The following is a 57475-nucleotide window of genomic DNA, read 5'->3' as shown; positions in this document are numbered from 1 at the left end:
GGTCGAGGGTGTCCTTGGCCCCGCCGCCGGTGGCGCCGACGCGCAGCACCCCGCCCGGCTTGCCACCGGCCGCTGCCGGTGCCGGGTCACCGCCGCCGCACGCCGTGAGCATCCCGCCGGCGGTCACCGCCAGGCCGAGCAGTCCGCCGCGGCGCAGTAAGTCCCGGCGGGTCAAGGGGAAACCGGTCATGGTCAAAGGCCTCACCTTCGAGTCGTGTGCTCTAATGGCGCGATGACCGTTCGAATGGCGTGACGATAGACACGTATCGTGAGTCCGGTCAAGAGCGACCCCCGGGAGCAAGGAGGCAGCGAATGTCCTCGGCTGATCTTGAAGCGAACGAGCCTAGCGGGGGCACCTCGGGCCGCGTGCAGTCACTCGAACGAGCGATCGCCCTGCTGCACGCGGTGGCGGAAAGCTCGCCGGAGGGCGAGTCCGTGGCCAACCTGGCGATCCAATGTGGACTCAACCGGGCCACCGCCTGGCGTCTGCTCAGCACCATGGAACTGCACTCGCTGGTCGAGCGGGACCCGGGGACCAACCGGTACGCGATCGGCTTCGCGATCACCCGGATGGCCAGCGCCGCGGGCGTGGACGGCCTGGTGCGCCGAGCCCATGGGATCATCCAACGCCTGTCTGAGCAGACCGGCGAGACGGCCGCCCTGGCGGTGGTCCGGCGGCTCGGAATGACCTATGTGGACGAGGTGTCACCGCCGGTCGTGCTCAGCGCCAAGTGGCTGGGCAGACGCGTGCCCCTGCACGCCACCTCGACCGGTAAGGCCCTGCTGGCCTGGCTGCCGTCCGCCGAGGTCGCCTCGCTGCTGGCCGGACCGCTCACCGCGTACACCGACACCACGATCGCCGACATGCCCCGGCTGGTCGAGGAGCTGGAGCGAACCAGGATCCGCGGGTTCGGCGTGTGCGCGGGTGAGCTGGAACCGAACCTCTACGGGGTGTCCGCCCCGGTGCTCGACGGCCGCGGCCGGCCGTACGCGGTGGTCAGTGTCTGGGGTTCCAAAGATCGTGTTCCCCCAACGAGATTCGACGCTCTGGGGGTACTCGCGCAGGAGGCCGCCGCGGACATCGCCAAAGAGACCTCTTGACAGACCGGACCCCGTGGCGCATGTTCAAATAGCGCGATGCTTGTTCGCTATATGCGATAGCGAGGGTCTTCCATGCCAGATACCCGCAAGGTCATCATCACCTGCGCGGTGACCGGATCCGGCCACACGCCGACCATGTCGCCGCATCTCCCGTTCACCGTCGAGGACGTGGTCGCCGAGTCGGTGGCCGCGGCCGAGGCCGGCGCGTCCGTGATCCACCTGCACGCCCGCGATCCCAAGGACGGGCGCCCCACCCCGGACCCGGCCGTGTTCATGGAGTACCTCAAACCCATCAAAGCGAACACGGACGCGGTTGTCAGCATCACAACGGGTGGTGGCACCGGCATGACCGTGCAGCAGCGGCTCGAGATCGTCGACGTGGCCAAGCCCGAGCTGTGCACGCTCAACCTGGGCACGATGAACTACGGCGGCTTCCCGATGATCGAGAAGCACCGCGGCGCCTGGAAGTTCGACTGGGAGGAGCCGTACCTGGAGAGCACCAGGGTGGAACCGTTCGTCAGCACGTACTCCGACATCGAGCACATGCTGCGCACGGTCGGCCCGGAGACCGGGGCGCGGTTCGAGTTCGAGGCCTACGACGTCGGCCACCTCTACACCCTGGCCTACTATCTGGACCTTGGCCTGGTCGAGCCGCCGATCTTCCTGCAGACCGTGATGGGCGTGATGGGCGGCATCGGCGCCGAGGTGGACCACCTCGTCCACATGCGACGGACCGCCGACCGGCTGCTCGGCGACGCCTACCAGTGGTCCGTGCTCGGCGGCGGGCGGCACCAGTTCAACATGATCACCGCCGCCGCGGTGATGGGCTCGCACGTCCGGGTCGGCCTGGAAGACGGCCTGTATCTCGGTAAGGGTCAGCTCGCACAGTCCAATGCGGACCAGGTGCGCAAGATCAGGCGGATCCTCGACGAGCTCTCGCTCGAGGTCGCCACGCCCGCGGAGACCCGGGAGATCCTGCGGCTCAAGGGCTTGGACAAGGTGGCGTTCTGATGCCCGCCCCGGGGGACGTCCAGACGGTCGGGGTGGTCGGCACCGGGGTGATCGGCGGCGGCTGGGCGGCGCACTTCCTGCGGATGGGGTACGACGTCCTCGCCCACGACCCCGGCCCCGGCGCCCAGGACCGGCTGGAAGCCCTGGTGGACAACGCCTGGCCGGCGCTGGAGCGGCTCGGGCTCGCGGCCGGGGCGGCCCGCTCCCGGCTGCGGTTCGTGTCCACTTTGGCCGAAACGGTGTCCACAGCGGACTTCGTGCAGGAGTCCACGCCGGAGAACCTGGACGCCAAGATCCGGGTCCTCGCCGAGATCGACGACGCCACGCCCGCTTCGGTGGTGGTCGCATCTTCCACGTCCGGCTTCGCCATGACCGACATGCAGGTGTCGTGCTCGAACCCGGAGAGGTTCGTGGTGGGGCACCCGTTCAACCCGCCTTACCTGATCCCCCTGGTGGAAGTGGTCGGCGGCAAGGCGACCGCCGATGAGGCGGTCACCTGGGCCGACGAGTTCTACCGGCTGGCGGGCAAGGTGCCGCTGAAGATGGACCGCGAGCTGCCCGGGTTCCTCGGCAACCGGCTGCAGGAGGCCATGTGGCGCGAGGCGTTGCACATGGTCGCGGCCGGGGAGGCGACGGTGTCCCAGATCGACGCGTCCATCGCGCACGGTCCGGGTCTGCGCTGGGCGTTGATGGGGCCGCTGCTGACGTTCCACCTCGCCGGCGGGCCGGGCGGGATGGCGCACATGCTCGACCACTTCGGACCCGCGCTGCTGGAACCCTGGACCCGGCTGGCCGCCCCGGAGTTGACACCGGACCTGCGGGACCGGATGGTGGCCGGGTGCGAGGAGGAAGCGGCCGGGCGGTCGATCGCCGAGCTGGCGCGCCGCCGGGACGACTTCCTCGTGGACCTGTTGCTGCTGCTGGAGAAGCATGGACGCTGAGCCGTTCCGCGAGTACACCACCGAGGTCCGTCCGGAGTGGATCGACTACAACAACCACATGACCGACTCCGCCTACGCGGCGGTCGCCTCGGAGGCCACCGAGGTCTTCCTCGCCACGCTCGGCCTGAGCGCGGACTACCAAGCCGCCACTGGCTGCACGACCTACACGGCAGAGACGCACATCTACTTCAAGAAGGAAGCCGCCCTCGGCGCGAGGATCACCGTCGAAACGGTCCTGGTGGACACCGACCCCAAAAGGATCCGGCTCCGGCACACTCTGGCCACCCCGGACGGCCCGATCGCCACCGTGGAGTCCTTGTACCTCCACGTGAACCAGCACACCGGACGCGTCGAACCGTTTCCCGCCGACCGGCAGCACCTGCTCAACGAAATCACCACTCTCCACAAAGAACTCAGCTGACTCGGCACAAGGGCTGCTATGTCGCGGCGCGTGGGGACGACTTCGCGCGACCGGACCGGCTGGTGCTGTTCACCGACGCGGTGATCGCGATCGCCATCACGCTGCTCGTGACCGGACGTTCGAGCATGTGAAGGTGTACGACCGGTGGTTGATGTGGATGAACATCGCCTGGACCAACGCCGTCAGCGCAACGGGCCTGATGGCGCTCGCGTCGCTGCTGACGGCGTTGGTTCCCCCGTTGAACTACTGGACGTTGCTCGCCCTGGTGCTGTCCCCGTTGGTGATCATGGTGTGGGCACGGTTCCAGCCATCAGTGCGTGAGGAGGGCCAGAGCCTTGGCCAGCCCGGGGTCGCGGCCCTTGGACAGGTCCTCCGCGGTGCGCGGCAGGTAGATGTCCGGTGCCACCCCGACGCCGTTGATCACCTCGCCGTTGGCGCCCTTCTCGTGCTGCTCGGGGAAACTGATGAGACTGTTGTCCGACAACAGGTATCCCCCAGCCGGACCGGAGACCGCCCCAGCGGTCCGGGTGCCGATGACCGTTCCCAGCTTGAGGTCCTTGACCGCGCTGGTGAACGCGTCGCAGGCGGATGCGCACTCGCGGTCGGTCAGCACGACCAGCGGGATGTTCAGCAACGGCACCGAATCGTCGGTCTTGTTCGGCGTGCACGTCCCCGCGCGGTCACACCAGAAGCTGTAGGTCTTGTTGTGCACCAAGGCACTCACCAGCTTGCGCACCGCATCCGGTGAGCCGCCGCCGTTGCCGCGCAGGTCCAGGACCATCCCCTTGACCGTGCCCATGTCCTTGAGCACCTGGAAGATCTGGTCGGCCGCGTCCGGCGCGAAGCCGTGCAGCACGAGACTGGCGATGTCCCCGGGCAGCTTCTTGGACTCCAGCAGCTGCCGCGGCGGCGCGTCGAAGAACTTGGGCTTCATGGTGACCGTCCACGTGCGACCGGTCGCCGGCCGTTTGACGGTCAGCCGCACCTGGTCACTGCGCGGGTAGTCCTGCCCCAGCAGCTTGTACACGCCCGGCGACGGGACACCGTCCACAAAGGGCGTCTGCCCGTTGACCGCCTCGATGATGTCGCCGACCTTCAGGCCCGCGTCGGTCGCGACCTGGGCCACAGCCGTGATGTAGACCGGTGGCACGGCCTGGTCCGGCACGTTCTGCATCAGCGGCGGCGCCGGCGACACCAGGAACCCCAGACCGTACGGCTTGTCCTGGGGCGGCCGCGGGCCAGGATGCTGCCAGTGCGCGTGGTTGTCGTCGAGACTCGCGACCATCTTGGTCATCGCGGCCTCGGCGACCGCCTGCCGGACCTCCGGACTGAGCCGCCCGGTGACCCGGTCGTAGACCGCCTTGAAGGCCTCCCAGTCGCTGTCGCGGTCGCCGGTGAAGGCAGGCACGGTGGCGTCGGCCTGGTCCAGACCGCGCTTGTGCAGCTCGTTGGCCAGCCCGCTGAACGCGCTCTGCAACAGGGATCGGTTGTCGACCACCCTGGCGTAGTGGTCGCCGATACAGAAATACGCCTGCCCGATGTTCTCGGACGTGGTCGCGGTGGGTGGCTGCGGTGGCCCTTGCGGCCGCGCGCACGCCGGCGGTTTCGCCGCGTTCGCACTGCTGCCGACCAGGATCGCGGACGCACACAGCACCGGAACCAGCCATAATGCTCGTTTCATGGTGGGAACGCTAGGAATCCGGCCGTTTGCTGATCGGAACGGCGACTGTTACCGGGCCCTTATGGCGGTCGGAGAAGAGTTGGCGGGATGAGGGTGCTGGTGGTGGAGGACCACGTGAAGCTCGCGAACACCATCGCGGCGGGGCTGCGCCGCGAGAAGATGACCGTGGACATCGCCCTGGACGGCGCCGAAGCACTCCAGCGCACCGGGCTGACCAGCTACGACGTGCTCGTGCTCGACCGGGACCTGCCCCGGTTGCACGGCGACGACGTCTGCCGTGCGCTGGCCGGTGGCGAGCCGCGGATCCTGATGCTCACCGCGGCGAGCACGGTCTGCGACCGGGTCGACGGCCTGGGCCTCGGCGCCGACGACTACCTGGCCAAACCGTTCGCGTTCGCCGAGCTGGTGGCGCGGGTCCGGGCTTTGGGGCGGCGCAGCACTCCGGCGCTGCCGCCGACACTGACGCACGGCGATCTGCGCGTCGACCCGGCTCAGCGGGTGGCGTCCCGGGGCGGGCAGCGGCTGGTGCTCAGCCCCAAGGAGTTCGGCGTGCTGGAGGTGTTGCTGCAGGCCAGGGGCGCGGTGGTGGCCGCCGAAGAGCTGCTCGACCGGGTCTGGGACGAGCTGGCCGACCCGTTCACCAGCACGGTGAAGATGACCGTGAGCCGGCTGCGGGCCAAGCTCGGCGACCCGCCGCTGATCGAGACCGTCGCCCAGGCCGGCTACCGGATCTGACATGCCCCGGCGGACCATCCGGCTGCGGCTGACGACCCTGTACGGCGGCCTGTTCCTGGTCTCCGGGATCGCGTTGCTGGCCATCATGTACACGCTCTCCAAGACCGTGTTCCAGGCTCCGCGCCCGCCGGGCGACGGCCCGGTGTCGATCCCCTTGGCCCCCTTGGGGCTGCCGCCGTCGCACACCGAGGCGCCGGTCCCCGAGGCACTGGTCGCGCTGGCGATCATGACGGTGGTCTCGATCGGGCTGGGCTGGCTGGTCGCCGGCCGGATCCTGCGGCCGCTGCGGGTGATGACCGCGACCACCCGGCTGATCTCCGAGGACAACCTGCACCGGCGGCTGGCCGTCCAGGGCCCGGGCGACGAGCTGAAGGACCTCGGCGACACCATCGACGGCCTGCTGGCCCGGCTGGAGGCCGCGTTCGAGGCGCAGAAGCGGTTCGTGGCCAACGCTTCGCACGAGCTGCGCACGCCGTTGACGTTGGAGCGGGCCATGTTGGAGGTCGCGCTCGCCGACCCGGACGCCACCGCGGAGACGCTCCGGGCCACCTGCGAGGAGGTGCTCGCGGCCGGGGAGCACCAGGAACGGCTGATCGACGCGCTGCTGACGCTGGCCCGCAGCCAACAAGGCGTGCACCACCGCGTGCCGGTGGACTTGGCGCAGGTCACGGCGACGGCATTGCGGCGGCCGATGGAGCTGCCGGTGTCCGCGGGCCTCAAGTTCGCGCCGATCTCCGGGGACCCACGGCTGATCGCCCAGCTGGTGACGAACCTGCTGGACAACGCCCAGCACCACAACATCCCCGGCGGGTCGGTGTCGGTGAGCACCTCGCGGATCCCCGGGTACGCGGTGTTCTCGGTGACCAACACCGGGCCGGTCATCCCCGCGGCGGAGATTCCCCGTCTGCTGCAACCGTTCCAGCGGATGGGCGCGTCCCGCACCGGCGACCGGTCCGGGCTCGGACTGTCCATTGTGGCCGCGATCGCCAAGGCGCACTACGCGATGCTGGACGCCCGCCCGGGACCGTCCGGCGGCCTGACCGTGAACGTGATCTTCCCCGAACGGCCTAATCACTCCACCGTGGACTGAACTTTCCGGCTGTCCTGTTCGGACGCTCCTACCGTCGAAGCCACTCGCCGGAACGAAAGGAGTGCATGAATGAGTGCGATCTCCCGCAGGGCAGCGATCCTGGCCGTGCCAGCCGCCGGAACCATTGCGATCGCCCACGCCAGCCCCGGGGACCAGGTCATCTCGTTCACCGCCAAGCGATCCAAGGACACCCTCCCGGTCAGCCCGCCGCTGGGCGCGCCGTTCATCATCTACTACACCCTGCTCGACCCCACCGGCGGCTCGGTCGGCGACGGCTCGCTGCTCGGCATGGTCGTGGACGTCGTGGTGGACGTGCCGCCCAAGATCGTGGTGCAGACCAAATCGATCTTCCGGCTGCCCGGCGGCGAGATCCACGTCAGCGGCATGGAGATCCGCAAAGTCCCCGACCCCGGCGTGAAACGGCCGATCGCCGTGGTGGGCGGCACCGGCATCTACGCCTCCGCCCGAGGCGAAGGCACCATCGAACACCAAACCGCCGACCTCTCCGCGGTGAGTCTCACGGTGACAACGGGCTGACGCGCGTTTTGTGGGCGTGGTGGCCATTCGTTGATCGAAACGGGTGGCCATCACGCCCTATTCGGCCGCCTCGGCGTCGAGCACGGCACCGGCTTCAGGAGGCATCAGTGGATGCGTCGAAGCATTCCGTCGAATTGATGGACGCGAACCAATGTCTTGACGCGGCCGTTGAGGCTGACAAAATCATCGCCGCAGCCCAGGCGGGTCGGGGTGGGGCTAGGCGCGGATGGTCATCCGGGAGACCAGGTTGCCTTCGACGCGGAAGCTGAAGTGGCTGGGGCCGTTGAAGCCGTTGCCGCCGACCTGGGCGGTGACCACGATCTCGTCCTCGACCTGTTCGGCCTTCTCGACCTGGAGGCTGACCTGTTTGCCGATGAACTCGTTGTCGCTCCAGTGCCGGATCTTCTGCGCGCCACGGAACTCGCGGCCCCAGTCGTCCACGACGCCGTCGGGGGTGAACCCGCCGAGGAACGCGTCGATGTCGTTGGCGTTGGCCGCGTCCAGCAACGCCTGGATTGGTGCGGGGATGGTCACTTCTCCTCCTTGGACTACCGGCCAGCGGCGCCACACCGCCACATGCAGGATGACACCGGTGCCGATTGCGTTCAACGCGGTGATGGCCACCCACTCGTCCTGGTGAATCCCGGACAGGCCAGGGTCCACACTGGACAGTGCCCAGTAGAGCAGACCGCCCAGGGCCAAGGCCGCGAGCACGGCGCCCAGTCGTGGGGACAGCTTGGTCCACGGCCAGCTCTCGAACAGCATCGAGGAGATCAGCACGGCCGCGATGGTGCACGCGCTGACGGCGAAAACGGGCCAGCGCAAGGCATCCATGATCAGGAAGGCCAGCCAGCCCGACACGATCACCATGAGGTTGCCGACGATCAACCGCACCGCGCGGTTGGCGATCTTCGAGAACGGCCAGCCGCGCAGGGTCACGAAGAACAGCACCTGGAACACGCCCATGGTGATCAGCAGGGCACCGTCGATGCGGTAGATCGCCAGGCCCAGCGCCCAGCCGACGACCAGCGCGGCCAGCCCGGCGGGCACCCGCGGCAGGCGGCGCAGCGGCCAGCCCTCGGTGACCAGGGTGAGCTGCAGGAACGCCACGAACACGGCTCCGGCCAGCGGCATCGAGTGCGGGTAGGCCTCACCGCGGAAGATCGCGGCCAGGTCCAGTTCGCCGGTGACGGCCTGGCCGATCGGGGTCAGCACCACGCCGGAGGCCACGATCAGCAGGGTGTCGGTCAGCCCGGACCAGCCCGCCCGCAGCGCGGTGCCGGGCCAGTCCTCCCACCAGAACGCGATCATGCCGATCACCGGCAGCGCGTAGGTGCACAGTGGACCGAGCACGCGCACCGAGTTCTCGGCGCCACCGGCCGAGAAGGTCAGCAGGAGGAACACGGGCACGACGAACAGCAGCCCGGCCACGCCCCGGACGGGCTGGGCGGCCTTGTGCTTCGCCGGCTCGGTGAGCGGCGGACTCGCGGGCAGCGGCGAGGTTCCTCGGTATGCGACGGTCATCGCGCACAGCATCCATGGCGGGATGCGGAATTTCTCCCCCGAAGTTGCGCGACTATCGCCGCGAATTGCCGCGGTACGCGAGCGGTGATACCCCGTGTACGCGCCGGAACGCCGCGGCGAACTGGCCGGGACTGCGGTACCCGCACGCGATGGCCACCTGCAGGACCGACAACGGGCTCTCCCGCAGCAGCTGCGCGGCGTGGTGCATCCTCAGGTCCACCAGGTAGCGGTGCGGGGTGAAGCCGGTGGCCGCCTTGAACATCCGCAGCAGGTGGAACTTGCTCAGGTTCGCCTGCGCGGCGAGATCATCGAGGCTGACCTCCTCGTGCAGGTGCTCCTTCATGTACGTGGTGAGCTTGCGCACGGTCCGGTCACCCATCGTGCCCTCGCCGCGCAGCCCGTACAGCAGGTGCGCGGCCAGCGCCTGGGCGATCGAGTCGGCGTACAGGCTGGGCGCACCGTCCGCGAGGGCCTTGTTCAGCGTGGTCAGCCCGGTCCGGACGAACGGGTCGTCCAGGGACAGCAGGTCCGGCACACCGCGCTTGCCCAGTGCCTCGGCGGTCTCGGCGATCATCTGCCCGCTGATGTGCGCGTGGAACGACTCCAGCCGTTCGTCCGAAGTGGACCGCCAGCGCAGCAGGCTGGAGTTGCCCGGCGCGGTGATGCCGACCGACCCGGCCCGGTACTGCGCGCGGCCCTTGCCGCTCTCGATGTCGTACACGCCTTTGGTGACCATCACCATGAGCAGGTCGTCGGACGGCCTGGTCTGGAACGCGTCCACCTCGGCCGGATCCACATAGGTCTCCGCCCGGACCGCCCCCCAGCCCAGCGCACTGCTGGACGTCACCAGCTCCCCAGGGGACGAGCACTGGTCAGTCACCGCGAACCTCCACACCTCCGGCCGTTGGCGAAATGGTAGCCGCACACCCCGGAGTGACTGCGAACTGTGACCGTCCAACAACATTACGACAACCACGTCCCGGACCCGTCACGGGACTGTCCCGGCAACTGGATCGTTCCGCCCTCCGACCTGGCGAGATCTTGCCAGCCGTCCAGCATGTGGACACAGGAGTCCACATGCGAGCTCACCGGTGGTGACCGCCTCCGCCACCGCCGTACCGGCCGGCGCTGCCGCCGTAGCTGCCGCTGCCGTAGCCGCCGCCCGTGTAGTAGTAGTACTGCAACCACCACGGGTACTGCGTCACCGTGTCATCGGCCGACGGCGAGGGCGGCGCCTGGGTGGCCGGGGGCGCGGGCCGCGGAGTGGATGTCTGCCTGGGTTTGGCCGCGGGCTTGGCCTGCTCGCTGACCGGCGGGGTGCTGATCTCGGTGGTGGCCGCGGCGTGCGGGATCTCCGGTATGTCCACTGTCGACGGTCTCGGCATGGCCAGTTCGGTGTTCTCCGCCTGCGGCACCACGATCCGCATGTCCGGCGGGACATCAGGGCCACCGCTCGCCACCATCATCGCCACCACGGCCGCGAGCACACCGAATGTGCCCAGCCCGGCCAAGCCCAGCGTGCGCCTCACTGACCCTCCTCCCAGTCCCCTGCGCCGACCAGTGCAGCACATCGGCGGGGAGGATCAAGCGATCATGTAGGTGAGGCATTGCCGGTCACGAGGTGGTGATCTTGTCCAGGTTCGGGCCGCCGTCACCCGTCCGCGAGGTGGCCCGGATCTTGTTGCCACCGCCCAGAAGACTCACCCGGATGGTGAGCACGCGGTAGGCAGAGAAGCTGCCCGTGGACGGGAAGTCCAGTGTGTCCACCAGGATCCCATTCACGGTGATGTCCATCGGCCGGTCCCCGCTGTTGCCGTTGGCGAACCGGAACGACACGTCGGTCTGGCCGGTGCGGCTCGCGTTCACCGTCCACTGCACGAAACTTCCGGCAACGTTGTCAGTGTCGACGAAACCGCGCCCGGTGAACCCGCCCGGCGAGGACTTCACAACACCGTTCTGGATCAGGGCGTCCTCGGCCTGGAAGTCCACACCTTGCGGCAGGGTCACGGTTTCCCGGCGCGGCGGTGGCTGCCGGTTCGGCGGCTCGGAGGTGGTGGCGGGCGGCGGTGGCGGCTGCGAAGTGGTGGAGTCCGGGCTGGTCGCCTGTTCCAACGGCGGCAGCGCGGACACGCTCGTCGTCGGCCTGGGCAGGGCCAGTTCCGAGTCCTGTGCCTGGGGCACCTGGAGAGGCGACGACGCCGGCTGAACCTCGGGGGTCATCAGCATCGACACCACGATGGCCACGGCCGCACAGGAAGCGCCCCCGACCACGGCCCACTTGAGCCTTCGCTTCACCAGACCTCCTCACGCGGCTACTGCATAAGGAGTAACACACGAGAAGGGACGATCATGGAATCATGCGAACAAGGCATCTTTGCGGTGCGAACAAAGTTATGACCAGGCCGTTGACACAGCGCCAATTCGCCCGCCCCTGGCCTGCCACGACATCCCAGTGACCGGAAATCCTTCTGTGCGAGCAAAGTCAGCCCGGCAAGCCCGCCACGAATGGGTTCTTGCCAGAACGGCGTGACGGGTGTAAGCGAAGTCCTACCCGGACTCGGGAAACACCGTCTCACCTGGACTCGAGCGGTCCGAACGCGAGCGTCCCGGCCGCCTCGATGTCATCCCCCGCCCAGAACTCCAGCCACAGTTCGGCGAACTCCGAACGCGACAGCCGGCCGTCGCCGTCGTGGTCCAGCCGCGGGAAGACCGCGTCCGTATCGGTGGGACGGCCGCGCCAGGCGTCCATCATGGTCCGGTACTCGTCCGGGGAGATGTAGTCGTCGCCGTTCCGGTCGACCGCGTCGAACATCGCGTCGGCGGTCGCGATCACCGCGTCGGGCATCCGCGGCAGCTGCTCCACCACCCCGAGCACACCGTCCACAGTGATCTTCTCGGCACCGGCGGCGCTACGCAGCGTGGACCACCAGCCCATCATCACCTCGGACAGCCGCTGCTCGTCCCCCGGTCCACGCAGGGACACCCAGCGCGAGGTGAGCGCCCTGAAGTCGTTCTCGTCCAGAAAACCATCACCGTCGGCATCCATCGCGGCGAAGACGACAGTCACTTTGCGCCGCTGCAAGTCGCTGGCCATACCGACGACCATAGGCCGAACGTCGCAACGCGACTATCGGCCGAATGGGGGCCCGGTCCCGCCCCGGCCTGCACCGTCCGGGGCGGGACCGGGTGCCTGTCACACGGTGATCTTGTCCACGTTCGGACCACCGTTCGCCGTCGTGGCAGTGGCTTTGATCTTGTTGGCACCCGCGTTGAGGGTCACGTGCACGGTCACGGTGTTCCACGTGTCCCAGTTGGTCGTCGACGGGAAGCCGACGTTGGAGGCCACCACCGTGCCGTTGACCGCGATGTTCATCGGCCGGTTCGTGGTGGTGCCGTTGGAGAACCGGACCACCACATCGGCCGCACCGGCCGCCGCGGCGTTGACGGTCCACTCGACCGCACTGCCGTTCACGTTGTCGTAGTTGACGAATCCCGTGCCGGTGTAGCCGTCGTGGTTGGACTCCACGACACCCTGGGTGATCGTCGCCTGCTCGGCCTGGTAGTCAACGGGTCCACCGCCACCACCGGAAGTCGTCGCGGTGACGGGATTGCTGGAGCCCGAGGTGTTCCCGGCGGCGTCCTTGGCCGTGACGGTGAACGTGTACGAAGTGTTCGCCGTCAAACCGTTGACGGTCAACGAGGTTCCGTTGACCGTGCTGTTGGGCTGGCCGTTGACGTACACGTCATAGCCGGTCACACCGACGTTGTCGGTCGAGGCGTCCCAGGCGAGGCCGACACTGGTGCTCGTCACACCGGTGCTGCGCAGGTTGCCGGGCACCGAAGGCGCCTGGTCGTCCCCGCCACCGCCGCCACCGGCCGGGATCGTCTGCGTGCCGGTGTTCCAGCCACTGATCCGGACCGACGGCGAAGCGCCCTTGAGGTCCGCGGTGCGGTACTTCGCCGTCAGCGTGGCCGACTCGCCCGGCCAGAGGCTGACCGCGTTGTCGTTCCACTGGATCGGCAGCACCGGGGCGCCGCCCGCGCCGACCACGTGAGCGTCCACATAGAACGCCGGCACCTTCCCGGAGGAGGTGTTCCGCAGCGTCACCGTGGTCGTCGTGGTGCCGTCGGCGTTGGCAGAACTGGCCGTCGCGCCGACGCTGACCTGAGCCAAACCGCTGAGGCCCTTGAGATCCGCGTACGCGGTCGTCGGGGTGTAGTACCAGTCGGTGGAACCCCAGTCGATCACGTCCGCCGCGGTGGACAGCCAGTAGACGTTCCGGCTGACCTCACGGTTCGACGAGTCGGTCAGGGTCAGCTTGGCCAGGTACGTTGTGGACAGTCCGCTGACCGCCGGGATGGTCAGAGCCGTTGTCTTGGCACCGTATCCGGCCACCGACAGGCCGGTCGCGGCCTGGCTGAACTTCTCCGTGCCGTCCAGGTTGTACAGCTTGACCGTCGCGGTCAGGCCGCTCGCGGTGCTCGTGGTCTGGTTGAGCACCATGACCGACTTGTTGTCGTACGAGTACTGGATGTGCAGCGGCTCGTTGGCCTTCTTGGCGCCGTAGTAAGAGCCGTTCTGGTCCAGGTAGTAGTCGAACAGCTGCCAGTGCAACGAGGTCCAGCCACTGTTGAGCATCCAGTAGATCAGACCCGTGGCCGGGTTGCTGCCGTTGGTGAAGTTGCGGTTGTGCGCCTCGAACTCGGCCCGCACGTTCTCGTACTGTGCCAGCTGGGCCTTGCGCACGAAGTCGTTCAGGTTCGCCGCGGCACCATAGCGTCCGGTCAGCGCGTTGCCGAACAGCTTGAGGTTGGCGAAGGTGGACGACTGCGAGCGGTGGTACTGCGCCGCGCCCGGGTTGCTCCACAACGTGTTGAGCTCACTGGCCGACATCATCCGGTTGAGGGTGTCCAATGTGGGCACGTCCGGGCCGGCCGAGGTCTCCGAGTTGAACCGCTCGGCGCCACCGGCGTCCTTGTGCGAGCTGTCGTACCAGTAGTTCGGCGGGATCCAGTCGTACGGGCCGTTCATCTTCATGCCCGACTGGCCCAGCTGCGGCGAGGACTTCGCGGACGCCGCCGGGACGATCGGAGTCGGCCAGTCGGCCGCATGCAGCGCGTCGAGGTAGTTCGTCTCGACCTTCGCGGTGGGCGCGAAGTCGCTGCCGATCAGGAAGGAGATCACGCTCGGGTGGTCGCGCAGCCGCTCGGCCTCGCTGGTCATCGACGCCTTGGCGATCACGTAGTCCGCGTCGCTCCACGTGTCGCCGGGCTCGCTGCCGTTGTTGTTGCCCTCCCACTTGTCACAGCATTCCCAGCCGGGCAACGTGAGCACGCCGTACTGGTCGGCCAGGTCGAAGAACTCGTCCGGCTCGATGTGCCCTTCCAGCCGCACGGTGTTCAGGCCCAGGTCCTTGACGTACTTGAGCTTGTCCGAGACGTAGGTCTGGTTCCAGCGCAGGAACAGGTCCGGCGACCAGCCGCCGCCCTTGACCAGGATCGGCTTTCCGTTGATCGTGTACGCCCGGCCGCCACTGGAGTTGTTGGTGGCCTTGACTTCCCGGACGCCGAAGTGGGTGTGCGAGACGTCCGACTCGGCGCCGGACACGCTCGCGCTCAGGTCCAGGTCGTACAGTGGCTGGCCGCCCATTCCCGCTGGCCACCAGACGTTCGGGTTGTCGATGCCGACCTGTCCGAAGGTGACAGTCTTCTTTTCCTTCGCCGCCAAGGACACGGTCTGGGTGATCGCCCGGCCCGCGACGGTTCCGGAGACCACAGTGGACACTGCGCTCGCGGAGTCGTTGCGGACATCGGCCTTCACGGTCAGGTCGACGTGGGCGAGGTTCGCGGCCAGCTTGGTGACCACGTGCGCGCCACGCAGGGCCACCGGCCCGCTGCGCCGCACCAGCACGTCCCGCACGATGCCCATGTTCTTGTCCGGCGGGGTCTGCGCCCAGTCGATCCACCCCATGGACAGGTCCTTGTTGGGGTCGTTCGGGTAGACCTTGAACGCCACGCTGTTGAGGCCCTCGTGCATCTGCGCGGTGACATCCAGGTCGTGCCGGGTGTAGGCGCCGTTGACCTCATCCTTGGTGGCCACGCGGGTGCCGTTGACCCACACGTCCGCCTTGGAGAGCACGCCGCTGAAGTCGAGGTAGGTCCGCTGCCCGGAGGCGTCCAGCGTCACATCGGTCCGGTACCACCACGGAACGGTGAACTGGGCCGTCGGCACATCCTTCATCCGGGTGGAGAAGAACGGGTCCGGGTAGACGTTGTTCTGCAGCAACCCGGCGTAGACGGTGGACCGGGCCGAGACCGGGTACCACCCGGTGGCCGGGAACCCGGGCTTGGACACCGCCGAGTCGTCGCTCACGCCGGTCGACGTGTGGATCAGGTAGCCCGGCACCGCGGAGGCAGTGCCCGCCGCGGCGCCGACGGCGAACGAAGCCCTGGGCTGACCGGCCGCCGAGGCGACCGTGACACCGCAGACCGCCGCCACCAACGCGGTGACAGTCAGCATTCTCAGGGGGACACGGGTCTTCACAAGCGCGCCTCCTCGGGCACAAGCGGCGGCGGCTGGCAGGGAAATAGTTAGGGAACTTTCCTAACTATTTTCGGAATGATAGCCGTCACAGCGCCCGGGGAACAGACCCTTGTGTCAGCCGAGACCGATCCGCAGCGAGGTCACCCGCTGCACGGCCGCGGTGAAGTCGGCCTCGTCGAGCTGACCACCGGAAAGGGCGTTCAGCATGCCGGTGACGGCGTCCTCGCCCTGGCGGACGTCCCGCGCCGAGCACAGGATCAGATCCACCCCGGCCCCGGCGGCCGCCACACTGCGCTGCGCCGTTGAGCCGTACGCCTGCAACGCCCCGGCCTCGATCGCGTCCGACACGGTCACACCGCTGAAATGCAGGTTCCCTCGCAGCTCGTTCTTGATCACCGTCGGCGACAGGCCCGCGGGCCGTTGTGCGTCGAGCGCCGGATAGACGGCCCAAGAGAGCATGATCAGTTTGGCTCCCGCGGTGTACGGCAGCTCGTCGACGGTTCGCAGGGTCTGCAGCGGAACGTTGAGGGTGACCGGAACGGCGTCGGTGTTCTCCTGCGCGGCCGCGGACCCGATGCCCGGGAAGTGTTTGGCGGTCGCGGCGACCCCGGTGATCCGCTGCTGCGCGGTGACGAACCCGCGGCTGAGCACGGCGACCACGGCCGGGTCGGTGCTGTAGGACCGCTGCGACTGGTCCATGAAATCGCCGGGCTGGCGGTAGACATCCAGGACCGGCGCCAGGTTCACGTTCATGCCGACACCGCGCAGGTTCTCCCCCGCGGTCGTCCCGGCCTCCTCGGCCGCGCGGACCGGGTCGGCCGACTGACCGATCTGCTTCTGGGACAACTCGGGCGCGCCCGGCAACCGGCGGACCAGGCCGCCTTCCTGGTCGGTCATCAGCAACAACGGCACGCCGGACGTGTTGGCCGCGTTCAGCTGCGCCGTCACCGCGCGGATCTGGTCGGGGCCGGCGATGTTCTCCTTGAAGAAGATCACACCCGCGGCCTCACCGTCGCGGATGTGCGCCAACAGGCTCTCCGGCGGCGTCAGACCCGCATAGGAGTAGATGACCCGCTGGCCGGCGAGCTGGCGAGACGGGACCGTGGCGTGGGTGCTGAGCGGGGTGTACGACGTCAACAGGGCCAGCAGTGCGGCCAGCAGACTCTTCACTCGGCTCCCTTCGCCAGTTACCCATCCTTGTCCATGGTTCGTGAATAGCCAACAAAGCCAACGTTATTCGTCGTCGGTAGTGTGGCGGCAGTGACAAGCGCACAACTGCTGACCGACGCTTTCGGGCGGATCCGGGAAGTGGTCCACGAGGTCGTCGAGGGCCTGACTCCCGAGCAGCTCGCCTACCGGATCGACGAGGACGCCAACTCGATCGCGTGGCTCGTCTGGCACCTTACCCGCATCCAGGACGACCACATGGCCGATGTGATGGGCACCGAACAGGTGTGGACGGCCGACGGCTGGGCGGACCGGTTCGCCCTCCCCTTCGACGCGTCCGACACCGGCTACGGGCACACCTCGGACGAGGTGGCCGCGGTCAAGGTCTCCTCCGGGGACCTGTTGACCGGCTACTACGACGCAGTGCACGCCAAGTCGGTTGCCTACCTGGCCTCCGTGCGTGACGACGACCTCACCCGGATCGTCGACCAGGGCTGGGACCCACCGGTGACCCTGGGCGTGCGGCTGATCAGCGTCATCTCCGACGACCTGCAGCACGCCGGGCAGGCCGCGATCATCAAAGGCATCCTGTAGACAGCGAAAAGGGGAGCCCGCGCGCGGGCTCCCCGTCGATTCACCGGTTACTTCTGCTCGATGCGCAGGTGGTTGCCCGCGGGGTCGCGCACGGCGGCGTCGCGGACGCCCCAGAACTGGTCCATGGGCTCCTGCAGGACCTCCACCCCGGGGGCGGTGGTCAGCTTGTCGAACGTGCCGTCCAGGTCGTCGACCCGGAAGTGCACCTGGCCGAGCACACCCTTCGCGAGCAGGGCGGCGATCGCGTCGCCGTCCTCCTTCGACCGGCCGGCATGCGGCTGGGACAGGACGATCTGGATCTCGGGCTGGGTGTCGGTGCTGAGGCTGATCCAGCGGAAGCCCTCGTTGGCGACGTCGTTGCGGACGGTCAGGCCGAGGATGTCGCGGTAGAAGCCAAGGGCGGCGTCGGTGTCGTCGACCATGAGGTGGACTGTGCTGATTGAAACGGTCATGGCAAGACCCTAAGCAGGCACAACGTCCCCGCGCTTCTCAGATCCTATTCGATTCGGTGCCGCCCTGACCCTTGCGCGGCCGGGTCAGCACCATCATCTGGCAGGGCGGCACGACCGCGATCTCCTCGTGGTCGCGGGCCCGGTAGGCCGACGGCGACTCGCCGACCAGCTCGGTGAACCGGGTGGAGAACGAGCCGAGGCTGGTACAGCCGACCGCGAAGCAGACCTCGGTCACGCTCAGGTCGCCGCGACGCAGCAACGCCTTGGCCCGCTCGATCCGCCGGGTCATCAGGTACGAGTACGGCGTCTCGGAGTACACCTCGCGGAACCGGCGGCTGAAGTGCGCGGGCGACATCAGCGCGGTGCGCGCGAGCGCGGCGACGTCCAGCGGCTGCGCGTACTCGCGGTCCATCCGGTCACGCGAACGGCGCAGTCGACGCAGCTCCTCCAAGTCCACGCTCATGCGCTCATTGTGCAGGTCCGCGCGGTGGCGGGCCACTGCCCCGTCGGAGTTCCCGCGAGAAATGCACGGACCACCGGCACGATCGCGGCAAGAAAGAACGAAAGCCGCCCGTTGAATGATCTAGGTAACAAACGGCGTTCCATCTCGATGGGTAGGCCGTGACCGAGAATTCGTCAGCCGGATTGTTCATGCTCGCTCCCGAGGTCAGTGTCACCGTGACCCGCGAGGAACACCACCAGCAGGCTTTCGCCCGTTACCCCGTTCGTGAGGGTATGTCCCGGCGGGTGGCGGTCGAACTGACGTGGTGCACCATCGCGAGCGGCAAGTACCGGGGCGAGCGGGCAATTGAGGTCCGGCTGGACGGATATCGGGTCGGCGAGCTCACTTATGCGATGACCCAGCGATATGCGCCGATGCTCGCCCAGGTCACCGATTCCGGCCGGCTGCCGGGGTGCACGGGGCTCATTCATCCCGGACAACGCGGCACCGAGATCGATTTGCTGCTGCCGCGGCCGACTTCGGCGATCGCCATCCCAGGTCCCCGTTCGGGAGCGTTCGCCGTCGCCCCGCAGGTCGCCGTTCCTGCTGCGGCGCCTGCGCGGGAAAACGCACCGCGGAAAGGCGTTTTCGCGCGCAACAAACCGGCGTGGATCGGCGGTGGCGTGGTTGGCGTGCTGCTGATCGCGGCCATCGCCGGGCAGAGCAGCGACACGCCGGTCGCGGACGGCAACCCGTCCCTGGTGGTCACGAGTTCGTCCACGACGACCACCACAACGACCACGACCTTCTCCACGCAAGCGCCCGCCGCACCCCTGTTCTCCAGCAGTTCCACGGCCGCGTCGCCGCCCCAGGCCCCGCCTGCGCAGGTCCAGCCCCAGACGCAGACCCAGGCTCCGGCGACCAAGGCCAAGCCACAGACCACGACCTCGAAAGCCGCGCCCCCGCCAAAGCCCCCGGCCCCGCCCGCAGCGCCCACGGGTGGCTGCGACCCGAACTACACTCCTTGCGTACCCATCGCCAGTGACGTCGATTGTGCGGGCGGGAGCGGTAATGGCCCGGCCTACGTGAAGGGGCCGGTCCGAGTTGTCGGCAGGGACATCTACGACCTCGATCGAGATGGCAACGGCATCGGCTGCGAATAGTCAGCCAAGGTGTGGGAAGACCTTCCGGACTTTGGCGACCAGGTACTCGCCGTAAGTGCCCTGGAATTCGTGCACACTCTCGCCGTCCCAGCGCGTGTCACGGTCGTCAGCGAGTTCCCGGGCGCCGATCGCGCGGATATCCGCGTCGAAGTTCGGGTCGAAGAAGAACGGCCACGACAACCGGTCGGCCGCCCTCGTTCCCACGACTCGATGCGGGGTCGACCGGTATCGGCCGCCGGTGAGCCGGTCGAGCATGTCACCGATATTGCAGACGAACGTGTCCGGGATCGGCACCGCGTCCATCCAATGATCCTGTGACTTCACCTGAAGGCCACCGCTGGCGTCCTGTTTCAGAATCGTGAGCAAACCGTAGTCGGTGTGTTCACCGACGCCCCAGGAACTGCCGTCGCCGGGCGGGTAGTTGAAGATCCGGAAGAGGGTGAACGGATCGGTTGTGTACCTGGCGGCGAAATAGTCCTCCGGCAGGGCCAGGCTCAGTGCGATCGCAGCCATCAGCCGGTGCCCCAACGAGGTCATCGCCGCCATGTACGCCAGCACCGTCTCCCGGAACTCCGCCGACGGGAACAGGTTCTGCCCGTGCAACGGCCGCCCTGGCTCGGACTCGACGCCGAAGTACAGGCCCTCCTTGCGGTCGGGCTTGCCCGAGGTCAGCTCGCCGCCGACCGGGAAGTACCCGCGCCACGCCGCCCCGGCCAGTTCCATCCGGATCTCGAGCTTGCTCGCCTCGTCCCGCGCGAAGAACTCGCGGCTCTGCGTTTCCAGGCGATCCTGCAGGTCGCGCGGCACGCCGTGGCCGGTCACGTAGAAGAACCCGGACGTGCGGCACGCCTCGCCGATCCGGTCGGCAACGGTCGCGGACGCGAGGTCGATCACCGGGATGGTCACTGGTCAAGATTCACTGTTGGGTGTGTCGGGGCGCAACCAGTCATGATGGGGAGTTGTGAACGGTGAGGCGATGGTCGCGGGGCCGGTGGTCACCGACAGCGAGGTGACGTTCCGGCTGCCGGACAGCGGTCCGACGCTGGCCGGGGTGCGGTTGTCGCCGGCGTTGTCGTTGCCCGGCGTGCCGATGGAGTTCAGCCACGCGGACGACGTGTGGACGCTGCGGTTGCTACGGCCGCCGGTCTGGCGGATGGAGTACCGGCTGCAACTGCGGCACGCGGACGGCAGCGTGGAGGAGATCTGCGACCCGGGCAACCCGTTGCGCGCGCCGGGGGCGTTCGGCGACAAGTCCGTCACCGAGTTCCCCGACTACAAGGCGCCCACGTGGCTTGCCGCCGAGCGCACTGGCAGCTATGACGGCGTTCTCTGGTCCCCCGCGGACACCGATCCCGAAGAGCCGCTGCCGTTGCTCGTCGCGTATGACGGCCCCGAATACGACCGCTTGGCCAGCCTGACGCTGTTCTCCGCGGCGGCCGACGTTCCGAAGCACCGGGTGGCGCTGCTCGCGTACAGCGACCGCAACGACGACTACTCCGCGAACCCCGCGTACACCCGCAAGCTCATCCAGGAAATCCTGCCCGCGTTCAAGAAGATCACCGCAGGCAAGGTGATCGGGATGGGCGCGAGCCTGGGCGGGGTGGGGATGCTGCACGCCCAACGCCGCCGCCCCGGCGTGTTCGGCGGGCTGTACCTGCAGTCGGCCTCGTTCTTCACCCGGCAGCTCGACCCGCAGGAGTCGGGCTTCAGCCGGTTCACCCGGGTGGTGCGGTTCGTCGAGCACGTGGGGCGCAGCAAGGCGCTGCCCGTGCCGGTGACGATCACCTGCGGCCTGGCCGAGGAGAACCTGGCGAACAACCGGCGGATGGCGGCCGTGCTCGGCGAACAGGGCTATCCGGTGACCCTGGTGGAGAACCCGGACGCGCACAACTACGTGGGATGGCGGGACACCTTCGATCCCGCGCTGGCCGGCCTGATGCGGAGGGTGTGGGAATGAGGCGTGAGCATGTCGACCTGCACGGCATGGTGATGGTCGCCTACGGCCATTACGGCAAGCCGTTCCTGGTGTTCCCGTCCGAACAGGGCCGGGCGTGGGACTTCGAGAACAACGGGATGATCGAGGCGGTCCAGCCGCTGATCGAGGACGGCCGCGCCAAGCTGTACTGCGTGGACTCGGCGGACGCCACCACCTGGTCCAACAAGGACGTTCCCTTGGAGGAACGGGCCCGGCGGCACGGCCACTACGAGAGCTGGGTCATCGACCACGTCGTGCCGACGATCTACGCGGACTCCGGTGGCCCTCTGGAGATCGGCGCGCTGGGGTGTTCGCTCGGCGCGTTCCACTCCGTCCTCTTCGGACTGCGCCGGGCCGATCTCTTCCCGCTGGTGATGGGGTTCTCCGGGAGCTACGACCCGTCGATGTGGCACGGCTGGGGTGAGCGCGGGGATGCGGCGTACTTCGCGAACCCGGTCGACTTCGTGCCCAACCTGCACGGCGACCACCTGACGTGGCTGCAGTCGCGGCTGTCGACCCTGCTGGTCGTCGGGCAGGGCCAGTGGGAGGACACCACGGGCGCGTTGGATTCCACCCGGCACATGGCCGGTCTGTTGCAGGGCAAGGGACTGCGCTGCGAACTCGACGTGTGGGGGCACGAGTTCCCGCACGACTGGCCGTCATGGCGGGCCCAGCTGGCCCACCACCTGCCCCGGTTCTGCTGAGCACAAGGAGGAACGGCATGCCCGACCGCACCGAACACCTGCTGGGACTGCTGCTCGGCACCGAGGAGGACTGGCCGCGCGCGTTCGAGGAGCTGGTCCGGCGCCTGGGATCGGTCACCGCCAACGGCGTCGAGCACACGGTGAGCACCGAGCGGATCACCATCGAGCCGTTCGACCTGCGCGCCAAGCCGCGCTACAACCTGGTGATCGACCGGTTGGCGTACTGGTACTACGTTCCGCGCGAGTGGCTGAAGAAGATCGCGCTGATGGACGACGTGTACACGCTCAACAGCCCGTTCACGTTCCAGTCCATGGAGAAGCACGCGGCCTACTGCGCAATGATGCGGCTGGGCCTGAAGGTGCCCAACACCTGGCTCGTGCCCTACAAGAACCCGGTCGACCACGCCAAATACGCTTACACAGCGGCGAAGTACAACCGGCCGTTCGACCTGAACGCGGTGGCCGAGCAGGTCGGCTACCCGATGTTCATGAAACCCTACGACGGCGGCGCGTGGCGGGGTGTGTCGCGCATCGGCGACCCGGACACGTTGCACCGGGCCTACGACGAGTCCGGCGAGATGCTGATGCACTTGCAGGCGGCGGTGGAGAACTACGACTCGTTCGCCCGGTCGCTCACCATCGGGCCGGACGTGATGGCGATGAAGTTCCGCCCGGAACTGCCGATGCACGACCGGTACGCGGTCCAGCACGACTTCCTGTCGGCGTCGGCCGGCGCCGAGGTGGTCACCATCTCGCGGCTGATCAACGCGTTCTTCCGGTGGGAGTTCAACTCCTGCGAGAGCCTGGTGGTCGGCTCGGAGGTCTACCCGATCGACTACGCGAACGCCTGCCCGGACATCTCGATCACCTCGCTGCACTACTACTTCCCGTGGGCGATCGGCAGCCTGCTGAAGTGGTCGGTGTTCTGCGCGGTGTCGGGCCGCAAGCCCCGCCTGGACCTGGACACCCACCGGTACTTCGAGATCGCCGACTCGGACCGCAGCTACGAGGAGAAACTGGCCGAGTACCTGGTACTGGCCAACGACTACTTCGAGATCGAGCGATACCACGAGTTCTGCGCGACCGCACTGTCCAAGGTGGACGACATGGTCCGCGACTGGATCGCCTCGGACTCCTTCGACACCCTGCTCGTCGAGACAGTGCGATCAACCTACCCACCAGCCGAGCACGACCGTTTCCTGGCCCACTTCCGCGGCCTGATCGCCCTCTGGCTCAACGACAACCCCTAACCCCACCCCTCCCCCGCGTGTCCCCCTTTCCTCCCGGGTATGTCCCCCTTTCCTCCGGGGTATGTCCCCCTTTCCTCCCGGAGGAAAGCGGGACACACGGCGGAGCAAAGGGGGACACGCGGGGGAGGAAAAGGGGACACGCGGGTTGGTCAGGTGAGGGTGATGGGGATGGTGACTTCCTGGGTGGGGGCGCCGGGGTAGGTGACGGTGATCTTCACCATCACGGCGCCCTTGCCGCGCGGACTGGTCAGCCACGGCAAGGTGAACCTGCTCGACAGCGGGTCGTAGAGCGCCGGGAACGAAGGCAGCGACTGCGCTCCCGTGGCCGAGACCTTGACCTGCCCGCTCAACACCAGCAAGAGCGCGGTGAGGTGCGGGATCGGCTTGCCGTTGGCGTCGACCAGCTGGAAGGTGACCGGCACGATCGAGCCGGCATTGTACTTGCCACCCGCGGCCGGGCTGATCACCTTCACGCCGTACTGCACCAGCTGCGTGAACGAACCGCTGCTGGCCAGGAACGAACCGTTGCCCGAGTAGGCCGCGGTCACCGCGTGCTGGCCGAGGTCGAGGTTCGCCGGGCCGCTGACCGCGGTCCCGTTGTTCACCGTGACGGGACCGTCGAGAGGCTTACCGTCCACAGTGAACTGAACCGTGCCGCCGGTGGCCCCGAGGCTGCCGCCGGTCACCTTGGCGGTGAACGTAACCGGGCCGCCCACGATCGCCGGGTTGGCCGATGAGGTCACCACCGTGGTGGTCTCGGTCGCGTCAATGTGGACGGTCGACGTGATCTCGGCCGAGCCGAAGGCGTTGGTGGCCTTGACCGTGAAGGTGAAGTCACCCGCGGTCGTCGGCGTTCCGGCCAGCTTCGCGCCGTTCAGCACCAGCCCAGGTGGCAGGGTGCCGGTGACCGAAGTGGACACCGGGGCGCTGCCGCCGAGCGTGTAGTCGAACGAGTACGGCGCACCGACCTTGCCCGTGGCTGGGGTGCCGCTGATCGTCGCCGGGGTGCCGAGGCTCAGGCCGGCCAGCACCGGGTCGTGGTCGCTGGTGCGGAACCGGTCCGGCGCGTACAGCGACTGGACCTGGCCCGGAGTCTTGAAGTTGGTGTTGTAGTCCAGCACCGACGGTTCGTCGGCGTTGTGGTGGGCGTCGCCCGCGCCGGTCACCTGCGGGGTGAGCGAGGCGGACGCGAGGACGTAGTCGAGGTAGCCCCACTGGCCGTCGAACACGTACGAGTACGCGTCCAGGCCGTGGAACTTCTTGACCAGGTTGGTGTATCCGGCGCCCTCCAGCGCGGCGATCGGGTCCTCACCGGCGTAGGAGTTCAGGTCACCGACGATGAGCACGTCCGGGTCACCGGCGCCGGGGACCACAGTGGACTGGACCCAGCTCGCCAGCTCGTTGGCCTGCGCGGTGCGGTGCGCGTTCCAGCAGCTCTGGCCGTCGCCCTGGTCGGTGTCCGGCCCCGAGGTGGGGCAGGAACCCTTGGACTTGAAGTGGTTCGCGATCACCGTGAACCGGGCGCCGGAGGCGTCCTGGAACGTCTGGGCGACCGGCCGCCGCTCGAACAACGGGTTCTGGTCCACAAAGGTCTTGCCCGCGACCGGCTGCACCACAGCGGTCTTGTAGAGCAGGCCAGCCTTGATCGCGTCCGTGCCAGCGACATCCGTGACACCGGTGGCCGCGTCAGGGTTGATGAACGCCCACGTGCCCGGGCCGTCGGCGGCGTTCAGAGCGTCCACAAGGGCCTGAACGGCGCTGTCCGGACCGTAGCCGTCGTTCTCCATCTCCATGTAGCCGATGACGTCCGCGTTCATGAACCGCAGCGACGCGACCTCCTTGGCCAGCTGGCGCTGGTACTCGGTGGTGTTCTCCGCGCCACGGCAGTCGGCCGGGCCGCCGAGGGTGCCGAACCTGCAGCCGCTGAACGTGTTGAAGAAGTTCAACAGGTTGGCGCTGGCCACGTGCAGGCCGCCGGTGCCGGTGTCGGGCCGGGTGGCCGGCCGCTCGTTGACCGCGTCGAACACCGCTGCGCCACCAAGGGAACCGACCGGGCGAAGCCGGTAGGCGTTGCCGCTGGCCGCGTTCCCGGCCCAGGTGTAGGTCAGCACGCCGACCGGCTTGGTGACGGTGTCCCCGCCGCGCAGGGTGTTGCTGGCGGACAACGGCTGGCCGCCGCGGCCGAACACGATCGGGTCCGGGTTCTGGCTCTGGTCGGCGTCGTCGATGATCAGCTGGTTGAGGTTGTTGGCGTTCTGCGCCGCCTGCACCGCCGCCTGGTCGGTGGCGCGGATGTCCGCGGTCGGCTGCCGCAGCCGGCCGTTGCTGGACACCTCCACCTGACCGAACCGGCCGAGCTGGAAATGCTCGGTCACGGTCAGCGTCTGGTTGAACCGGACCAGCATGCCCTCGTACGGCTCGAGATCCGTCGCGGAGGCCCGCGGCAGCGTCACGTCCGTCGGCGTCACCGTGGCCTGGCGGCCGCAGGACTCGACGCCGCTGGCCGAGGCGGTGATCTGGGTCTGGCCCTGGAACTCCGAGACCGGCCCGGTCACCTGGACCACATCGCCGTTCGACACCAGGTTGGCGCCGTTGTCGAAGACGAAGATACCGTCCGAAGTGGACCCGTTCCCGTCACCGCCGTCCTGCAGGTAGAACCCGCGCAGCGCGGGCTGGGCGCCCTCGTAGTCGGCGACGACCGTGCCGCGCACCGACACCGTCTGCCCGGCGACCGGGCTGATGTCCGTGGTGCCCTGCACCGAACCGATGCTGACTACGGGCGAGGTGCACGCAGGCGGGGCACCGACGCTGACCACAGCGCTGGTCGACTTGCGCTCCGGCAGGGGCAGGTCCTTCGCCGCCGCGCCGTCGCCGTAGAACACCGTGTCGCCGGAGTCGGTGACGACCTGGACCTGGCTGGTGTTCGTCAGCGGGTTCGGAACGTCCACAATGGCCTCGGGCTTGCCCGCAACCGCCACGGTGTCCAGCGATCCGGCGCGCAGCAGCGGCTGGTTGGCCGGGTTGCCGTCCCACGAGTAGAACTTGAACTCACCCGCGGCGCCGGTGCCCGCCCCGGGCGGACCGGCGATGATCAGGTACTGGTTGGCCGAGTTCCTGCGGATCTCCCGGATCCCACGCCCGCCGAGGTCCCAGCGCAGTGCGGTACCGAAGGCCGCCGACACGCCGGTGGTCGGGTTGGCGGCGGTCAGGGCCGCGATGTTGGTGACCGGCACGACGATCGCCTTGCCGTCACTGGTCAGCGGGCCACGGAAACCGAGGTACAGCGTGGAGTTGTCCGGCGCGAACTCCGCGCCCTCGATGTTGACGCCGTCCGGTTCGGGCGCCTTGGTCGCGGCGTCGGCCAGGCCCAACGCGTTGCCGTTGGCCTGATCCCACGCGACGAGGTCGTCCCGCAGGAGCTGGTAGCTGCCGCCCAGCGCCAGGGTCGCCGTCGTGCCCGTGCCGGTCACGGTGGTGGTGAACAGTTCCTGCCGGTTCAGGCGGGTCTTTCCTGACGAGTTCTGCCCCTGCGAGCCGAACCAGTAGATCGTGTTGCCGTTGCGGGCGGACGCCTCGATGTCGATCTCCCGCGTCACGTCGCTGTCCCGCAACGCCAGACCGGCGGCACGGACGTCGAACGACTGGGCCGGGTAACGGGAATGCGCCCGGTCGTACACACGCAGGACGTTGGTCTCGTCGTCGCTCACGACCATGGCGCCGTCGCCGAGGTCGATCGCCGTGCTCGCATCGCTTGCGCCGTAGTGGTTGTGCGTTCCGGCGGGCAGCGCGGCCGAGACGGAAACCGCGAATGTCGTGCTGTCGCTGAGGCTTCCGTCGGAGACCGTGACGGTCAGCGTCGCGTGGCCGACGCCGACCGGGTTGATGGTCAGCGTGCGGGTCGCGCCCGTGCCGGTCTCACCGCCGGTGGCCACCGCGTCGTTGCTGCTGGTGACCGAGACCGTCAAGCCGCTGGGCGAGGTCTCGTTGTCGGCGATGTCCACTGTGCGCAGTGCGGGCGGGTTGTCCGGGTCGCCCACGGTCAACGCCAGTTCCGGCACCGGCTTCGGGCCGATCGTCGGCGCGGTGTTGGCGCCGGTCGTCACCGTGACTGTCGCAGTGCGACTGTCGGCTTGACCAACCGCATTGGTTACCCGGACCCAGTAAGACGTTGTCGCGCTGAGCGCCGGGGTGGTGAACGAAGTCCCTGTGGCGCCTGCGATCGGGTTGCTCGTGTCACCCGCGGTGCCGGTGTACCACTGGTAGCTCAACGGAGCCGTACCGTTGGCGACCACGGTGAGGGTGGCCGTGCCACCGCTGGTGACCGAGCTGTCCTGCGGCTGGGTGGTGATCGTCGGGGCGGAAGTCGCTGCTGCCGGGGCGAAAGCGACACCGCGCATGACCGTGTTGGCGGACGCCGTGCGCAGAGTCGTGGCGGTGGCGGCGATCGTGGCGTTGTACGCGGCCGTGTCGTCCACCTTGACCAGTGCGTTGGTGGCCGCGGTCGTCGTCGCGAACAGCGTCACACCCGACGGGGTGGCCGAACCGGTGAGGCCACGGATGCCGCTGCCAGCCGGACGGAACGAGCCGCGAGCGGTCCAAGCCGTGCCGTCGAAGGAGAACTTGAGCACGCCGCCGCCCGGGCTGCCGGAGTCGTCGGCGGCGTAAAGGGTGTCAACCCCAGGCACCGCGGGATCGCTGTCCAGGAAGACAAAGCCGTACGGGCTGGGCACACCCGCGGTGAGCGCGGGAGTCTGACCGCCGGTCGTCGGCAGGCCCGCGCCGACCGAGTAGACGCCGGTCGTGCCGCTGCCGGTGGAGATGTAGAGCTGACCGCCGCTGACCGCCGCGGCGCGGATGTTCGTCGGCGCGGCCGTGTTGATCGCCGTGGTCGTGCCGGAGCCGAGGGAGGCCAACCGGACTCCGCCGTTACCACCGACCGCCCAGAACCGGCTGCCGTCGTCGGTCACCGCACCACGAATGTTGTTGCCGCTGAAGGCGTCGGTGATCGCGGTCGAGGTGTCGACCGTGCCCGCACCGTCCACACGGGCCACGACTCGGTTCGTCGCGGCGGTCGTCGTGCCGGCCACACTGGCCAGCCCGGGATCCGCGTCATACCCGCCGAGCGTGAGGTACCGGCCGTCCGCCGAGCGGGCGAGCGCCCCTTCGGAGGTCGCGGAACCGCTGAGGGTGAGCCGTTTGTTCGAACCGGACGCCGAGGTCGGCATCGGAATCGACTGCACAAGCGTGCCATCGGGCGTGTATTCGTCCAAAAAGACCGGTGTCGCCGCGCTCGACAACGTCGCGTCCCCGGTGCCCACCCGCGCGACAACGACGTTTCCGGGGCTGAATCCGACGGCCTGCGCGGGTGCCGCGCCGGCCAGTACCACGGCTGGTACGACTAACGACGAAACGACAGCACCGACAAGCGGTCTGCGTAAGGACAAACGCACAGCAACTCCAGCGGGAACAGACGACACGGCAACCTGGTGGACGTTAGGTTCCCGGAGGGGCAACGGGAAGGGCCATTTGGGCAACGTTCGCCCAACCGAAACCTCGTGAGTACTTTCGGTCGCCAGAACGACCGAAAGTACTCACGAGGGGTGAGCGTCAGATCGCGCTGAGGATTCCCGCGCCCCAGCCCGGGCCGTCACGGTGGACCGCACGGTAGGCCAGGATGAAGTTCAGCAGCGCGGGATGCACCCACCTGCCACCGAACTCCTGACGGGTCAACGCGGCGATGCCCGCCGCACTCGGCGTGGCCGCGGAGGTTCCGAAGAACCGGCACGTACCAGGAGTAGTAGCCGGGCAGGTGCCCGACCCGAACGGGCCAACGCCACTGACCTGGACACCGTCGGACGCAGTCCACGTTGGCGCGACGGCACTGCGCTCACGCGGACCCGCGACACCCTTGCAGGGACCGGGCTTGCCGCGCGGGCACTGCGTGGTGGTGAGCACCTGGACCGGGCCGGCGGCGCTGTAAGCCTCCAGCGGCACGGTGTTCGGGTCCACCGACACGCTCGCGTTGGCCGCGCCCGCGCTCGTGGCGAAGCCGATGTAGTTGGAGTCCGGGTTCATCGAACCGGCCCGGTCGGGCGGGTCGATGGTCTGGACCCCGGCCGAGAGCGCGCGCCAGCGCAGGTCCAGCGTGGGCACCGACTTGGCCGACGAGGTCCCGGCGACGTCGACGACCAGGCGCGCGGCCTGGGCCGCGCCCGAGGTGTTCTCGTAGATGAACTGCTCGATGGTGTCACCGACGCCGTCGGCCTGCTTGGCCGTGCTCGACGCGAGGCAGGCGCCGGTCGAGTCGATCAGGTACAGGTTGAGGTCGGTGAAGCCACCCTGGCCCGCGGTCGGGAACACCGCGCGCGGCTCGCTCCACTGCAGCGTCGGCATGACCGTCGCGCCGGGCAGCAGGTTGAGGTTGTAGGTGTTGTCCGTGCCACGCAGGTTCACGGTGTGGTTCAACGGGCCCGGGCAGTTGGTGAACGAGCTCGCCTGGTCGTCCGGCGTGCGGCCGGTGCTGGCGGCCGGGACGCGTGGGGCGTGCCGGCCGCCCAGGTTGCCCGCGGACGAGCTGACCCAGATGCCCTTGCGGGCCAGGGCCTCCGCGGTCGAGGCGCCGATGCCCTGCTGGAACGCGGGCTCGTCGTCCAGCGCGATGTCCTCGGTGATCATCGTGACGCCCGCGTTGGCGAGGATGTGGAACGCGTCCACATAGTCCGCTGTGGTGTCGCGAGTGGACGCATAGGCCAGCTTGGCGCCCGGCGCGAGGTCGTGGACGATCTCCATCATCGCCGTGCCCTCGTCGTCGTCATAGTCGGCGGTGCGCAGCACCTGGACGTCCGCGGGCAGCTCGCCGCGGGCGATCGACTCGGCGAGGTGGTCGACGTCGCCGGAGATCGCGCCGACCTTCTGGCCCTTGCCGGTCAGGCCGCGCTGCTGGGCCTCGGCGGCCTTGTGCAGCGTGAGGCCCTCGGCCGCGTTCGGGCCGACGTCGACGGCCGGGCGCAGGCTCGGCCGCAGCGTGGCCACCCACGGCAGGGCCGCCACCGCGTCCAGTTTGTCGTAGGGCACGACCGCGCTGACCAGGCCCGCCACCGGCATGTCGGTGTCCGGCACGGCCGCGAACCCGGACGAGCTGGTGCCCACCTTCGCGCCCAGGGCACGCAGCTGGTTCTCCTCGGTCTGGCCGACCTGGTCCAGGCCGTAGACCTGGACGCCGATCCCGCCGGCCGGGTCGATGCTCAGCACGTCCGCGGCCAGGCTCTCGGCCCGCGCGGGAGCGAGCCTGCGGTCGGCGCCCAACGACTTGCCGATCTTGTCCGCCTGCTGTCTGAGCAGGGATGGGATCTTTGATCCGGTATCCACCGGCGCGGCCGACGCGGCGGGCGCGGCCATGACAGTGAGCATCGACGCCAGCAGGGCTACGCCGGCAAGCGCCGTACGAATACGTTTCGCCACTCTGTCCCTCCTCTGAGACCCCCTGAACGGGTGTCACTCTAAGAGGGGTGATCCGTTACGGATACGGCCATAAGGCGGGACCAGTCGATCCCTCGATCGGTCGATGATCACGGATTTAACTTCGCGATGGATACCTTGCCGCCATGGCCCGTGTGGCGCTCGTCGCCCTGCTTCTTGTGATCGGAGTGACGCTTGTGGGTGAAACCACGGCTCCCGTCGTTCTCCCTGGTCCTGGCCCGGTGACCGCCCCTCTGGGCCCGTTGCGGGCGCAGGGCCGGTACTTCGCCACCCCGGACGGCCACCCGGTGCTGCTGACCGGCTCGCACACCTGGCAGAACTTCCAGGACACCGGGTTCGCCGACCCGCCCTCGCCGTTCGACTACTCGGCGTACCTGGACCTGCTGCAGCGCAACAACCACAACTTCTTCCGGCTGTGGGTGTGGGAGCAGGCGCGGTACTCGGTCGAGATCTCCTCGGACGACTACTTCACCTCCCCGTCGCCGTATGCCCGGACTGGGCCTGGGACGGCGCTGGACGGCAAGCCCCGGTTCAATCTGGATCGATTCGACCAGGCCTACTTCGACCGCCTCAGCGACCGGGTGCGGCAGGCTTCGGCGCGCGGGATGTACGTGTCGGTGATGTTGTTCGACGGCTGGAGCATCGCCGGGGTCAAGGGCGAGCAGCACCACAACAACCCCTGGAAGGGGCACCCGTTCAACGCGGCGAACAACATCAACGGCGTGAACGGCGACCCGAACCGCAACGGCAGCGGCGAGGAGACCCAGACCCTGCAGAGCCCCACGGTCACCGCGCGTCAGGAGGCGTACGTCCAGAAGGTGATCGACACCCTCGCGGACGACGACAACGTGCTGTTCGAGATCTCCAACGAGGGGCCGCCGAACTCAGTGCAGTGGCAGTACCACATGATCTCGTACATCAAGTCGCACGATCGGCTGGCCCGCCCGGTCGGCATGACCTCGACCTACCCGGACGGCGACAACCAGGACCTCTGGGACTCGCCCGCCGACTGGATCTCCCCCAACGGCGACATCGACAACCCCCCGGTGACCTCCGGCGCCAAGGTCGTCCTGTCAGATACTGACCATCTGTGTGGCCTGTGCGGTGACCGTGAGTGGCCATGGAAGTCGTTCACCCGCGGCGAGAACCCCATCTACATGGACGCCTACGACGGCGCCTACGGCATCGGCGGCGACATCGACGACCCCAACGCCATCGCCATCCGCGCCAACCTCGGCTACGTCCGCAAATACGCCACCCGCATGAACCTCGCCGAAGCCACCCCCCAACCCGGCCTCAGCTCCACCAAGTTCTGCCTCGCCGCCCCCGACGAGTACCTCTTCTTCAGCCCCAGCAACACTTTCGTCATCCACATCGACCCCCGCGGCCTGACCGGCGAGTGGTTCGAACCCCGCACCGGCGAGACCGTGCCAGCCGACATCACCGGGGATCACGTGACTGCGCCATTCCGCGGCCCCGCGGTGCTCTACCTCAAGCGTTGATCAGTCCTCGCCGACGGCCAGGATCGTCACGACGATGTCGTTGCCGGAGCCGACGAACGCGTGGCTGAAGGTGTGGTGGGTGAGGGGGTTTGAGGCGACTGCGTCGGGCAGGCCGCGGTCGTCCCATTTCTCGGCGTGGGAGAAGTCGCAGTTGCTCCACCAGGTGGCGTCCGGACCCAGGGCACTCATCACCTCGGTGAGGACGGACGTGGCCTGCTGGGCGTCCCACGGGCCGACCGGGACGTGGTAGGCCAGGTCGAGGGTGCAGGTCGCGACCAGCAGCCCGAGCAGGCGATCTTGGGGCAGCTCAACGGGTCGCAAGATCCGCACGAGGTCGTCGAGGGTCTCGGGCAGCGGCCCGGCGCCATGGCGAGGGGCCGGGAACAGTCGTTGGTCGGCCGCGAACAACATGCGGTGCAACGGTTCGGCGATGGCTGAACCGGCATCGACGGACACCAGCAGCGCGACCGGGTCGTCGCCTGCTGGACACAGTGGACTCAGCAGTTCGCGAACGCGCTCAAGACTCATGCCGTGACGGTACCGGCATCACGAGATGCGGAGGCAGACAAGGGCCGTGTCGAGCGCGCGACCATCACAGGGTCGGTAACGCCGTTGTGTTTCCGGCCAGCGATTTCGCGTCGAACATCCACGGCGCGACGCTTCCGCTGGACGGCGGGCGAATGGCCGTCTGACGTTCACCAACAGTTCACCAACCGCTGTCCCGGACGCGCGTCAAACAGAGACACATCCATGGTGGACTGTCGTTGACGACGAAAGGGGAGGCGACCGCAGGTTGAAGCGGCGGCTGTCAATCGCTTTAGCAGTACTGTTACTGATCGCGGTGGTTGTGGTGGTCGTGATCGACCGGGACGATTCCACGCCCGCCGCATCTGGGGAGACACAACAGGTTCGTGGTGTCATCGGCTCGGAGAAGGTCGCCTTCTTCCGGGACCGGCGGGTGGTGGACGCGTTCGCGCGGCACGGGGTGCGGGTCGAGGTCGACTCGGCCGGGTCGCGCCAGATCGCCACCACCGTCGACCTGGCCAAGTACGACTTCGTGTTCCCGTCCAGCTCACCCGCTGCGCAGAAGATCCAGCGGGACCGCAAGATCACCACGGCGTACACGCCGTTCCAGTCACCGATGGCGGTGGCCACGTTCGAGCCGATCGTGAACCTGCTGAGCGCCAACGGTGTCGTCCGCCAGGGCGGGCTGGATGTCGGAAAGTACCTGGACCTGGCCAGAACCGGTGTCCGCTGGGACCAGCTGCCAGGAAACACCGTTTTCCCGGCCCGCAAGAACGTCCTGGTCACCACGACCGACCCGCGCGACTCGAACTCGGCCGCGATGTACCTGGCGATCACGTCGTTCGTGGCCAACGGGAACAACGTGGTGTCCACAGAGGACGCGGAGAACCGGTTGCTGCCGGAGCTGACCAAGCTGTTCCTGGACCAAGGGTACACCGAGGGCAGCACGGACGGCCCGTTCGGCGACTACCTGGCCACCGGGATGGGCAGGACGCCGATGGTGCTGATCTACGAGTCGCAGTACCTGGACCGGCTGATCCGCGGCGACGGTTCGATCCGGCCGGACATGCGGATGCTGTACCTGTCACCGACCGTGTACTCCAAGCACACGCTGGTTCCGTTGACGCCCAAGGGTGACCAAATAGGACAGTTGCTCACCACCGATCCCGAGCTGGCCAAGCTGGCCGCCACGTTCGGGTTCCGCACCAACGACCCGCGCACGTTCAACGAGGTCGTGGCCGAGCACAAGCTGCCCGTGCCCGCGGACCTGGTCGACGTGGTGGACCCGCCGACGTTCGAGACGCTGGAACGCCTGCTGGACGCGATCGGGAAGCAGTACCGATGAGCGATTTCACCCTCACCCCACCGGATCCGGTCGAACCGATCCCGGCGAACCGCGCGGCCGGGCTGATCACGCTCGCCGAGGACGTCCGGGCGGATATCGGCACGAAGGCGGACGAGTTCACCCGGCGCCTCACCGCGCTGGACCCGCGGTCGCCCGACTTCACCACCATGCTCGACGAGGTGCTCACGGTCGGTGCAGCGGACATGCGGATCGCCGCCAGCATCGCGGGAGCGTTGCTGGACAGGTCATCCGCCGCGTTGGCTGGTGCGCGCGGCGAGAAAGCCTCGCCCCAGCAAGAGATCGCCCTGAGCCTGGCCGAGTTACGCAAGACGGTCCGCGAGCTTGACCCGTCGAAACTGCCCATCACCGGCCGGAAACTGCTGCGGATCATCCCGGTCGCCAACGAGGCCAAGAAGCTCCTCGCCCGCTACCAGGCCGCGAACGAGCCGGTGAACGCGCTCGTCGTGCACCTCCGGATGCGCCAGGACCTGTTGCACCGCGACAACTCGGCCATCAAAGGCGAGCGGGAACGCCTGTGGCAGACGATGAACAAGCTCTCCGAGTCCTCGGCGTTCGCGGCCGCGGTCGACGAAGCGGTGGAGCGCCAGGCGAACATCCTCGACCTGGCCGACCCCGCGATGGCCAAGGCGTTGCGCAGTGACGTGCTGCACCCGATCCGCCAGCGCCAGCAGGACATCCTGACCCAGCTGGCCGTGTCCGCCCAGGGCTACCTCGCGCTGGACCTGTTGCGGCGGAACAACGACGAGCTGATCCGAGGCGTCGAACGAGCCGTCTCGACCACGGTGTCCGCCCTGCGGATCGCGTTGGTCATCAGTGGCGCGCTGGCGCATCAACGAGATGTGCTGGACGAGATCGACGCGCTGAGGTCCACAACGGACGGTCTCATCCGGTCCAACGCCGAGCTGCTCACGTTGCAGTCCGAGGACATCCGGCGGGCCGGCAGCGACCCCGCGGTCGGCGTGCGGACCATCCAGGCCTCGTTCGACCAGATCTTCCAGGCGATCGACGCCATCGACGAGTTCAAGGCGAGCGCGGTGCACAACATGGCGCTGACCGTGTCGTCGCTGTCCGGCGAACTGCGGCGCGCCGAGGACTACCTGCGCCGCTCCCACGCGACTGAGAGGGCCGGATGAAGAAGCTAGCCGTTCTCGTTGCCTGCCTTGCCCTTGCCGCCTGCGATTCGTCCACACCGGACAGCGACCCGGCCCAGCCGCTGGGCCCGCCGAAGCCCGGCACCCTGCGGATCCTGGCCGGCAGCGAACTGTCCGACATGCAGCCGATCCTGGACAAGGCCGCCGAGGCCACCGGGGTGAAGGTCCAGTTCACCTTCACCGGCACGCTGGAGGGCGCCGAGTCGCTGGCCAACGGGTCGGCCGCGGGCAAGTACGACGCCCTGTGGTTCTCGTCCAACCGGTACCCGCAGTCGTTGCCGGACGCGAACAAGAAGCTCGGCAACCAGGTCAAGATCATGTCGTCGCCGGTCGTCATGGGCGTGGCCCGATCCGTCGCGCAACGCCTTGGCTGGGCGGGAAAACCGGTCAGCTGGGGCCAGATCGCCGAAGCCGCCGGCAGCAAGTCCTTCAGCTACGGCATGACCGACCCATCGGCGTCCAACTCCGGCTTCTCCGCACTGGTCGGGGTCGCGTCTGCGCTGGCGGGTTCCGGCAACGCGATCACCGTGGACCAGATCGCGGCGGTCTCCCCCGCGCTCACCAAGTTCTTCAGCGCACAGGCGTTGTCGGCGGGCTCGTCGGGCTGGTTGTCGGACGCGTACGTGAAGCGGGCCGCCGATCCGGCGCAGAAGGTCGACGGTCTGATCAACTACGAGTCGGTGCTGCTTTCGATGAACGCGGCCGGAACGTTGCCCGAGCCGTTGTCGTTGATCTATCCGAGCGATGGTGTTGTCACCGCTGACTATCCGTTGACTCTGCTGACCGAAGCCAATGACGACGCCCGATCAGCCCATCAGCGGTTGAGCGACTACCTGCGAACTCCCGATGTGCAGAAGCAGATCATGGAGACCACCCGGCGGCGCCCTGCGGTCCCCGGAGTGCAGTTGTCGTCGCAGTTCGCCGTGCGCGACCTCATCGAACTGCCGTTCCCGGCCGGCCACGAGCCGATCGACGCCCTGCTTTCCGCCTACTTCAACAAGATCCGCCGCCCTTCGCGGACGCTGTACGTGCTCGACACGTCCGGCTCGATGGAGGGTGACCGGATCGACTCCCTGCGCACGGCGCTTGTCGCGTTGACCGGCGCGGACACCACTCTCGTCGGGAAATACCGTGGCTTCCGCAGCCGTGAGGAAGTGACCCTGTTGCCGTTCAGCAGCAAACCCGGCGCCCCGCAGACGTTCGCCGTGCCGGAGAACGGCGCTCAGGCCGAGCTGGACAAGATCAAATCGTTCGCCCAGGGACTGAACGCCAGCGGCGGCACGGCGATCTACGACAGTCTCACCCGCGCCTACCAGATCCTTGGCCAGGCCTCGGCGGACAAGTTCACCTCGATCGTGCTGATGACCGACGGCGAGAACCAGAACGGCTCGCCCATCGAGGCCTTCGAGGACACCTATCGCGGCCTGCCCGAAGCCGCGCGGCACATCCCGGTGTTCACCGTGTTGTTCGGCGAGGGCAGCCCCGACGAGATGAACCGGGTGGCGACCCTGACCAACGGCAAGGTCTTCGACGCCCGGAGCACCCCGTTGCAGAAGGTCTTCCAAGAGGTCCGCGGCTACCAATGAGATACCTCGGCTCCACCAAGAACCTGGCCGGCTCGGCGGCCGGCCTGCTGGGCATCGTGCTGTACCTGTTCGGTCTCCTCGGTTCTTACTGGCCCGTCGTGGTGATCGGCCTGTACGCGGCCGGAGCCCTGCTCGCCCCAGCCGACCGGATCCGCAAGACGACGCTCGAGGACATCGCCGAACTGCGCAAGGAACTCTTCGCGTCCACTGTGGACCGGCTACCGGCACAAGCCCAGGATCACGTCGCCAGGATCCGCGCCATCCTGACCGACATGCTCGACCGCCCGACCCAGCTGGCGGCCAGCGCCGACCTCCTGCACCGGGTCACCAGGCTGACCCGCGCCGACCTGCCAATGTCCCTGCGGAGCTACGAGAACCTGCCCCAGCACGACCAAAGAGCCGCCACGGAACTGCTCACCCAGCTGGAACTCCTGGAAACCGAGGCCCACCGAATCGCGGCCGCCTTCTACGCCAACGACCTGCAGAACCAGGCCGACCACACCCGTTACCTCCGCGAACGCGGCGAATAGCCGGGACTATCGAGTCGGCGTCACGATGCCGTACTCGTGGATCTTGCGGTACAGCGTCGCCCGGGACATGCCCAGCAGGCGGGCCGCCTTGATCTTGTTGCCGTCGGTGTCCTCGAGGCTGTGCACGATGGCGTCGCGTTCCAGTGACTCCAAGCGGTTCAACGGCCGCCGCGCCACCGCTCGGTACTCGGCCGGGAGATCGCTGGGCTGGATCGCCCCAACACGGCGGCGTTGAGCGACTGTTTTCAGAACCTGGCGCAGCTGCGGCACATTCCCCGGCCACGAGGCGCGCATGAGCAGGTGCATGGCCGCGGGCGAACACGTCAGCTGCGCGCTCAACTTGCTCAGCAGCAACGGAACCAGCTCGCTGAGGTCCTCAACGTGCCTGCGTAGCGGCGGGATGTGCACGGTCCGCGGGAACAAGGCCATCAGCTCGCCGAGATCCTCGGTGTCCGACGTCAAAGTGACCGCCACCCAAGGCGGTTTGGGCGCCTTGAGAACCTCCTCGAGAACGTCGATCAGATCCCGCCGCCCGTCCGGCGTCAACTGGTCGACGTGGCGAATCACAAGGGTGTCAACGGGATCGTCGATCAGTTCACGCCGGACATCGGCCGCGTCGATGCCATGTTCGACGTCGAGGGAATGCACCCGCCCAGTGGGGTTCCGCCGTTGGTGCACACACCGCGCCAGGGTGAACTTCCCAACGCCCTTCTCCCCCGCCAAAGCGAGCCATTCACCGCGCCCATAACCGGCGTCGACCTCATGACAGCACCGCAGCCAGATAGGCGCGGAACCAACAACACCCGGCAGGAACATCGGCAAGGTGGACACTGCCGCCGCGATGTCCTCGTCCTCGGACTCGATCAGCTTCACCCGCACGACGCTGCCCGCGACGTCCTCGCCGCGCGGCCCGGGAACGGCCCGGCACTGCATCCGCACCTTGCTGCCGGTCGGCAACGCCACCGTCGCCGACATCCGCCCGTCGGCCAGTGCCTGGGAAGCGTGCCCCAGCAACACGGACTGGTCCGCGGGATCCAGCAACCGCCGCGCCCGGTCGTTCATCATCACGACGTCGTCGTTGAACGCCAGCAGAATGCCGGTCGTCCGACGACAGGCCCTTAGGTACGCCTGGAACAACGCCAGCTCGCGCACATCGCTGTTGCCCAGCAACGCCTGGCGGATCTGTTCGGCGGTCGTGCGCGCGAGCGCCACCAACAGCTGGCCCGCGTCCTTGCGCCAGCAGGTGAGGTCGACCGCGCCGATGGTCTTGCCGGCGATCGGGTCGTGGATCGGCACGCCGGCGCAGGCGAGGTTCTCCAGGTTCTCCGCGTAGTGCTCATGCCCGAACACGTGCGTCGGCCGGCCGTCTTCCAGCGCTGTACCGATTCCGTTGGTCCCGACGAACTGCTCGCCATAGCTGAAACCGGGCGCCAGCTCCACGGCCTGCAGGTGCCGGTGCAGGTCCGGGTCGCCGGTGCGCTGGGTGAGCACGACCCCGTTCCGGTCGGTCAGGATGAGGCTGATCGGCTGCCCGTCGAGCTGCTCGCCGAGCCGGGCGAGCACCGGCTCGGCGGCGCGGATCAGCGGCGTGTCGAGGTCCGTGTCGGTGACGTACGGCAGGTTGATCCGGTCCGCGGGCACGCTGCTGTGCTGGGATCTGCGCCAGGAGGCCAGGATCGAGTCCCGTACCTCCTCGGGCTTCACCGGCTCCGAGGTGAGGAACCGGACCCGGGTACGGGCAAGCCCATGCTCGTCCGCCGGCACTGGCCGTGCGGTCGGCGGTCGCCGCGCCAGCCGTGTCTCTTCCACGTGGACCTCCATACCCGCGCGATGAACACCCTCGGTCACCGGGAGCGGGTGCGCCTCAGGACACAGAGTAAGCCCGGGGGCCGCCGCCATGTGTCTCAAATTGAGACAGCCACCCGCGCCGAACAGGCGTGTCATGAGGTGATGGCCGAGGAAACGTACAACCCGTGGACCGTCGTCAACGTCGTGTTCCGCCATCTCGCCGACCAGGGGCTGCACCCCACTCTCGGCGACAACGGCCATCCAGGTGAACCGGCCGCGGCCTTGCTCAGGGCGCTGGGCATCGAACCCCGCGCCGAAGGCGACATCCGCCAGTCACAGAACATCAAGGAGCACCTCGCACAGCTGCGCGAAACGATGCTCGACGAGTCCTGACTGTCTCATATTGAGACCCGCGCCCAATCCCAACGCAGCTGTAATCGGAAACCGACGGGTAAGGGATCGACGTCCTCCCTTGGCGGGAGCCGAGGGATTCCAACCCACAACCACCACTCAGACAGCGGAGGCAGCGAGTTGAGGTTCACGGTTCACGGCCTCGCCCAGTGGCTGGAAGGCTCCCCGCGCTGTCACCGCACGCCTGGCGGCGATATTCCTGGCCGCGTTCACATCGGCATGGCAGGTGAACCCACAGGCCGTACATCGGAATTCCGCTTGGCTCTTGCGGTTCTCCGATGCGATGTGCGCGCAGGCCGAACACTGCAACGACGTGAACGCCGCCTTCACTTTCTCCACACGCCCTGGAGCCTTGTGCTCCAGGCGAGCCACCAGCAAACCCCAACCGTTCGCGAGGATGCCCCGGTTGAGCCCCGCCTTCTGCCGGACACGACGGCCGGGTCGGCCAACGGTGCCCCGGGCAGAACGGGTCATTGCACGAATTCGAAGCTCCTCCACCTTGACGAGATCGAACCGGCGGGCCAGGTCGGTGGAGGTCTTCTCCACCCAGTCCTTGCGCCTGTCCGTCCTGCGTGCAATGAGTCGGGCTATCGCCTGCCTCACGCGGTCGCCCCGATTCGACCCGTAGCTCCGTCGAGCGAACCTACGGCGCAGCCGGCGCAAACGTTGCTGTTCTCCGGTCGTAAGGCCGGGTACGCACAGCAGTTGCCCATCCGACAACGCAGCCGACACGACAACACCCCTATCGACCCCGATCACGCGCAGTGCTCCAGCAGAGCGACTTCCTGATCGGGCGTCGGCGACAACCGGTAGCGAGACACGAACCCAAGCTAGCAACCCACACCGACAAAACCGGGCATGCCGTGCCCGGCTAGCAGAACCAGTTCCGTCCGCAATATCTGAAGGCGGGGATCATCGCCGAACGGAGGATCAATGAGCCGCCAAAGTGTGGCGAGAGCACACCAGAAGATCCAGGAACTGTCCTGGGAACCGGCATACCACCAGCCCGTGTCGCACTACGGGACCGACTACACCTTCCGCAAGGCCAAGAAGAAGGACCCGCTCAAGCAGGTCCTGCGTTCCTACTTCCCGATGCAGGAAGAGAAGGACCACCGCGTGTACGGCGCCGAGGACGGCGCGATCCGCGGCAACATGTTCCGCCAGGTCCAGGAGCGGTGGCTGGAGTGGCAGAAGCTGTTCCTGAGCATCATCCCGCTGCCGGAGATCTCCGCGGCGCGGGCGATGCCGCTGTTGTTCCGCACGGTGCCCAACCCCGAGCTGCACAACGGCCAGGCGATCCAGATGATCGACGAGGTGCGGCACTCGACGATCCAGCAGAACCTCAAACGCCTATACATGAACAACTACATCGACCCGGCGGGCTTCAACTCGAGCCTGCGCAACTTCCAGAACGACTACTGCGGCACGATCGGCCGTCAGTTCGCCGAGGGCTTCATCACCGGTGACGCGATCACCGCGGCGAGCATCTACCTGACCATCGTGGCCGAGACCGCGTTCACCAACACGCTGTTCGTCGCGATGCCCGCCGAGGCCGCGGCCAACGGCGACTACCTGCTGCCCACGGTGTTCCACTCGGTGCAGTCCGACGAGTCCCGGCACATCAGCAACGGCTACGCCACACTGCTGATGGCGCTGTCCGACGAGTCCAACCACCAGCTGCTGGAACGCGACCTGCGCTACGCGTGGTGGAACAACCACCGCGTGGTCGATGCGGCCATCGGCACCTTCATCGAGTACGGCACGAAGGACCGCCGCAAGGACCGCGAGAGCTACGCGGAGATGTGGCGCCGGTGGATCTACGACGACTACTACCGCAGTTACCTTGTCCCGCTGGAGCGCTACGGTCTGGTCATCCCGCACGACCTGATCGAGGAGGCGTGGAACCAGATCTGGAACAAGGGCTACGTGCACGAGGTGGCCCAGTTCTTCGCCACCGGGTGGCTGGCCAACTACTGGCGCATCGACCCGATGACGGACAAGGACTTCGAGTGGTTCGAGTACAAGTACCCGGGCTGGTACGACCGGTACGGCAAGTGGTGGGAGAACTACAACCGCCTGTCCGTCCCCAATGGACACCACCCGATCGTGGCCGAGAACGTCGACTACGTGTACCCGCACCGCTGCTGGACCTGCATGGTGCCGTGCCTGGTCCGCGAGGACATGGTCGTGGACAAAGTGGACGGTCAGTGGCGGACCTACTGCCACGAGGCCTGCCGGTGGACCGACGCCGAGGCGTTCCGGCCGACCTTCCAGGGCCGCAACACGCCCAACATGGGCCAGCTGATCGGTGCCCGTGAGTGGGAGACGCTGTACCACGGCTGGAACTGGGCCGATGTCGTGTCCGACATGGGTTTCGTGCGCGACGACGGCAAGACCATGGTCGCGCAGCCGCACCTGGACCTGGACCCGAAGAAGATGTGGACGCTGGACCACCTGCGCCGCATGCCCGAGGTGCAGAGCCCGAACGTGCTGCTCAACCAGATGACCGACGAGCAGCGTGCGGCGTTCGTCGCCGACTACAACCGCCAGGGCCCAGCCGGCCGACCTGCTCCGCAGAGCTAACAGGTCATGGGCGAGAAGCACCACGTGCGATTCGAGCCGGTCGGCGTGGAGATCGAGGTCGACTCCGACCAGACGATCCTCCGCGCCGCCGCCGAGCAGGGCGTCATGCTGATGCACGGCTGCAAGGAGGGGCAGTGCGCCGCCTGCAAGTCGTTCATCCTCGAAGGCGACGACGTCGAGCACGACCGGTACTCCACGTTCGCGTTGCCCGACTACGAGAAGGAGGAGGGTTTCACCCTGCTGTGCCGGGCGCACGCGTACGAGGACCTGACGATCGAGCTGCTCAACTACGACGAGGAGATGATCCGCTCGGGTCTGCCCATCCAGCAGGCCCGGGTGGAGGTGGTGTCCAAGGACAACGTCACGCACGACATGCGCCACCTGGTCGTGCGGCTCCTTGAACCCACGTCGCTGAAGTTCTTCCCCGGCCAGTACGTGGACTTCTCGGTGCCCGGGACGGACGAGACACGGTCGTTCTCCATGGCCAACACGACCAGCGGGGAGAACGGGCTGCTCGAGTTCGTCATCAAGATCTACCCCGACGGCCTGTTCTCGACCTTCCTGGACACCGGAGTCGCGGTCGGTGACCAGCTGGAGATCACCGGGCCGTTCGGGGTGTTCACCTTGCGCGACAACCCCGGCGCCGATCTGGTCTTCGTCGGCGGGGGCGCGGGCATGGCACCGATCCTGGCGCTGCTGCGGTCCATGGCCGAACGGGGCATCGACCGCCGGGCCACGTTCTACTACGGGGCGCGGCGGCGCCGGGACCTGTGCTTCGACACCGAACTGACCGCCTTGGCCGAGAAGCTGCCCAACTTCTCCTATGTACCGGCCCTTTCCGAACCGGAGGAAGGGGACGGCTGGGAGGGTGAGACCGGGCTGATCACCGATGTGGTGCGACGCCTGGAGTCCGAACTGGACGGTGCGGACGCGTACGTGTGCGGCCCGCCGCCGATGGTCGAGGCGGCGATCGAGCTGCTGCCCGCACTGGGCGTCGCGGACAAGCGAATCTTCTACGACAAGTTCACCACAACCGGTGAAGCGGAGGACCGATGACATCTACCCAGGAACGCAGCGTCCCCAAGCCGGTCTTCACCGACGCCGAGGCGGGCGCGAAGGTTTTCCCCGACTCCGAGCACAGGCGCTTCAACTACTTCACACCGGCCAAGCGCAAGCAGTCGCACTACGAGGACGTGACCGTCGAGGTCCAGCCGGACCCGCGGCACTACCTCTCGCAGGGCTGGCTGTACGGCTTCTCGGACGGCAAGGGCGGCTACCCGCTCGAGTGGACGGTGCTCAAGGCGTGGGGCTCCGACCGGCCGGTGCCCGAGCGCGGCCCCGGATCCGGCGGCAAGGGCTACGACTGGCCCGCGCTGGGGTGGCACGAGTTCCGTGACCCCAACGAGGAGTGGGAGCTGACGCTCTACCGCTACAACTCCAACGTGGTCCGTCAGCTCACGCAGAACATCGAGGCCGCCAAGCAGTCCAAGGCCTTCGACCAGTGGAACCGCAACTGGGTGACGTTCGTGGCGCAGCACGTGGGCGCATGGATGCACGTGGACCACGGGCTGGGCCTGTACCTGTTCGCCAACGCCAACCGCAGGGCGCCGACGAACATGCACAACAACGCGATCTCGGTGAACAGCATGCACCGGATCCGGGCAGCGCAGGACCTTGCGCTCTACAACCTCACGCTTTCCGAGGAGCTGCAAGGCTTCGACGGCAGCGCGCACCTGGAGACCTGGAACTCCGACCCGGTCTGGCAGGGTGTGCGGGAGACCGCCGAGGAGCTGACCGGCATCTGGGACTGGTGTGAGGCGATCTTCGCGGCCAACATCGTGTTCGAGCCACTGGTCGGGGAACTGTTCCGCAGCAACCTGGTCCAGCAGGCTGCACCGTCCAATGGCGACTTCGTCACGCCGACGCTGATCGGCGCGGAGGAGTACGACTTCGCCGAGCGGGACCTGCGCTACACCAAGCCGATGTTCCAGCTCCTGATCAACGACAAGGAGTTCGGCGCGGAGAACCGCAAGATCCTGCAGCAGTGGCTGTCCACGTGGGTGCCGCGGTGCGTCAAGGCCGCCCGCACACTGCAGCCGCTGTGGTCGCAGCCGGACGCCAAGCCGCCGCGCTTCGAGGACGGCCTTGACCGCGCCAAGAGCCGGTTCTCTGCCATCCTCACCGACCTGGACCTGCAAGCACCGAAGGAGTTGAGCCAGTGACTGCCGTTGAAAGCAGGTTTCAGCGCAACAACACCGCGTCCAACATGTGCGGCTTCACGTTGATGAACAACCAGGTCGGCGCGATCGTGGCGGAGGTCATGCGGCACAAGGACAACGTCACGATCACCCCGCTGCCGTCGATGATCAGGGTCGACGCCAAGGGCCGGATGGACGTCGTCTACGCGGAGATCGACGAGGCGGCCGGCGAGGAGGAGGGCTGGTTCAACGCGGCCGAGTTCGAGGAGAGCATGTCCACCCACTACGGGCGGATGATCCACGAGGACGACCGCACGATCATGTTCGCCAACCCGGAGGACGCCGCCGAGTTCCTGGACTTCGACCTCGTTGCCCGAAGCTGAAGCCCCAGCTCACCCCTCGTGAGTGGTTTTGCTCGTTCTCATGGGCAAAACCACTCACGAGGTCCTTACCACCACGACTGGGCAAGGAGTAGCACACCGTGTACGAGAAGGATGGCGAGAAGTACTTCGTGGTCGACGCCCACACCCACTTCTGGGACGCGAGCCCGGACAACTGGGTGGCGGGCCAGGAACAGTACGCCAAGGGCTGGATCGAGTGCTTCCACGCCTACCAGGGGCTCGGGCCGGCCGAGACCCACTGGTCGATCGAGGAGTTCATGAAGTACTCCGAGGAAAGGATGATGAAGGACCTGTTCGACGCCGGTCACGTCGACATCGCCATCTTCCAGCCCACCAACCTGAAGCAGTGGTACAAGAACGGGTTCAACACGACCGAGGCCGACGGCGCGCTGGCCGAGCGGCACCCGGGCAAGTTCGTGGTGAACACGACCTTCGACCCGCGCGAGGGTGACGAGGGCATGCGCGCCTTCGAGGAACGCGTGCGGCGCTACGGTTGCAAGGGCGTCAAGCTCTACACCGCGGAGTGGCGCGGCGAGTCCCGCGGCTGGACGCTGAAGGACGCGGAGACCTACCGGTATCTGGAGAGGTGCCAGGAGCTGGGTGTCAAGAACATCCACGTGCACAAGGGCCCGACGATCTGGCCCCTGGACAAGGACGCCTTCGATGTGTCCGATGTGGACCACGCGGCGACCGACTTCCCCGAGCTGAACTTCATCGTCGAGCACGTGGGCCTGCCCCGCATCGAGGACTTCTGCTTCATGGCGACGCAGGAGCCCAACGTGTACGCGGGACTGGCCGTGGTGGTCGGCGGCCTGATGCACGCCCGGCCGCGGTTCTTCGCCAAGGTCATGGGCGAGCTGATGTTCTGGCTCGGCGAGGACCGGCTGATCTTCGGCGCTGACTACGCCATCTGGGAACCCAAGTGGCAGGTCGAGGGCTTCGTCGACTGGCAGATGCCCGACGGCGAGGAGTTCTCGGACTATGCGAAGCTGACTGTGGATCAGAAGCGCAAGATCCTCGGTCTCAACGCGGCCCGGCTGTACGGATTGGACATTCCGGCCGAGCTGCAGCCCCAGGCGGTACCGACGACCGAACCGGTCGGCGTTCCGTCATGAAAGAGCGGGGCGCGCTCAAGGACCAGACCGCTGCTGTGCCATCTTTTCTGGCGAAGGCGGTCTGGTCCGCGCTCGGCACCGTCCTCGACCCCGAGCTCGACGAGCCCCTGACAGACCTCGGGTTCGTCTCGGAGTGCACTGTGGAGGACGGGCGCGCGAGGATCCGTCTGCGGCTGCCGACGTACTTCTGTGCGCCGAACTTCGCGTTCCTGATGGTCGCGGACGCCTACGACGCGGTCAGCGCGGTGCCCGGGATCACCGGGGTGGACGTCCGGCTGCGGGACCACTTCGCGGCCGGTGCCATCAACAAGGGCGTGGCCAGGCGCGCCGGGTTCGTCGCCTCCTTCGAGGGGGAGGCCGTCAACGAGCTGGACTCGCTGCGGGCGGAGTTCCTCCGCCGGGCGGTCCTGGCGGGCACCGACCGGGTCTGCCGGTCGCTGCGCACCGATCCGGTCACCCTGGCCGGGATGACGCTCGGCGACGTGCCGCCGGGCAAAGAGCTCGACCGCCTCAAGGACCGGCGGCGGGAGCTTGGACTGTCCCATTCGGACAGTGCGCCGCTGCTGGTCGACCCGGCGACCGACGAGCCGATCAGGGCCGCCAACCTGACCAGGCACCTGGGGCTCGCCCGGGTCACCAGGGTCAGCCAGGAAGCCAACTCGGGAGTGTGCCGGGGAATGCTGGCCGCTCGCTACCACGAGTCCACAAAGGAGGACACGCCATGAAGGCCGTCCGGCTGCACGCATACCACCAGCAGCCCGTCATCGAGGACGTACCGGAGCCAACGGCCAAGAACCCCTTCGACGTGGTGGTCAAGATAGGTGGTGCCGGCGTGTGCCGCACCGACCTGCACATCATCGAAGAACAGTGGGCCGAGAAGTCCGGGGTCGCCCTTCCTTACACCATCGGCCACGAGAACGCGGGCTGGGTGCACGAAGTGGGCTCCGCTGTGTCCAATGTGGCCGTTGGCGACACGGTCATCCTGCACCCCACCCCCACCTGCGGTCTGTGCCACGCCTGCCGGGCCGGCAACGACATGCATTGTGAGAACAGCACCTTCCCGGGGATCAACACCGACGGCGGCATGGCCGAGTACCTGCTGACGTCCGCACGTGCATGCATCAAGTTGAACCCCGAGACCCGACCTGAAGACGTCGCGGCCCTGGCCGACGCCGGGATCACCGCGTACCACGCTGTTCGCAAGGCAGTGCCGTTGCTGTACCCGGGCACCGTGTGCGTCGTCAACGGTGCCGGTGGCCTTGGACACATTGGTATCCAAGCACTTGCCGCCCTGACCGCGACCACGATCATCGTGGTCGACCGCAACGAGGACGCGTTGAAGCTGGCGTCCCAGCTCGGCGCCGACCAGACCGTTGTGGCGGACGGGAAACACGTCGAGGCGGTCCTGGACCTCACCGGCGGCCACGGCGCCGAGGTGGTCCTGGACTTCGTCGCCGAGCAGGGCGCCCAGCAGGACGCGTTCGCGATGACCCGCCGCAACGGGTCGCACTTCGTGATCGGCTACGGCAGCAACATCGACATTCCCACCATCGACATCATCTCCACCGAGCGCAACGTGATCGGCAACCTGGTCGGCACGTACAACGACCTGGCCGAGCTGATGGTGCTGGCTCAGGCCGGCAAGGTCACCTTGCACACCAAGCAATACCCGCTGGACGGCGCGCTGGAAGCGTTGGCCGACCTCGACGCCGGCCGGGTCCGCGGCCGGGCGATCCTCACGCCCTGAAGGAGACAACGGCATGGCGAAGGAACTGCGCTTCGGCTCGGAAGCCCGCAACCTGCTGCTCGCGGGCGTGGACAAGCTCGCCGACGCGGTCAAGTCGACGCTGGGCCCCAAGGGCCGCAACGTGATCATCGAGAAGATCACCGGTTCGCCGGTGGTCACCAACGACGGCGTGACGATCGCCCGTGAGATCCACCTGAAGAACCAGTTCGAGAACATGGGTGCCCAGCTGGTCAAGGAAGCGGCGATCAAGACCAACGACGTCGTCGGCGACGGCACCACCACCGCCACCGTGATCGCGCAGGCCATTGTGCGCGAAGGCATGAACGCCATCGCGGGCGGCGCCAACCCGGTGCTCGTCAAGCGCGGCATCGACATCGCGGTGGGCACTCTGGTGCAGCACCTGGAAGGCATGGCCCATCCGGTCTCGTCCGAAGAGGACTTCGCCAGGGTGGCCGCGATCTCGGCGAACGACGACGACTTGGTCGGCGAGGTCATCGCCGCCGCCCTGCACACCGTCGGCGATGGTGGCGTTGTCACCGTTGAGGAGTCGCCGCGGATCGGGATGTCGGTGGACTTCGTCGAGGGCTTCGAGTTCGACAACGGCTACATCTCGCCGTACCTGGTCACCGACCCCGGCCGGCTCGAGGCCGTGATCGACGACCCGTACATCCTGATGTGCAGCGAGAAGATCACCAAGGTCCAGGAGCTGATGCCGGTCCTCGACCGGATCATGCGGGCGCCGCGGCCACTGGTGCTGATCGCCGAGAACGTCGAGGGCACAGCGCTTTCGATGCTGGTGCACAACCACGTCAACGGCAACTTCCAAGCCGTGGCCGTGCGCGCGCCCGGGTTCGGCGACCGGCGGCTGCACAAACTGGAGGACCTCGCGGCGATCGTCGGCGGCGAAGTCCTTTCGCGACAGTCCGGGTTCACCCTGCAGACCATGACGTTGGAGCAGATGGGCCGCGCCAAGCAGGTCCGGGTCACCGAGAACGCCACCACGATCATCGGCGGCTACGGCAGCGCCGAGGACGTGTCGTTCCGGGTCACCCAGCTGCGGGCCGAGCTGGAACGCGCCCAGTTCGGGGTGGACGAGGACGTGCTCACCGAGCGGATCGGCGCGCTGACCGGGAAGGTCGCGGTGATCAAGGTCGGCGCGGCCACCCCGGCTGAGCTGAAAGAGTTGCAGCACCGGGTCGAGGACGCGTTGTCCGCCACCCGGGCGGCCATGGCCGAGGGCATCGTCGCCGGTGGCGGTGCGGCGCTGCTGCACTCAGTGTCCGCTTTGGACTCGTTGGAGCTGGAGGGCGACTACGCGGTCGGCGCCGACATCGTCCGCCGGGCGCTGCCCGAGCCCGCGTTCCTGATCGCGGCCAACGCCGGTCACCAGGCGGCCGACGTGCTGGCCCAGACCCGGCAGCTGGGCGCGGACGAAGGGTTCGACGCGCTGCATTCCCGGTACGGCAACATGGTCGAGATGGGCATCGTGGACCCGCTGCGGGTCTGCCGGTCCGCCCTCCAGAATGGAGCGTCGGTCGCGGGTCTGCTGCTGACGACCAACTCCCTGATCGCCGAAGAGCAGACCCCCTGGGGCGGCAGCCCGGCCCTGATGACCGAGTTCGGCCCGCTGGACGAAGGCCTGCACCAGCCATCGCCCGACGCGAGCACACCGCAGTCCCTGGGCCTCGGCCCGTCAGTCGGCTAATCCCCCGCGTGTCCCCCTTTCCTCCACCCCGTGTCCCCCGTTCCTCCACTATGAGTTCTCCGCAGCCGGGTCGCCCGAGGGCGACACGGGGTGGAGGAAAGGGGGACACACCGGGGAGGAAAGGGGGACACGCGCCGTTGGAAAGGTGGACGCGGCGATGGCCGTTGCAGTCAGTCAGCCTCGGGTACGGACAGTGGCCCTGCTCGGGCCGGCCTTCGTGGCGGCCGTGGCCTACATCGACCCCGGCAACTTCGCGACCAACATCACCGCGGGTGCGCGGTTCGGCTACACCCTCGTCTGGGTCGTCCTGGCGGCCAACCTGGTCGCGATGCTCGTGCAGTACCTGTCGGCGAAACTGGGCATCGCGACCGGCCAGGACCTCTCCGAGCTGTGCCGCGAGCACCTGCCCCGCAAGGTCTCTTTTGGACTGTGGGTTCAGGCGGAACTCGTTGCCATGGCGACGGATCTGGCCGAGTTCGTCGGCGCCGCGCTTGGTCTGTACCTGCTGTTCGACGTTCCGTTGCCCGCCGCGGGCCTGATCACCGCTGTGGTCGCGTTCGCGCTGCTGGAGCTGAGCCGTCGCGGGTACCGGCCGTTCGAGCTGGCCATCACGGGTCTGTTCGGCATTGTGTTGCTGGGGTTCGCCTACGACCTGGTACTGGTGTCCAATAGCAACACTCCTATTCCAACAGTGTTAGAGGGCGGTTCGGAGAGCGCCCTGGTGCTCGCCGTCGGGATCATCGGCGCGACCGTGATGCCGCACGTGATCTACCTGCACTCGGCGCTTACCAAGATCCGCCCGCAGCACACCAAGGCCACGCGCCTCGACGTGTTCATCGCTCTCGGCACCGCGGGCCTGATCAACGTCGGCATGCTCATCCTCGCCGCCGCCACCCTGCGCGGCCTCGGCGGCGCCGACCCCATTCTGTTCGCACACGCCGAACTCGGCCGGCTCCTGGGCGGTGGCGCGGCTCTGGCGTTCGCGGTCGCCCTGCTCTCGTCCGGACTGTCGTCGTCGAGCGTCGGGACCTACGCGGGTCAGGTCGTGATGAACGGGTTCATCCGGCGGAGCATCCCGCTGATGGCGCGCCGCGCGATCACCATGCTGCCCGCCCTGATCGTGCTGACCTTGGGCCTGCCGGTCACCGACAGCCTGGTGATCTCCCAGGTGGTGCTCAGCTTCGGCATCCCGTTCGCGCTGATCCCGTTGGTGTGGCTGACCTCCCGCCGGGACATCATGGGCGATCACGTCAACCGCAGGACGACCACCATCGTGGCGGGAACGTGCGCTTTGATCGTCACCGTCCTGAATCTGTACTTGGCGAGCTCGGCAATCTTCTAGGACCCGCCGGAAGTCGACTACCCGCTCGACCCGGGCAGTTCGCCGACGAGCTGGTCCGCCGGGAAGGCGACCGTGTCCCCGGCCATCGCGATGGTCCCACCCAGCCCGAACACGACCGCACCCATACGCCCTACCCTGCCAGAGCCCGGGCCAGCGCGGCGGCCGGACCATCCACTGTGGAGCTGTAGAGGACCTCGACCCGGTGCACCACTCGCGGCGCCGTGACGGGGACGAAGGCCAGCTCCGGGCCGATCGGCGGGAGGATGGCCAGGCCCTTGCCCGCGGCGATGAGGGTGGTGAGGGTGTGGATGTCCGTGCCTTCGTAGCGCAGGGCGGGGTGGAAGGCGTCCGTGCCTGTGGCGGCTCTCAGCTGGGTCAGCGGGATCGCCGTGCCAGGCGCGTCGATCCAGTGGGCGTCCGCCAGGTCGCTGAGCCGCAAGCCTTTGCGCGTTGCCAGCGGGTGACTCTTCGGCAGGGCCACGGTCACTGGCTGTTCCGACACCCGCGCGGCTGTGAAGGGGCCCACGTCCGGGAGGTTGAGCGGGTCCGAGGGAGCGGTCAGGCCGTCGATCAGGCCCAGGTCCACCTTGCCCGCCGCCACTTTCGCGACCACATCCTCGCGGGTGAGGACGTGCACCGTGGCTTGCTGGAGCGCTTCGGCTGTTCGGCGGGTCATCGCCAGCGGGGACAGTCCAATGGAGACGGTCACCGGCGGCGCACTGTTGAGGCGGGCGATGTCCACCTTCGCCGCGTCGAACCTCAGCAACAACGGCCGCGCATGTTCCAGCAACCGCGCGCCCACCACCGTCAGGGCCACCGGGCGCCTCTCCAGCAGCGTCGCACCCAGCGACGCTTCCAGGGCCGCGATGTGCTGGGACACGGCCGACTGCGTGTACCCGAGCTCCCGCGCCGCGCCCGAGAACGACCCGCACTCGGCGATCGCCACGAACGTCCGCAACTGATGTACATCCACATCCATCAGTATCCCTAATACCGAGACCATGGATCATCGTTGGCGCTGAACTCGGTGAGCGAGGCAGGATGCGTCCATGCCCAGAATCGCCCTGGTCGGAGACCGTTCCGCAAGCGTCCGCGCGCACACCCGCATCCCCGCCCTGCTCGAGGGCATGGACGTCTACTGGGTTCCCACCCCGGACGGCCACGACGTGGCCGGGTTCGACGGCATCTGGCTGGTGCCCGGCAGCCCTTACGTCAGCGAGGCGGGCGCTCTCGCCGCAGTCCGCACCGCCCGCGAGAACGGCATCCCGTTCCTCGGCACCTGCGGCGGCTTCCAGCACGCTCTCCTGGAGTTCGCCAGGAACGTCTGCGGCCTGGACGTCCACCACGCCGAGACCACCCCCACCGCCCCACACCAGCTCATGGTCCCGCTCGAGTGCAGCCTGATCGGCCACGAAGGCCCCGTCACCCTCCAACCCGGCTCCCGCGCCGCCCACATCCTCGGCGCCGAACGCACAACCGAGCGCTACCACTGCGCCTACGCCACAAACCCCACCTACATCTCAACGCTGCAGTCCCATGGCCTCCACTTCACCGGCCACGACCCCCACACCCCATCCCACCCCCGCATAGCCGAACTTCCCACCCACCCCTTCTACCTCACAACCCTCTTCCAACCCGAACTCTCCCCCACCCCCCACCCCCTGATCCGCGCCTTCACGACCCATGTGACCGAGACATCCCGCCGCACAATCGGGTGAGAATTCCGGGCGCCTGCGGAAGAGACGGGAGCGCAGGCCATCCGCCGAGAGTCCTTCGGCGCGAAGCGGCACTCGATCGGGTGACCTCATGCCCGCCCCACAACGCCCAAAACGCCGCTCCGACACGAATGGGGAATGGACAGCCGTGGTACGCGCCAGGGCTTGGCGGCGACGGTGGGGAAGGAAGCGCCAGGCGAGGCGCGCAGGGCTAGATGGCCGCGAATAAACAAGCAGCGTGAAGACGGTGTGGGTGGGTGTACAGAGGGCCGCGTGGATCGGGTGAGCGCGCGGAGTTGGAGCAGGTCACCAGGCCGAAGTGCAGGATGGGGCGGGGCAGCCAGGACGCGGGGGCACGGTTGGAAGGCAGATGGCCCTGAGGGACTGCGAGGTGGTTGCGGAGAGGGGCACCCGTTAGTGGAAGGTGCGCACTGATGGGTGACGCGGGTGGGGGCAAGCGGAATCTGGGAGCGATGCTTGGTGGGCTGAAAGTGGGGGTTAGGGGGCGGAATGGAGGTCTCCGCGGTGGGCGGCGCGAGGTGGAATGCGAGCAAGTGGAAAGTGGGACATGGGTGGGGGTTTGGTGTCGGGATTCAGGTCCAGCGCTTGCTCGGACATCAGATTCCGACCACTCGTACTCGCGCACCGGATCCCTGCACGTGCTCGCCCATCGACTCCCCCCGCGCGTGCCGCGCCCAGCCCAACCCGAAGGATCCCCTGCCCCTCTTGGCGGCCTGCCCGTCCGGCGAGGACATCTCTTTCTTTCGCGACCCGCGCGAGCGGTCTCTCAAGCACCCGAGGAATATTCCACCTCCCCCACCGTTATAGTCACCAAACATGACTATCAACCCAGGTGACTGCAGGAGGCGGCCATGACCACAGTGGAGCTGACGAGGTTCAAGGTCCTGCCAGACAACACCGAACAACTCCTCAAAGCCCGCCCAGCGATGCTGAAAGACTTCGAAGCCGACCGCGAAGGCTTCCTGAACGCCCGCCTGGTCCGCCTCCCCGACAACGAGTGGCTGGACATAGTCGAGTGGCGCACCCCCGAGGACTTCGCCGCATCCCGCGCCAAGGGCGCCAACCTCCCGGGCATCAAGGCGTTCTTCGACGCCATCGACTCCCTGGTCGCCGCCGAAGAGGGAACCACGGGGGAATAGCCAACCCCCCATCCCCGTTCCACAGGATAGATGAACGTTCAACTACCCCGAGAGAGGTGAGGTCCGTGCAGTTCGGGATCTTCAGCGTGGGCGACGTTACGCAGGATCCGACCAACGGCCGGACGCCCACCGAGCACGAGCGCATCAAGAACATGGTCGAGATCGCGATCCACACCGAGCAGGCCGGGATGGACGTGTTCGCCACGGGTGAGCACCACAACCCGCCGTTCGTGCCGTCCAGCCCGACGACCACGCTCGGTTACATCGCGGCGAAGACGGATCGGCTGATCCTGTCCACCGCGACCACCCTGATCACCACGAACGACCCGGTCAAGATCGCCGAGGACTTCGCGACGCTGCAGCACCTGGCCGACGGCCGTGTCGACCTGATCCTGGGCCGCGGCAACACCGGTCCGGTGTACCCGTGGTTCGGCAAGGACATCCGGCAGGGGATCGGCCTGGCCGTGGAGAACTACGCGCTGCTGCACCAGCTGTGGCGGGAGGATGTCGTCGACTGGGAGGGCCGGTTCCGCACGCCGCTGCACGGGTTCACCTCGACGCCGCGCCCGCTGGACGGAGTTCCCCCGTTCGTGTGGCACGGGTCGATCCGCAGCCCGGAGATCGCCGAGCAGGCCGCCTACTACGGTGACGGCTTCTTCGCCAACAACATCTTCTGGCCCAAGGAGCACACCCAGGTCCTCATCAACCTGTACCGCGAACGCTTCGAGCACTACGGCCACGGCACCGCCGAGCAGGCCATCGTCGGTCTGGGCGGCCAGGTGTTCATGCGCCACAACTCGCAGGACGCCGTGCGCGAGTTCCGGCCGTACTTCGACAACGCGCCGGTGTACGGGCACGGGCCGTCCCTTGAGGACTTCACCGAGCAGACGCCGCTCACCGTCGGTTCCCCCGATCAGGTGATCGAGCGGACCCTGAAGTTCCGCGAGTACTTCGGCGACTACCAGCGCCAGCTGTTCCTCGTGGACCACGCGGGACTGCCGCAGAAGACCGTGCTGGAGCAGATCGACCTGCTCGGCGAGTACGTCATCCCGGTGTTGCGCAAGGAGTTCGCCAAGGTCCGGCCGGACACCGTGCCGGACGCGCCGACCCACGAGAGCCTGAAGGCGACCACCCTGACGGTGGCGTAGCACGCTTGCCGGGACCAGTAGGGTCCCGATCATGAGTATGCTCGCCCGCCTGGGGACACACCGCGCGGCCACCGCCGTGCTGGCAGCGATCACGGGTTTATACATGTTGCTCGTGGTGTTCGGCAACATCACGGACTTCACCACGAACAAGGACTTCGTGGTGCACGTCCTGGCCATGGACACCACGTTCAAGACACCCGGCACCATCTGGCGCGCCATCACCAGTGAGGGCCTCGCGATCACGGCTTACATCCTGATCATCATCTGGGAGGCCCTCACGGCGGTGGCGCTGATCGCCGCCACGATCGCATGGATCCGCGACCCGGGCGGCTGGGCCAAGCGGGTGACCACCATCGGCCTGCTGATGATGATCGTCCTGTTCGGCCTGGGATTCATCGTGATCGGCGGTGAGTGGTTCCAGATGTGGCAGTCCAAGAACTGGAACGGGATCGAGGCGGCGTTCCGCAACGTCGTGCTCGCGGCCGCCGCCCTGATCGTCACCCATCTGCCGGCCGGGAACGGTCAGCGCACCACCTGAACCACGTCACCCACCCGTAGCGTTCCGAAGAACTGCTGAGCGGCAGCCTGGGACAGGTGCACGCACCCGTGTGACTTCGCTTTCAGGCTGCCCTGGTGGAACGCGATGCCGCCGTTGAAGAACACCGAGTACGGCATCCGCGCGTTGTGGAACTCCTTGCTGCGGTGGTTGCGGTCCTTCCAGGTCACCTTGAACGTGCCCGGCGGGGTCTCGTACCCGCGTTTGCCGGTGGTCACCGGCACCGGGCCGTAGGTGACGTTCCCGTTGTCCATCAGCCAGGCCTGGTTGGTCGACAGGCTCAGACAGGCCCGGGCGGCCGCCCCGCAGGGTGCGCCCGCGGCCTCAGCGGCCTGGGGCAACAGCAATGCCGTGCCGGCGAACAGTCCAAGAGGGACAGTCGCCGAGACGAGCAGCTTTCGTACTCGCACAGGAAACCCCTGCCCTTCCTTGCGGTTGGTCGGTTCTTCCCACAGATTGGACTACCCCGGATTCGCGCGCGCAAACCGAGCCGCCGAAAGCGGATGGCAACAGTCCGGCGAGGCTCACAGTTCCCACGAGGCGCCCGATTGTTGGAGGATGAGCACAGTCGAAAGGCGGTGCGCATATGGGCCAGGATGTCGACCGGCGGACGTTCAGCCGGGAGGACCGGACGAGATACCGCCACAAGGTGCGGCGGTGCCTGGACGCCTTCGCCAGGATGCTGCAGGAGTCCAGGTTCGACTTCGAACGGCCGATGACCGGCCTGGAGATCGAGCTCAACCTGGTGAACAACCGTTCGGAGCCGGCGTTCCGCAACGTCGAGATCCTCAACGCGATCGCGGACCCGGACTTCGTCACCGAGCTGGGCCAGTTCAACATCGAGATCAACGTCGCGCCCCGGCGGCTGGCCGACGGCGGGATCACCCAGTTCGAGGAGCAGGTCCGGGCCAGCCTGAACGCGGCCGAGACCAAGGTGCGCGAGCGGGACACGCACATGGTCATGATCGGCATCCTGCCCACCCTGCGGGCCTCCGACCTGACCCACGACACGCTGTCGGCCAACCCCAGGTATGCCCTGCTCAACGACCAGATCTTCGCCGCCCGCGGGGAGGACCTGCACATCGCCATCGACGGCGTGGAGCGGCTGCACACGACCTGCGACTCGATCGCCCCTGAGAGCGCTTGCACGAGCGCCCAGCTGCACCTTCAGGTCTCGCCCACCCAGTTCGCGGCCTACTGGAACGCCGCCCAGGCCATCGCCGGGGTGCAGCTCGCGCTGGCCGCGAACTCGCCGTTCCTGTTCGGCAAGCACCTCTGGCAGGAGACCCGGGTACCCCTGTTCGAGCAGGCCACCGACACCCGGTCGGAGGAGCTCAAGGCACAGGGCGTGCGGCCGCGGGTGTGGTTCGGCGAGCAGTGGATCACCACCGTGTTCGACCTGTTCGAGGAGAATGTCCGGCTGTACCCGGCGCTGCTGCCGATCATGGAAGACGAGGACCCGTTCGAGGTGCTCGACCGCGGCGAGACGCCGGCCCTGGGCGAGCTGCGGCTGCACAACGGCACGATCTACCGGTGGAACCGGCCGGTCTACGACGTCGTGGGCGGCCGCCCGCACCTGCGCGTCGAGAACCGGGTCCTGCCCGCCGGGCCGACGGTCATCGACACCCTGGCGAACGCGGCGTTCTACTTCGGCGTGGTGCGGATGCTGGCCGAGGCCGATCGTCCGATTTGGTCACAGATGTCGTTCAGCGCGGCCGAGGAGAACTTCCACACCGGCGCCAAGAACGGGCTGGAGGCGCAGATCTACTGGCCAGGACTGGGTTTCGTGCCCGCCGCCGAGCTGGTCCTGCGGCGCCTGCTGCCGATGGCCCACGAAGGTCTGGACAAGTGGGGCGTCACCGCGGAGGAACGGGACCGGCTACTGGGCGTGATCGAGCAGCGGTGCCTGACCGGCCGCAACGGCGCGACCTGGCAGGTCGGCCAGGTCGCGCGCCTCGAAGCCGACGAAGGTCTGGACCGCCACGACGCCCTGCGGGCCATGCTCAAGCGTTACGTGGACTACATGCACTCCAACGAACCCGTCCACGCCTGGGCCGACTGAGCGGAGTGGGGGGGCCCCCGGGGGGCCCCACCCCCAGAACGGGCGGTGGGCCCCCCGGGGGGGCCGGCAGTTG

General features: G+C 67.7%; 51 protein-coding genes (1 of these 51 cut by a window edge). 32 read left to right on the top strand and 19 right to left on the bottom strand.

The window, feature by feature from the left end; translation table 11 throughout:
• Positions 1–190, bottom strand: partial view of an ABC transporter substrate-binding protein gene (locus AB0J95_RS48575; RefSeq protein WP_364773303.1) — the beginning only. The gene continues 1370 nt to the left of window position 1, outside the view; the window shows 190 of its 1560 coding nt (coding positions 1–190); the start codon lies at positions 188–190; its stop codon lies beyond the left edge, outside the window.
• Between the two features lie 176 nt (positions 191–366).
• On the opposite strand from AB0J95_RS48575, the gene AB0J95_RS48570 reads away from it, so the two are divergent.
• The 4 genes from AB0J95_RS48570 to AB0J95_RS48555 all read left to right on the top strand — a co-directional run bounded on the left by AB0J95_RS48570 (position 367) and on the right by AB0J95_RS48555 (position 3474).
• Entirely contained in the window at positions 367–1101 is a 735-nt protein-coding gene (locus AB0J95_RS48570; protein WP_364773301.1) for an IclR family transcriptional regulator, read from the top strand.
• Between the two features lie 72 nt (positions 1102–1173).
• Entirely contained in the window at positions 1174–2112 is a 939-nt protein-coding gene (locus AB0J95_RS48565; protein ID WP_364773299.1) for a 3-keto-5-aminohexanoate cleavage protein, read from the top strand.
• A complete protein-coding gene (locus AB0J95_RS48560) occupies positions 2112–3053 on the top strand; it encodes a 3-hydroxyacyl-CoA dehydrogenase NAD-binding domain-containing protein (protein WP_364773298.1) in 942 nt (313 codons plus the stop codon). Before AB0J95_RS48565 ends, AB0J95_RS48560 begins: the two co-directional genes overlap by 1 nt.
• Complete coding sequence (locus AB0J95_RS48555; RefSeq protein WP_364773297.1) at positions 3043–3474, top strand: thioesterase family protein; 432 nt, start codon at positions 3043–3045, stop codon at positions 3472–3474. The genes AB0J95_RS48560 and AB0J95_RS48555 overlap by 11 nt, the downstream gene beginning before the upstream one ends.
• Positions 3475–3784: 310 nt before the next feature.
• On the opposite strand, the gene AB0J95_RS48550 is transcribed toward AB0J95_RS48555, so the two are convergent.
• Complete coding sequence (locus AB0J95_RS48550; protein ID WP_364773296.1) at positions 3785–5155, bottom strand: S41 family peptidase; 1371 nt, start codon at positions 5153–5155, stop codon at positions 3785–3787.
• 87 nt (positions 5156–5242) lie between these two features.
• On the opposite strand from AB0J95_RS48550, the gene AB0J95_RS48545 reads away from it, so the two are divergent.
• The 3 genes from AB0J95_RS48545 (at position 5243) to AB0J95_RS48535 (ending at position 7517) form a co-directional block, all read left to right on the top strand.
• Complete coding sequence (locus tag AB0J95_RS48545) at positions 5243–5890, top strand: response regulator transcription factor (RefSeq protein WP_364773294.1); 648 nt, start codon at positions 5243–5245, stop codon at positions 5888–5890.
• A gap of 1 nt (position 5891) precedes the next feature.
• The gene (locus AB0J95_RS48540; RefSeq protein ID WP_364773293.1) at positions 5892–6980 is read left to right on the top strand and encodes a HAMP domain-containing sensor histidine kinase; all 1089 of its coding nucleotides are present in this window, start codon (positions 5892–5894) and stop codon (positions 6978–6980) included.
• Positions 6981–7049: 69 nt separating this feature from the next.
• Positions 7050–7517, top strand: a complete 468-nt coding sequence (locus AB0J95_RS48535) for a hypothetical protein (RefSeq protein WP_364773291.1) — start codon at positions 7050–7052, stop codon at positions 7515–7517.
• 216 nt (positions 7518–7733) lie between these two features.
• On the opposite strand, the gene AB0J95_RS48530 is transcribed toward AB0J95_RS48535, so the two are convergent.
• The 7 genes from AB0J95_RS48530 to AB0J95_RS48500 all read right to left on the bottom strand — a co-directional run bounded on the left by AB0J95_RS48530 (position 7734) and on the right by AB0J95_RS48500 (position 16755).
• Positions 7734–9041: a nuclear transport factor 2 family protein gene (locus AB0J95_RS48530; protein ID WP_364773289.1), complete on the bottom strand. Its 1308-nt coding sequence runs from the start codon at positions 9039–9041 to the stop codon at positions 7734–7736.
• Positions 9042–9093: 52 nt separating this feature from the next.
• Positions 9094–9921, bottom strand: a complete 828-nt coding sequence (locus AB0J95_RS48525) for an AraC family transcriptional regulator (RefSeq protein ID WP_364773288.1) — start codon at positions 9919–9921, stop codon at positions 9094–9096.
• 205 nt (positions 9922–10126) lie between these two features.
• Positions 10127–10570: a hypothetical protein gene (locus tag AB0J95_RS48520; protein WP_364773286.1), complete on the bottom strand. Its 444-nt coding sequence runs from the start codon at positions 10568–10570 to the stop codon at positions 10127–10129.
• Between the two features lie 85 nt (positions 10571–10655).
• Complete coding sequence (locus AB0J95_RS48515; RefSeq protein WP_364773285.1) at positions 10656–11336, bottom strand: carbohydrate-binding protein; 681 nt, start codon at positions 11334–11336, stop codon at positions 10656–10658.
• 277 nt (positions 11337–11613) lie between these two features.
• Positions 11614–12135: an EF-hand domain-containing protein gene (locus AB0J95_RS48510; protein ID WP_364773283.1), complete on the bottom strand. Its 522-nt coding sequence runs from the start codon at positions 12133–12135 to the stop codon at positions 11614–11616.
• Positions 12136–12234: 99 nt separating this feature from the next.
• Positions 12235–15561 (bottom strand): CBM35 domain-containing protein, encoded by a 3327-nt coding sequence (locus AB0J95_RS48505; protein WP_364773402.1) that lies wholly within the window; start codon positions 15559–15561, stop codon positions 12235–12237.
• A 138-nt stretch (positions 15562–15699) separates the two neighbouring features.
• Positions 15700–16755, bottom strand: coding sequence for a glycoside hydrolase family 3 N-terminal domain-containing protein (locus tag AB0J95_RS48500; protein WP_364773282.1), 1056 nt, complete (start codon positions 16753–16755; stop codon positions 15700–15702).
• Between the two features lie 90 nt (positions 16756–16845).
• Here AB0J95_RS48500 and AB0J95_RS48495 point away from each other — a divergent pair, with 90 nt between their 5' ends.
• Positions 16846–17346 carry a DUF664 domain-containing protein gene (locus tag AB0J95_RS48495; RefSeq protein WP_364773280.1) on the top strand — a complete coding sequence of 167 codons (501 nt, stop codon included), beginning with the start codon at positions 16846–16848 and terminating at the stop codon, positions 17344–17346.
• A gap of 47 nt (positions 17347–17393) precedes the next feature.
• Here AB0J95_RS48495 and AB0J95_RS48490 read toward each other — a convergent pair whose 3' ends face one another.
• Together AB0J95_RS48490 and AB0J95_RS48485 are read right to left on the bottom strand one after the other, a co-directional pair.
• Entirely contained in the window at positions 17394–17798 is a 405-nt protein-coding gene (locus AB0J95_RS48490) for a VOC family protein (protein WP_364773279.1), read from the bottom strand.
• Positions 17799–17835: 37 nt separating this feature from the next.
• The gene (locus AB0J95_RS48485) at positions 17836–18261 is read right to left on the bottom strand and encodes a helix-turn-helix transcriptional regulator (protein WP_364773278.1); all 426 of its coding nucleotides are present in this window, start codon (positions 18259–18261) and stop codon (positions 17836–17838) included.
• 158 nt (positions 18262–18419) lie between these two features.
• Here AB0J95_RS48485 and AB0J95_RS48480 point away from each other — a divergent pair, with 158 nt between their 5' ends.
• The gene (locus AB0J95_RS48480; protein WP_364773276.1) at positions 18420–19403 is read left to right on the top strand and encodes a hypothetical protein; all 984 of its coding nucleotides are present in this window, start codon (positions 18420–18422) and stop codon (positions 19401–19403) included.
• Here the strand turns inward: AB0J95_RS48480 and AB0J95_RS48475 are convergent, their stop codons facing one another.
• Entirely contained in the window at positions 19404–20309 is a 906-nt protein-coding gene (locus AB0J95_RS48475) for a 2-oxoglutarate and iron-dependent oxygenase domain-containing protein (protein ID WP_364773274.1), read from the bottom strand.
• A 55-nt stretch (positions 20310–20364) separates the two neighbouring features.
• Here AB0J95_RS48475 and AB0J95_RS48470 point away from each other — a divergent pair, with 55 nt between their 5' ends.
• Genes AB0J95_RS48470 through AB0J95_RS48460 form a run of 3 tightly spaced genes read left to right on the top strand, consistent with a single transcriptional unit; the run spans position 20365 to position 23332 of the window.
• Entirely contained in the window at positions 20365–21360 is a 996-nt protein-coding gene (locus tag AB0J95_RS48470; protein WP_364773272.1) for an alpha/beta hydrolase-fold protein, read from the top strand.
• On the top strand, positions 21357–22082 hold the full coding sequence (locus AB0J95_RS48465; protein ID WP_364773271.1) for an alpha/beta hydrolase-fold protein: 726 nt from the start codon (positions 21357–21359) through the stop codon (positions 22080–22082). The genes AB0J95_RS48470 and AB0J95_RS48465 overlap by 4 nt, the downstream gene beginning before the upstream one ends.
• 17 nt (positions 22083–22099) lie before the next feature.
• Complete coding sequence (locus AB0J95_RS48460) at positions 22100–23332, top strand: hypothetical protein (RefSeq protein ID WP_364773269.1); 1233 nt, start codon at positions 22100–22102, stop codon at positions 23330–23332.
• Positions 23333–23481: 149 nt separating this feature from the next.
• Here AB0J95_RS48460 and AB0J95_RS48455 read toward each other — a convergent pair whose 3' ends face one another.
• Positions 23482–28719: an ExeM/NucH family extracellular endonuclease gene (locus AB0J95_RS48455; protein WP_364773268.1), complete on the bottom strand. Its 5238-nt coding sequence runs from the start codon at positions 28717–28719 to the stop codon at positions 23482–23484.
• Between the two features lie 220 nt (positions 28720–28939).
• Entirely contained in the window at positions 28940–30793 is a 1854-nt protein-coding gene (locus AB0J95_RS48450) for a S8 family serine peptidase (RefSeq protein WP_364773267.1), read from the bottom strand.
• 239 nt (positions 30794–31032) lie between these two features.
• On the opposite strand from AB0J95_RS48450, the gene AB0J95_RS48445 reads away from it, so the two are divergent.
• Complete coding sequence (locus AB0J95_RS48445) at positions 31033–32313, top strand: DUF6298 domain-containing protein (RefSeq protein WP_364773265.1); 1281 nt, start codon at positions 31033–31035, stop codon at positions 32311–32313.
• On the opposite strand, the gene AB0J95_RS48440 is transcribed toward AB0J95_RS48445, so the two are convergent.
• Positions 32314–32841 carry a hypothetical protein gene (locus AB0J95_RS48440; RefSeq protein WP_364773263.1) on the bottom strand — a complete coding sequence of 176 codons (528 nt, stop codon included), beginning with the start codon at positions 32839–32841 and terminating at the stop codon, positions 32314–32316. It lies immediately after the preceding gene.
• A gap of 265 nt (positions 32842–33106) precedes the next feature.
• Here AB0J95_RS48440 and AB0J95_RS48435 point away from each other — a divergent pair, with 265 nt between their 5' ends.
• The 4 genes from AB0J95_RS48435 to AB0J95_RS48420 are packed head-to-tail and all read left to right on the top strand — an operon-like array spanning position 33107 to position 37471.
• Positions 33107–34183 carry a hypothetical protein gene (locus tag AB0J95_RS48435; protein ID WP_364773262.1) on the top strand — a complete coding sequence of 359 codons (1077 nt, stop codon included), beginning with the start codon at positions 33107–33109 and terminating at the stop codon, positions 34181–34183.
• On the top strand, positions 34180–35337 hold the full coding sequence (locus AB0J95_RS48430; protein ID WP_364773261.1) for a toxic anion resistance protein: 1158 nt from the start codon (positions 34180–34182) through the stop codon (positions 35335–35337). Before AB0J95_RS48435 ends, AB0J95_RS48430 begins: the two co-directional genes overlap by 4 nt.
• On the top strand, positions 35334–36941 hold the full coding sequence (locus AB0J95_RS48425) for a VWA domain-containing protein (protein ID WP_364773260.1): 1608 nt from the start codon (positions 35334–35336) through the stop codon (positions 36939–36941). The genes AB0J95_RS48430 and AB0J95_RS48425 overlap by 4 nt, the downstream gene beginning before the upstream one ends.
• Complete coding sequence (locus AB0J95_RS48420) at positions 36938–37471, top strand: hypothetical protein (protein WP_364773259.1); 534 nt, start codon at positions 36938–36940, stop codon at positions 37469–37471. Before AB0J95_RS48425 ends, AB0J95_RS48420 begins: the two co-directional genes overlap by 4 nt.
• A gap of 6 nt (positions 37472–37477) precedes the next feature.
• Here AB0J95_RS48420 and AB0J95_RS48415 read toward each other — a convergent pair whose 3' ends face one another.
• Positions 37478–39280, bottom strand: coding sequence for a helix-turn-helix domain-containing protein (locus AB0J95_RS48415; RefSeq protein WP_364773258.1), 1803 nt, complete (start codon positions 39278–39280; stop codon positions 37478–37480).
• A gap of 141 nt (positions 39281–39421) precedes the next feature.
• Between AB0J95_RS48415 and AB0J95_RS48410 the strand changes: the two genes are divergently transcribed.
• Positions 39422–39652 carry a hypothetical protein gene (locus AB0J95_RS48410; RefSeq protein WP_364773257.1) on the top strand — a complete coding sequence of 77 codons (231 nt, stop codon included), beginning with the start codon at positions 39422–39424 and terminating at the stop codon, positions 39650–39652.
• A 117-nt stretch (positions 39653–39769) separates the two neighbouring features.
• On the opposite strand, the gene AB0J95_RS48405 is transcribed toward AB0J95_RS48410, so the two are convergent.
• On the bottom strand, positions 39770–40429 hold the full coding sequence (locus AB0J95_RS48405; protein WP_364773255.1) for a transposase: 660 nt from the start codon (positions 40427–40429) through the stop codon (positions 39770–39772).
• 174 nt (positions 40430–40603) lie between these two features.
• Between AB0J95_RS48405 and AB0J95_RS48400 the strand changes: the two genes are divergently transcribed.
• The 9 genes from AB0J95_RS48400 to AB0J95_RS48360 all read left to right on the top strand — a co-directional run bounded on the left by AB0J95_RS48400 (position 40604) and on the right by AB0J95_RS48360 (position 50761).
• Positions 40604–42253 carry a methane monooxygenase gene (locus AB0J95_RS48400; protein WP_364773254.1) on the top strand — a complete coding sequence of 550 codons (1650 nt, stop codon included), beginning with the start codon at positions 40604–40606 and terminating at the stop codon, positions 42251–42253.
• Between the two features lie 6 nt (positions 42254–42259).
• A complete protein-coding gene (locus tag AB0J95_RS48395; RefSeq protein WP_364773253.1) occupies positions 42260–43309 on the top strand; it encodes a 2Fe-2S iron-sulfur cluster binding domain-containing protein in 1050 nt (349 codons plus the stop codon).
• Entirely contained in the window at positions 43306–44475 is a 1170-nt protein-coding gene (locus AB0J95_RS48390) for a toluene hydroxylase (RefSeq protein WP_364773251.1), read from the top strand. Before AB0J95_RS48395 ends, AB0J95_RS48390 begins: the two co-directional genes overlap by 4 nt.
• Positions 44472–44834, top strand: a complete 363-nt coding sequence (gene mimD, locus AB0J95_RS48385; RefSeq protein ID WP_364773249.1) for a propane 2-monooxygenase effector subunit MimD — start codon at positions 44472–44474, stop codon at positions 44832–44834. Before AB0J95_RS48390 ends, mimD begins: the two co-directional genes overlap by 4 nt.
• 98 nt (positions 44835–44932) lie before the next feature.
• Positions 44933–45967 (top strand): amidohydrolase family protein, encoded by a 1035-nt coding sequence (locus AB0J95_RS48380; RefSeq protein ID WP_364773247.1) that lies wholly within the window; start codon positions 44933–44935, stop codon positions 45965–45967.
• Positions 45964–46692 (top strand): iron-sulfur cluster assembly protein, encoded by a 729-nt coding sequence (locus tag AB0J95_RS48375; RefSeq protein WP_364773246.1) that lies wholly within the window; start codon positions 45964–45966, stop codon positions 46690–46692. The genes AB0J95_RS48380 and AB0J95_RS48375 overlap by 4 nt, the downstream gene beginning before the upstream one ends.
• A complete protein-coding gene (locus tag AB0J95_RS48370; RefSeq protein WP_364773244.1) occupies positions 46689–47714 on the top strand; it encodes an NAD(P)-dependent alcohol dehydrogenase in 1026 nt (341 codons plus the stop codon). The genes AB0J95_RS48375 and AB0J95_RS48370 overlap by 4 nt, the downstream gene beginning before the upstream one ends.
• Positions 47715–47727: 13 nt before the next feature.
• Positions 47728–49419 carry a chaperonin GroEL gene (gene groL, locus AB0J95_RS48365; protein ID WP_364773242.1) on the top strand — a complete coding sequence of 564 codons (1692 nt, stop codon included), beginning with the start codon at positions 47728–47730 and terminating at the stop codon, positions 49417–49419.
• Between the two features lie 157 nt (positions 49420–49576).
• Positions 49577–50761: an Nramp family divalent metal transporter gene (locus AB0J95_RS48360; RefSeq protein ID WP_364773240.1), complete on the top strand. Its 1185-nt coding sequence runs from the start codon at positions 49577–49579 to the stop codon at positions 50759–50761.
• A gap of 130 nt (positions 50762–50891) precedes the next feature.
• On the opposite strand, the gene AB0J95_RS48355 is transcribed toward AB0J95_RS48360, so the two are convergent.
• Positions 50892–51740, bottom strand: coding sequence for a LysR family transcriptional regulator (locus AB0J95_RS48355; RefSeq protein WP_364773239.1), 849 nt, complete (start codon positions 51738–51740; stop codon positions 50892–50894).
• Between the two features lie 70 nt (positions 51741–51810).
• Here AB0J95_RS48355 and AB0J95_RS48350 point away from each other — a divergent pair, with 70 nt between their 5' ends.
• From AB0J95_RS48350 to AB0J95_RS48335, 4 genes are all read left to right on the top strand, one after another.
• A complete protein-coding gene (locus AB0J95_RS48350) occupies positions 51811–52479 on the top strand; it encodes a hypothetical protein (RefSeq protein WP_364773237.1) in 669 nt (222 codons plus the stop codon).
• An 869-nt stretch (positions 52480–53348) separates the two neighbouring features.
• Positions 53349–53636, top strand: a complete 288-nt coding sequence (locus tag AB0J95_RS48345) for an antibiotic biosynthesis monooxygenase (RefSeq protein ID WP_364773235.1) — start codon at positions 53349–53351, stop codon at positions 53634–53636.
• Positions 53637–53701: 65 nt separating this feature from the next.
• Complete coding sequence (locus AB0J95_RS48340) at positions 53702–54784, top strand: LLM class flavin-dependent oxidoreductase (RefSeq protein ID WP_364773234.1); 1083 nt, start codon at positions 53702–53704, stop codon at positions 54782–54784.
• 31 nt (positions 54785–54815) lie between these two features.
• Positions 54816–55322 carry a DUF2165 domain-containing protein gene (locus AB0J95_RS48335; RefSeq protein WP_364773233.1) on the top strand — a complete coding sequence of 169 codons (507 nt, stop codon included), beginning with the start codon at positions 54816–54818 and terminating at the stop codon, positions 55320–55322.
• On the opposite strand, the gene AB0J95_RS48330 is transcribed toward AB0J95_RS48335, so the two are convergent.
• Complete coding sequence (locus tag AB0J95_RS48330) at positions 55307–55705, bottom strand: L,D-transpeptidase (RefSeq protein ID WP_364773400.1); 399 nt, start codon at positions 55703–55705, stop codon at positions 55307–55309. The two genes, AB0J95_RS48335 and AB0J95_RS48330, sit on opposite strands and share 16 nt — an antisense overlap.
• A gap of 221 nt (positions 55706–55926) precedes the next feature.
• Here AB0J95_RS48330 and AB0J95_RS48325 point away from each other — a divergent pair, with 221 nt between their 5' ends.
• Entirely contained in the window at positions 55927–57402 is a 1476-nt protein-coding gene (locus tag AB0J95_RS48325; protein ID WP_364773231.1) for a glutamate-cysteine ligase family protein, read from the top strand.
• Positions 57403–57475: the final 73 nt, after the last annotated feature.

Source organism: Actinocrispum sp. NPDC049592 (genome assembly GCF_040675465.1).
In the GTDB taxonomy this organism is placed as follows: domain Bacteria; phylum Actinomycetota; class Actinomycetes; order Mycobacteriales; family Pseudonocardiaceae; genus Kibdelosporangium.
This window is presented reverse-complemented; position numbering and strand designations above follow the sequence as displayed.

Coding starts and splice junctions, on each gene's coding strand:
- groL (WP_364773242.1), top strand. CDS start 47,728: ATGGCGAAGGAACTGCGCTTCGGCTCGGAAGCCCGCAACCTGCTGCTC.
- AB0J95_RS48535 (WP_364773291.1), top strand. CDS start 7,050: ATGAGTGCGATCTCCCGCAGGGCAGCGATCCTGGCCGTGCCAGCCGCC.
- AB0J95_RS48460 (WP_364773269.1), top strand. CDS start 22,100: ATGCCCGACCGCACCGAACACCTGCTGGGACTGCTGCTCGGCACCGAG.
- AB0J95_RS48425 (WP_364773260.1), top strand. CDS start 35,334: ATGAAGAAGCTAGCCGTTCTCGTTGCCTGCCTTGCCCTTGCCGCCTGC.
- AB0J95_RS48360 (WP_364773240.1), top strand. CDS start 49,577: ATGGCCGTTGCAGTCAGTCAGCCTCGGGTACGGACAGTGGCCCTGCTC.
- AB0J95_RS48550 (WP_364773296.1), bottom strand. CDS start 5,155: ATGAAACGAGCATTATGGCTGGTTCCGGTGCTGTGTGCGTCCGCGATC.
- AB0J95_RS48325 (WP_364773231.1), top strand. CDS start 55,927: ATGGGCCAGGATGTCGACCGGCGGACGTTCAGCCGGGAGGACCGGACG.
- AB0J95_RS48490 (WP_364773279.1), bottom strand. CDS start 17,798: ATGACCGTTTCAATCAGCACAGTCCACCTCATGGTCGACGACACCGAC.
- AB0J95_RS48545 (WP_364773294.1), top strand. CDS start 5,243: ATGAGGGTGCTGGTGGTGGAGGACCACGTGAAGCTCGCGAACACCATC.
- AB0J95_RS48430 (WP_364773261.1), top strand. CDS start 34,180: ATGAGCGATTTCACCCTCACCCCACCGGATCCGGTCGAACCGATCCCG.
- AB0J95_RS48375 (WP_364773246.1), top strand. CDS start 45,964: ATGAAAGAGCGGGGCGCGCTCAAGGACCAGACCGCTGCTGTGCCATCT.
- AB0J95_RS48465 (WP_364773271.1), top strand. CDS start 21,357: ATGAGGCGTGAGCATGTCGACCTGCACGGCATGGTGATGGTCGCCTAC.
- AB0J95_RS48370 (WP_364773244.1), top strand. CDS start 46,689: ATGAAGGCCGTCCGGCTGCACGCATACCACCAGCAGCCCGTCATCGAG.
- AB0J95_RS48440 (WP_364773263.1), bottom strand. CDS start 32,841: ATGAGTCTTGAGCGCGTTCGCGAACTGCTGAGTCCACTGTGTCCAGCA.
- AB0J95_RS48560 (WP_364773298.1), top strand. CDS start 2,112: ATGCCCGCCCCGGGGGACGTCCAGACGGTCGGGGTGGTCGGCACCGGG.
- AB0J95_RS48390 (WP_364773251.1), top strand. CDS start 43,306: ATGACATCTACCCAGGAACGCAGCGTCCCCAAGCCGGTCTTCACCGAC.
- AB0J95_RS48420 (WP_364773259.1), top strand. CDS start 36,938: ATGAGATACCTCGGCTCCACCAAGAACCTGGCCGGCTCGGCGGCCGGC.
- AB0J95_RS48400 (WP_364773254.1), top strand. CDS start 40,604: ATGAGCCGCCAAAGTGTGGCGAGAGCACACCAGAAGATCCAGGAACTG.
- AB0J95_RS48505 (WP_364773402.1), bottom strand. CDS start 15,561: ATGCTGACTGTCACCGCGTTGGTGGCGGCGGTCTGCGGTGTCACGGTC.
- AB0J95_RS48485 (WP_364773278.1), bottom strand. CDS start 18,261: ATGAGCGTGGACTTGGAGGAGCTGCGTCGACTGCGCCGTTCGCGTGAC.
- AB0J95_RS48510 (WP_364773283.1), bottom strand. CDS start 12,135: ATGGCCAGCGACTTGCAGCGGCGCAAAGTGACTGTCGTCTTCGCCGCG.
- AB0J95_RS48350 (WP_364773237.1), top strand. CDS start 51,811: ATGCCCAGAATCGCCCTGGTCGGAGACCGTTCCGCAAGCGTCCGCGCG.
- AB0J95_RS48530 (WP_364773289.1), bottom strand. CDS start 9,041: ATGACCGTCGCATACCGAGGAACCTCGCCGCTGCCCGCGAGTCCGCCG.
- AB0J95_RS48565 (WP_364773299.1), top strand. CDS start 1,174: ATGCCAGATACCCGCAAGGTCATCATCACCTGCGCGGTGACCGGATCC.
- AB0J95_RS48345 (WP_364773235.1), top strand. CDS start 53,349: ATGACCACAGTGGAGCTGACGAGGTTCAAGGTCCTGCCAGACAACACC.
- AB0J95_RS48395 (WP_364773253.1), top strand. CDS start 42,260: ATGGGCGAGAAGCACCACGTGCGATTCGAGCCGGTCGGCGTGGAGATC.
- AB0J95_RS48355 (WP_364773239.1), bottom strand. CDS start 51,740: ATGGATGTGGATGTACATCAGTTGCGGACGTTCGTGGCGATCGCCGAG.
- AB0J95_RS48540 (WP_364773293.1), top strand. CDS start 5,892: ATGCCCCGGCGGACCATCCGGCTGCGGCTGACGACCCTGTACGGCGGC.
- AB0J95_RS48335 (WP_364773233.1), top strand. CDS start 54,816: ATGAGTATGCTCGCCCGCCTGGGGACACACCGCGCGGCCACCGCCGTG.
- AB0J95_RS48410 (WP_364773257.1), top strand. CDS start 39,422: ATGGCCGAGGAAACGTACAACCCGTGGACCGTCGTCAACGTCGTGTTC.
- AB0J95_RS48555 (WP_364773297.1), top strand. CDS start 3,043: ATGGACGCTGAGCCGTTCCGCGAGTACACCACCGAGGTCCGTCCGGAG.